The organism is uncultured Plantibacter sp. (genome assembly GCF_963518075.1).
Lineage (GTDB): Bacteria > Actinomycetota > Actinomycetes > Actinomycetales > Microbacteriaceae > Plantibacter > Plantibacter flavus_A.
The window spans coordinates 1-48,349 of record NZ_CAUQHZ010000017.1; the positions used below are offsets into that span (position 1 = coordinate 1).

The 48,349-nt window shown below is 69.8% G+C and carries 45 protein-coding genes and 1 pseudogene; 29 read left to right on the forward strand and 17 right to left on the reverse strand.

The features are described 5' to 3' along the window. The 5 genes and pseudogenes from RWN05_RS16130 to RWN05_RS16150 all read left to right on the forward strand — a co-directional run. Positions 1 to 473: pseudogene (locus tag RWN05_RS16130) on the forward strand (F0F1 ATP synthase subunit alpha); the annotation flags it as partial. A gap of 3 nt (positions 474 to 476) precedes the next feature. After that, on the forward strand, positions 477 to 1,370 hold the full coding sequence (locus tag RWN05_RS16135; protein ID WP_064295314.1) for a F0F1 ATP synthase subunit gamma: 894 nt from the start codon (positions 477 to 479) through the stop codon (positions 1,368 to 1,370). Positions 1,371 to 1,417: 47 nt separating this feature from the next. Next, entirely contained in the window at positions 1,418 to 2,884 is a 1,467-nt protein-coding gene (gene atpD, locus RWN05_RS16140) for a F0F1 ATP synthase subunit beta (RefSeq protein ID WP_064295315.1), read from the forward strand. Positions 2,885 to 2,886: 2 nt separating this feature from the next. Further along, on the forward strand, positions 2,887 to 3,162 hold the full coding sequence (locus RWN05_RS16145) for a F0F1 ATP synthase subunit epsilon (protein ID WP_064295316.1): 276 nt from the start codon (positions 2,887 to 2,889) through the stop codon (positions 3,160 to 3,162). Between the two features lie 4 nt (positions 3,163 to 3,166). Further along, complete coding sequence (locus RWN05_RS16150; protein ID WP_314140296.1) at positions 3,167 to 3,928, forward strand: peroxide stress protein YaaA; 762 nt, start codon at positions 3,167 to 3,169, stop codon at positions 3,926 to 3,928. Positions 3,929 to 3,938: 10 nt separating this feature from the next. On the opposite strand, the gene RWN05_RS16155 is transcribed toward RWN05_RS16150, so the two are convergent. Continuing rightward, positions 3,939 to 4,526 (reverse strand): DNA-3-methyladenine glycosylase I, encoded by a 588-nt coding sequence (locus RWN05_RS16155; protein ID WP_064295318.1) that lies wholly within the window; start codon positions 4,524 to 4,526, stop codon positions 3,939 to 3,941. Next, complete coding sequence (locus tag RWN05_RS16160) at positions 4,523 to 5,071, reverse strand: methylated-DNA--[protein]-cysteine S-methyltransferase (protein WP_314140297.1); 549 nt, start codon at positions 5,069 to 5,071, stop codon at positions 4,523 to 4,525. The genes RWN05_RS16155 and RWN05_RS16160 overlap by 4 nt, the downstream gene beginning before the upstream one ends. Positions 5,072 to 5,179: 108 nt before the next feature. Between RWN05_RS16160 and RWN05_RS16165 the strand changes: the two genes are divergently transcribed. Beyond that, entirely contained in the window at positions 5,180 to 6,148 is a 969-nt protein-coding gene (locus tag RWN05_RS16165; RefSeq protein WP_314140298.1) for an aldo/keto reductase, read from the forward strand. Positions 6,149 to 6,157: 9 nt separating this feature from the next. On the opposite strand, the gene RWN05_RS16170 is transcribed toward RWN05_RS16165, so the two are convergent. Beyond that, positions 6,158 to 7,972 (reverse strand): BCCT family transporter, encoded by a 1,815-nt coding sequence (locus RWN05_RS16170; RefSeq protein ID WP_399543103.1) that lies wholly within the window; start codon positions 7,970 to 7,972, stop codon positions 6,158 to 6,160. Positions 7,973 to 8,189: 217 nt separating this feature from the next. On the opposite strand from RWN05_RS16170, the gene RWN05_RS16175 reads away from it, so the two are divergent. Next, positions 8,190 to 9,251, forward strand: coding sequence for a glycoside hydrolase family 6 protein (locus tag RWN05_RS16175; RefSeq protein ID WP_071262364.1), 1,062 nt, complete (start codon positions 8,190 to 8,192; stop codon positions 9,249 to 9,251). Positions 9,252 to 9,306: 55 nt separating this feature from the next. Then, positions 9,307 to 10,260, forward strand: coding sequence for a response regulator transcription factor (locus RWN05_RS16180; RefSeq protein WP_369808451.1), 954 nt, complete (start codon positions 9,307 to 9,309; stop codon positions 10,258 to 10,260). A 64-nt stretch (positions 10,261 to 10,324) separates the two neighbouring features. Here RWN05_RS16180 and RWN05_RS16185 read toward each other — a convergent pair whose 3' ends face one another. Further along, complete coding sequence (locus RWN05_RS16185; protein ID WP_314140300.1) at positions 10,325 to 10,702, reverse strand: hypothetical protein; 378 nt, start codon at positions 10,700 to 10,702, stop codon at positions 10,325 to 10,327. Beyond that, positions 10,699 to 12,195 carry a glycosyltransferase family 2 protein gene (locus tag RWN05_RS16190; RefSeq protein WP_064295323.1) on the reverse strand — a complete coding sequence of 499 codons (1,497 nt, stop codon included), beginning with the start codon at positions 12,193 to 12,195 and terminating at the stop codon, positions 10,699 to 10,701. Before RWN05_RS16190 ends, RWN05_RS16185 begins: the two co-directional genes overlap by 4 nt. A gap of 199 nt (positions 12,196 to 12,394) precedes the next feature. Here RWN05_RS16190 and RWN05_RS16195 point away from each other — a divergent pair, with 199 nt between their 5' ends. Beyond that, positions 12,395 to 13,033, forward strand: coding sequence for a hypothetical protein (locus RWN05_RS16195; RefSeq protein ID WP_064295375.1), 639 nt, complete (start codon positions 12,395 to 12,397; stop codon positions 13,031 to 13,033). A 19-nt stretch (positions 13,034 to 13,052) separates the two neighbouring features. Here RWN05_RS16195 and RWN05_RS16200 read toward each other — a convergent pair whose 3' ends face one another. From RWN05_RS16200 to RWN05_RS16210, 3 genes are all read right to left on the reverse strand, one after another. After that, positions 13,053 to 14,225, reverse strand: coding sequence for a diguanylate cyclase domain-containing protein (locus tag RWN05_RS16200; RefSeq protein WP_314140301.1), 1,173 nt, complete (start codon positions 14,223 to 14,225; stop codon positions 13,053 to 13,055). Next, positions 14,222 to 15,958 (reverse strand): HAMP domain-containing sensor histidine kinase, encoded by a 1,737-nt coding sequence (locus RWN05_RS16205; protein ID WP_314140303.1) that lies wholly within the window; start codon positions 15,956 to 15,958, stop codon positions 14,222 to 14,224. The genes RWN05_RS16200 and RWN05_RS16205 overlap by 4 nt, the downstream gene beginning before the upstream one ends. A gap of 76 nt (positions 15,959 to 16,034) precedes the next feature. Continuing rightward, positions 16,035 to 16,517: an Lrp/AsnC family transcriptional regulator gene (locus tag RWN05_RS16210; protein ID WP_064295326.1), complete on the reverse strand. Its 483-nt coding sequence runs from the start codon at positions 16,515 to 16,517 to the stop codon at positions 16,035 to 16,037. A 193-nt stretch (positions 16,518 to 16,710) separates the two neighbouring features. Here RWN05_RS16210 and RWN05_RS16215 point away from each other — a divergent pair, with 193 nt between their 5' ends. Continuing rightward, positions 16,711 to 17,517: a PP2C family serine/threonine-protein phosphatase gene (locus RWN05_RS16215; protein WP_071262360.1), complete on the forward strand. Its 807-nt coding sequence runs from the start codon at positions 16,711 to 16,713 to the stop codon at positions 17,515 to 17,517. 91 nt (positions 17,518 to 17,608) lie between these two features. After that, entirely contained in the window at positions 17,609 to 20,662 is a 3,054-nt protein-coding gene (locus tag RWN05_RS16220; RefSeq protein ID WP_314140304.1) for an FtsK/SpoIIIE domain-containing protein, read from the forward strand. 31 nt (positions 20,663 to 20,693) lie between these two features. Here the strand turns inward: RWN05_RS16220 and RWN05_RS16225 are convergent, their stop codons facing one another. Both RWN05_RS16225 and gabT read right to left on the reverse strand, forming a co-directional pair. Continuing rightward, the gene (locus RWN05_RS16225) at positions 20,694 to 21,698 is read right to left on the reverse strand and encodes an asparaginase (protein WP_064295329.1); all 1,005 of its coding nucleotides are present in this window, start codon (positions 21,696 to 21,698) and stop codon (positions 20,694 to 20,696) included. Beyond that, on the reverse strand, positions 21,695 to 23,068 hold the full coding sequence (gene gabT / locus RWN05_RS16230; RefSeq protein WP_064295330.1) for a 4-aminobutyrate--2-oxoglutarate transaminase: 1,374 nt from the start codon (positions 23,066 to 23,068) through the stop codon (positions 21,695 to 21,697). Before gabT ends, RWN05_RS16225 begins: the two co-directional genes overlap by 4 nt. Before the next feature lie 82 nt (positions 23,069 to 23,150). Here gabT and RWN05_RS16235 point away from each other — a divergent pair, with 82 nt between their 5' ends. Further along, on the forward strand, positions 23,151 to 23,633 hold the full coding sequence (locus RWN05_RS16235) for an OsmC family protein (RefSeq protein ID WP_314140305.1): 483 nt from the start codon (positions 23,151 to 23,153) through the stop codon (positions 23,631 to 23,633). A gap of 21 nt (positions 23,634 to 23,654) precedes the next feature. Here the strand turns inward: RWN05_RS16235 and RWN05_RS16240 are convergent, their stop codons facing one another. Continuing rightward, positions 23,655 to 24,467 (reverse strand): 1-acyl-sn-glycerol-3-phosphate acyltransferase, encoded by an 813-nt coding sequence (locus RWN05_RS16240; RefSeq protein WP_079002747.1) that lies wholly within the window; start codon positions 24,465 to 24,467, stop codon positions 23,655 to 23,657. A 146-nt stretch (positions 24,468 to 24,613) separates the two neighbouring features. On the opposite strand from RWN05_RS16240, the gene RWN05_RS16245 reads away from it, so the two are divergent. The 7 genes from RWN05_RS16245 (at position 24,614) to ispG (ending at position 31,843) form a co-directional block, all read left to right on the forward strand. Beyond that, positions 24,614 to 25,612, forward strand: coding sequence for an FKBP-type peptidyl-prolyl cis-trans isomerase (locus RWN05_RS16245; protein ID WP_079002746.1), 999 nt, complete (start codon positions 24,614 to 24,616; stop codon positions 25,610 to 25,612). 35 nt (positions 25,613 to 25,647) lie between these two features. Further along, the gene (locus RWN05_RS16250) at positions 25,648 to 26,727 is read left to right on the forward strand and encodes a 1-deoxy-D-xylulose-5-phosphate reductoisomerase (protein WP_314140306.1); all 1,080 of its coding nucleotides are present in this window, start codon (positions 25,648 to 25,650) and stop codon (positions 26,725 to 26,727) included. Positions 26,728 to 26,812: 85 nt separating this feature from the next. Next, positions 26,813 to 28,147, forward strand: coding sequence for an RIP metalloprotease (locus tag RWN05_RS16255; RefSeq protein ID WP_079002745.1), 1,335 nt, complete (start codon positions 26,813 to 26,815; stop codon positions 28,145 to 28,147). A 121-nt stretch (positions 28,148 to 28,268) separates the two neighbouring features. After that, positions 28,269 to 29,477, forward strand: coding sequence for a sensor histidine kinase (locus tag RWN05_RS16260; RefSeq protein WP_314140307.1), 1,209 nt, complete (start codon positions 28,269 to 28,271; stop codon positions 29,475 to 29,477). Next, complete coding sequence (locus RWN05_RS16265; protein WP_079002743.1) at positions 29,474 to 30,133, forward strand: response regulator transcription factor; 660 nt, start codon at positions 29,474 to 29,476, stop codon at positions 30,131 to 30,133. The genes RWN05_RS16260 and RWN05_RS16265 overlap by 4 nt, the downstream gene beginning before the upstream one ends. A gap of 134 nt (positions 30,134 to 30,267) precedes the next feature. Further along, positions 30,268 to 30,606 carry an SHOCT domain-containing protein gene (locus RWN05_RS16270; protein ID WP_121291791.1) on the forward strand — a complete coding sequence of 113 codons (339 nt, stop codon included), beginning with the start codon at positions 30,268 to 30,270 and terminating at the stop codon, positions 30,604 to 30,606. A gap of 76 nt (positions 30,607 to 30,682) precedes the next feature. Then, positions 30,683 to 31,843: a flavodoxin-dependent (E)-4-hydroxy-3-methylbut-2-enyl-diphosphate synthase gene (ispG, locus tag RWN05_RS16275; RefSeq protein WP_064295337.1), complete on the forward strand. Its 1,161-nt coding sequence runs from the start codon at positions 30,683 to 30,685 to the stop codon at positions 31,841 to 31,843. 44 nt (positions 31,844 to 31,887) lie between these two features. Here the strand turns inward: ispG and RWN05_RS16280 are convergent, their stop codons facing one another. Genes RWN05_RS16280 through RWN05_RS16290 form a run of 3 tightly spaced genes read right to left on the reverse strand, consistent with a single transcriptional unit; the run spans position 31,888 to position 35,427 of the window. Then, positions 31,888 to 33,234 carry a DUF6716 putative glycosyltransferase gene (locus tag RWN05_RS16280; RefSeq protein ID WP_314140309.1) on the reverse strand — a complete coding sequence of 449 codons (1,347 nt, stop codon included), beginning with the start codon at positions 33,232 to 33,234 and terminating at the stop codon, positions 31,888 to 31,890. Continuing rightward, complete coding sequence (locus tag RWN05_RS16285) at positions 33,227 to 34,156, reverse strand: N-acetylneuraminate synthase family protein (protein WP_079002740.1); 930 nt, start codon at positions 34,154 to 34,156, stop codon at positions 33,227 to 33,229. The genes RWN05_RS16280 and RWN05_RS16285 overlap by 8 nt, the downstream gene beginning before the upstream one ends. Continuing rightward, positions 34,153 to 35,427 (reverse strand): acylneuraminate cytidylyltransferase, encoded by a 1,275-nt coding sequence (locus RWN05_RS16290; RefSeq protein WP_314140311.1) that lies wholly within the window; start codon positions 35,425 to 35,427, stop codon positions 34,153 to 34,155. The genes RWN05_RS16285 and RWN05_RS16290 overlap by 4 nt, the downstream gene beginning before the upstream one ends. A 198-nt stretch (positions 35,428 to 35,625) precedes the next feature. On the opposite strand from RWN05_RS16290, the gene RWN05_RS16295 reads away from it, so the two are divergent. Genes RWN05_RS16295 through RWN05_RS16325 form a run of 7 tightly spaced genes read left to right on the forward strand, consistent with a single transcriptional unit; the run spans position 35,626 to position 42,883 of the window. Beyond that, on the forward strand, positions 35,626 to 36,627 hold the full coding sequence (locus RWN05_RS16295) for a MoxR family ATPase (RefSeq protein ID WP_064295340.1): 1,002 nt from the start codon (positions 35,626 to 35,628) through the stop codon (positions 36,625 to 36,627). Between the two features lie 4 nt (positions 36,628 to 36,631). Further along, positions 36,632 to 37,522 (forward strand): DUF58 domain-containing protein, encoded by an 891-nt coding sequence (locus RWN05_RS16300; protein WP_314140312.1) that lies wholly within the window; start codon positions 36,632 to 36,634, stop codon positions 37,520 to 37,522. Continuing rightward, entirely contained in the window at positions 37,509 to 37,976 is a 468-nt protein-coding gene (locus RWN05_RS16305) for a hypothetical protein (protein WP_079002737.1), read from the forward strand. Before RWN05_RS16300 ends, RWN05_RS16305 begins: the two co-directional genes overlap by 14 nt. Beyond that, complete coding sequence (locus RWN05_RS16310; protein ID WP_314140313.1) at positions 37,967 to 38,965, forward strand: VWA domain-containing protein; 999 nt, start codon at positions 37,967 to 37,969, stop codon at positions 38,963 to 38,965. Before RWN05_RS16305 ends, RWN05_RS16310 begins: the two co-directional genes overlap by 10 nt. Beyond that, positions 38,962 to 40,002: a VWA domain-containing protein gene (locus RWN05_RS16315; RefSeq protein WP_079002735.1), complete on the forward strand. Its 1,041-nt coding sequence runs from the start codon at positions 38,962 to 38,964 to the stop codon at positions 40,000 to 40,002. Before RWN05_RS16310 ends, RWN05_RS16315 begins: the two co-directional genes overlap by 4 nt. Next, a complete protein-coding gene (locus tag RWN05_RS16320; RefSeq protein ID WP_314140315.1) occupies positions 39,999 to 41,084 on the forward strand; it encodes a hypothetical protein in 1,086 nt (361 codons plus the stop codon). Before RWN05_RS16315 ends, RWN05_RS16320 begins: the two co-directional genes overlap by 4 nt. Positions 41,085 to 41,125: 41 nt before the next feature. Beyond that, the gene (locus RWN05_RS16325) at positions 41,126 to 42,883 is read left to right on the forward strand and encodes a proline--tRNA ligase (protein ID WP_175117802.1); all 1,758 of its coding nucleotides are present in this window, start codon (positions 41,126 to 41,128) and stop codon (positions 42,881 to 42,883) included. 47 nt (positions 42,884 to 42,930) lie between these two features. Here RWN05_RS16325 and RWN05_RS16330 read toward each other — a convergent pair whose 3' ends face one another. From RWN05_RS16330 to RWN05_RS16340, 3 genes are all read right to left on the reverse strand, one after another. Then, the gene (locus RWN05_RS16330) at positions 42,931 to 43,857 is read right to left on the reverse strand and encodes a hypothetical protein (RefSeq protein ID WP_314140317.1); all 927 of its coding nucleotides are present in this window, start codon (positions 43,855 to 43,857) and stop codon (positions 42,931 to 42,933) included. Positions 43,858 to 43,956: 99 nt separating this feature from the next. Next, positions 43,957 to 44,637, reverse strand: a complete 681-nt coding sequence (locus RWN05_RS16335; RefSeq protein ID WP_064295346.1) for a response regulator transcription factor — start codon at positions 44,635 to 44,637, stop codon at positions 43,957 to 43,959. Then, the gene (locus RWN05_RS16340) at positions 44,634 to 46,343 is read right to left on the reverse strand and encodes a HAMP domain-containing sensor histidine kinase (RefSeq protein ID WP_314140318.1); all 1,710 of its coding nucleotides are present in this window, start codon (positions 46,341 to 46,343) and stop codon (positions 44,634 to 44,636) included. Before RWN05_RS16340 ends, RWN05_RS16335 begins: the two co-directional genes overlap by 4 nt. A gap of 207 nt (positions 46,344 to 46,550) precedes the next feature. On the opposite strand from RWN05_RS16340, the gene nusA reads away from it, so the two are divergent. The 3 genes from nusA to RWN05_RS16355 form a co-directional block, all read left to right on the forward strand. Then, positions 46,551 to 47,552: a transcription termination factor NusA gene (nusA, locus tag RWN05_RS16345; protein ID WP_071262344.1), complete on the forward strand. Its 1,002-nt coding sequence runs from the start codon at positions 46,551 to 46,553 to the stop codon at positions 47,550 to 47,552. Between the two features lie 5 nt (positions 47,553 to 47,557). Next, positions 47,558 to 47,827: a YlxR family protein gene (locus RWN05_RS16350; RefSeq protein WP_079002731.1), complete on the forward strand. Its 270-nt coding sequence runs from the start codon at positions 47,558 to 47,560 to the stop codon at positions 47,825 to 47,827. A 287-nt stretch (positions 47,828 to 48,114) separates the two neighbouring features. Continuing rightward, the coding region (locus RWN05_RS16355; protein ID WP_314140320.1) for a translation initiation factor IF-2 N-terminal domain-containing protein at positions 48,115 to 48,349 on the forward strand (235 nt) is incomplete at its 3' end.

The window sequence follows — 48,349 nt, forward strand, 5'->3', positions numbered from 1 at the left end:
GCATCAAGAAGGTCTCCGGAACGCTGAAGCTCGAGCTGGCGCAGTACCGCTCGCTTGAGGCCTTCGCGATGTTCGCCTCCGACCTCGACGCTGCCAGCCGCCGTCAGCTCGCCCGTGGCGCTCGCCTGACCGAGCTGCTCAAGCAGCCGCAGTACTCGCCATACCCCGTCGAGGAGCAGGTCGTCTCGATCTGGGCCGGAACCAAGGGCAAGCTGGACGATGTCCCGGTCGAGGACGTCCTCCGCTTCGAGCGCGAACTGCTCGACTACCTGGGTCGGAACACCGAGGTCCTCACCACGCTGCGCGACACGAACGTGCTCGACGACGACACCGTCTCGAAGCTCGATGCCGCTGTCGACCAGTTCAAGCTCGAGTTCCAGACGGGCGAGGGCGCTGCCCTCGGTTCGGAGCAGGTCGAGGAGCTCCCGGTTGAAGACGTCAACCAGGAGAAGATCGTGAAGGGTCGCCGCTAGTCCATGGGCGCTCAACTCCGGGTCTACACGCAGAAGATCAAGTCTGCGCAGACGACCAAGAAGATCACGAAGGCGATGGAGCTCATCGCCGCGTCGCGCATCCAGAAGGCGCAGGCGCGGGTGGCGGCATCCGGACCCTATTCTCGTGCGATCACTCGTGCCGTGTCCGCCGTCGCGACGTACTCCAACGTCGACCACGTGCTCACGACCGAGCCGGAGAAGGTTGAGCGGGCTGCGGTCGTCGTGTTCGCATCCGACCGAGGCCTCGCCGGCGCCTTCAACTCGCAGGTCCTCCGTGAGGCCGCCGAGCTGACCGAGCTCCTGCGCAGCCAGGGCAAGGACGTCACGCACTACCTCGTGGGCCGGAAGGCCGTCGCCTACTTCACGTTCCGACGGATGCAGGCTGCAGGGGAGTGGGTCGGCAACACGGAGAACCCCGACTTCGCGACGGCGCAGGAGATCAGCGAGTCCATCCTCAAGGCGTTCCTCACGGACGCCTCCGAGGGTGGCGTCGACGAGATCCACATCGTCTACAACCGCCTCGTGAGCATGATGACGCAGACCCCCGAGGTCGTCCGTCTCCTGCCGCTCGAGGTCGTCGAAGGCGTCGAGGAGCCCACCGACACCGCTGTGCTGCCGCTGTACGAGTTCGAGCCGGATGCCGAGAGCGTGCTCGATGCGCTGCTCCCGAACTACATCGAGAGCCGGATCTTCAACGCGCTGTTGCAGTCCTCCGCCGCGAAGCACGCCGCGACGCAGAAGGCGATGAAGTCGGCCAGCGACAACGCCGACAAGCTCATCACCGACTACACCCGCCTCCGCAACAACGCGAGGCAGGCCGAGATCACCCAGCAGATTTCCGAAATCGTTGGCGGCGCAGACGCGCTCTCGTCCTAGTCATCGCAACACGCACACGTATCTGTAGAGACAGAGAAGAGAAGAACATGACTCCCACCGCAACTGCCGAGCAGGGCGCTGCAGAGGTGAAGGCCGGCGCCGTCGGCCGCATCTCCCGCGTCACCGGCCCGGTCGTCGACATCGAGTTCCCGCACGACGCGATCCCGGGCATCTACAACGCCCTGAAGACCAGCGTCGTGATCGGCGAGCAGACGATGGTCCTCACGCTCGAGGTCGCACAGCACCTCGGCGACGACCTCGTGCGCGCCATCGCCCTGAACCCGACGGACGGCCTCGTCCGAGGCCAGGAGGTCACCGACACGGGTTCGCCCATCTCGGTGCCCGTCGGCGACGTCACCAAGGGCAAGGTCTTCAACGTCATCGGCGAGGTGCTCAACGCCGAGCCCGGCGAGCAGATCGAGATCACCGAGCGCTGGCCGATCCACCGCCAGCCGCCGTCGTTCGACCAGCTCGAGTCGAAGACGCAGCTCTTCGAGACCGGCATCAAGGTCATCGACCTCCTGACGCCGTACGTCCTCGGTGGCAAGATCGGTCTCTTCGGTGGTGCCGGTGTCGGCAAGACCGTCCTCATCCAGGAGATGATTCAGCGCGTCGCGCAGGACCACGGTGGTGTGTCGGTGTTCGCCGGTGTCGGTGAGCGCACCCGTGAGGGCAACGACCTCATCCACGAGATGGAGGAGGCGGGTGTCTTCGAGAAGACGGCCCTCGTGTTCGGCCAGATGGACGAGCCGCCGGGAACGCGTCTCCGGGTCGCCCTCTCGGCGCTGACGATGGCGGAGTACTTCCGCGATGTCCAGAAGCAGGACGTGCTGCTCTTCATCGACAACATCTTCCGCTTCACCCAGGCCGGTTCCGAGGTGTCGACCCTGCTCGGTCGCATGCCGTCCGCCGTGGGTTACCAGCCGAACCTCGCCGACGAGATGGGTCTCCTCCAGGAGCGCATCACCTCGACGCGTGGTCACTCCATCACCTCGCTGCAGGCGATCTACGTCCCCGCGGACGACTACACCGACCCGGCACCGGCGACCACCTTCGCGCACCTCGATGCGACGACCGAGCTCTCCCGTGAGATCGCGTCGAAGGGTCTGTACCCGGCCGTCGACCCGCTGACCTCGACGAGCCGTATCCTCGACCCCCGCTACCTGGGTGCCGATCACTACCGCGTCGCCACCACGGTCAAGCAGATCCTCCAGAAGAACAAGGAACTGCAGGAGATCATCGCCATCCTCGGTGTCGACGAGCTCTCCGAGGAAGACAAGATCACGGTGTCGCGTGCGCGCCGGATCCAGCAGTTCCTCTCGCAGAACACCTACATGGCGAAGAAGTTCACCGGTGTCGAGGGTTCGACCGTTCCGCTCAAGGAGACGATCGAGTCGTTCGACGCCATCGCCAAGGGTGAGTTCGACCACGTGGCCGAGCAGGCCTTCTTCAACGTCGGTGCCATCTCCGACGTCGAAGAGAAGTGGGCTCAGATCCAGAAGGAGAACGGCTAGTCATGGCCTCCGCTCCTCTGACCGTGAGCGTCGTCGCGGCCGACCACGAAGTGTGGTCGGGCCCGGCACGCCAGCTGATCGCGAAGACCGTCGACGGCGAGATCGGAATCCTGCCCGGCCACGAGCCGATGCTGGCCATCCTCGCCGCCGGTGAGGTCCGTGTCACGCTCGAAGACGGCTCGAAGATCGTCGCGAACGCTGAAGACGGCTTCCTGTCGGTCGAGAACAACACCGTCACCGTCGTGGCCGGCAACGCCACGCTCGTGACCAGCTCCTGATTCGGTGCTGATCCTCCTTCCCCCTTCGGAGACGAAGCGGGACGGCGGCGACGGACGAGCCCTGGACACCGCCCTGCTGCGGTTTCCAGGGCTCTCCTCGTCCCGGAACGATTGCCTCGACGCCCTGGTGTCGCTCGCCGCCGATGAGGCTGCGACGGTGAAGGCTCTGAAGCTCGGTCCCAAGCAGCTCGGCGAGGTCCAGCGCAACCGCGTGGCGGCGACGTCCGCGACGATGCCGGCGATCGACCGGTACACGGGGGTGCTGTACGACGCGCTCGAAGCCGCCACACTCCCAGCAGACGCCCGACGCTTCGCCGCTCGGCACCTGGTCGTGCACTCGGCGTTGCTCGGCCCGGTCGGCGCGCTCGATCCCATTCCGGCCTATCGGCTCTCCCACGACTCCAGGCTCCCGGGGTTCGTGCTCAAGCGGCACTGGGCGGGGCCCGTCGCCCGCGAGTTGAACGCCGTCCCGGGTGTCCTGTTGGACCTGCGCTCGGAAGGCTACGCGGCGCTCGGGCCGTTGTCGGACCGCGTCGGTGCCGTTTACCTGCGCGTGCTCACGGTCGGCGACGATGGCCGCCGTCGCGCGCTCAACCACTTCAACAAGCAGGGCAAGGGCCGTTTCACCCGCGCGCTGTTGGAGGCCGGTGTCGACCACCCTGATGTCGACTCGTTGCTCGACTGGGCGCGATCGACCGGGTGGGTGCTCGACGTCCACGCCCGTGCCGACGACGGTCGGGTGACCGAGCTCGCCCTCGTCGTCTGACCCCTTCGGATCAGGGAGCGCTCTCCGAGCGCCAGCAGCCGACGAGGTGGTCGTCGACGAGCCCTCCGGACTGCATGAGGGCGTACATCGTCGTCGGGCCGACGAACCGGTAGCCGCGCTTCCGCAGGTGGGCGCTGAGCGCGGTGGACTCGGGGGTCACCGCAGGCACCTCGGTCCACTGGGCGAACCGGGCCGGCCGTGACGGGGGAGCGAAGCTCCAGAGGAGCTCGTCCAGGTCGTCGCCCAGCTCGAGGGCGGTGCGGGCATTGCCGATGACCGCGTTGATCTTCCCGCGGTGCCGGATGATCCGGGCGTCATCGAGCAGGCTCTCGACATCAGCCTCCGTCATGGCTGCGACGGCGTCGAGGTCGAAGCCGTGGAACCGTTCCCGGAAAGCCGGTCGCTTCCGAAGGATCGTGATCCAGGAGAGCCCCGCCTGGAACCCTTCGAGACTGATCTTCTCGAAGACCTGCCGCTGTCCGTGGAGCGGCACGCCCCACTCCTCGTCGTGATAGCGCTGGTACTCCGTGTCCGTCCCGGCCCAAGCGCAGCGGGTCAGGCCGTCGGTGCCGACGATGGTCGGGGAGACTGGACTCATCGGCGGTACGGGATCCCTTCGTGGTCGAGGAGCCAGCGTTTGGTGGCTGGTCCGTCTCCGCCAGAATAGCCCGTCACGATCCGCCCGGTTCCGAGGACGCGATGACAGGGGATGAGGAGCGCGATGGTGTTCGCCCGAACCGCCTGGCCGGCCGCCCGGCCGCCCTGCGGGGCACCGGCCGCGGCCGCGAGGGCGCCGTACCCGGTGGTGTCGCCGAACGGCACTTCGCCGAGCGCCGACCAGACCGCCTGCTGGAACGGCGTGCCGGTCGTGACGATCGGGAGGTCGAACACGGTGCGTCGTCCGCGGAAGTACTCGTCGATCTGCTCCGCGGCGTCGAGGAGGACCGCGGTGGGGCGTTCGTCCGTTCCGTCGAGCGGGAGTCGGCCGTGGCGTTCGAAGCGCACGGCTGAGACCGCGTCGTCGACGGAGCGGAGCTCGATCCGCCCCACCGGCGTCGGCATCCGGAGGAAGCCCTCGGCGGACGGGTCGGCGATGACGGAGCAGGGGAGTACGGGATCGGTGACGGTGAGGTGTGTGGTCATGCACCGAGCGTAGGAAGCCCGTGATCGGCGCGATGCGTCACACGGCCGTGACCGTGACGTCGGGGGCCGACGGGTGCCTGTGGAGGACGGTCGGGCTAGCCTGGACGCATGTCTGATCTCAGCTATCGCCCACTCGGTCGCAGCGGCCTCCTCGTCTCAGCGGTCGGCATCGGCTGCAACAATTTCGGCCGCGAGGGCACGGTCACCGAGAGCCTGGACGGCACGCGAGCCGTCGTCGACGCCGCGATCGACGCCGGAATCACCCTCGTCGACACCGCCGACATCTACGGCCGGGAGTACGGGCTGAGCGAACGACTCCTCGGGCAGGCGATCGCCGGACGGCGGGATGAGATCGTCCTCGCGACCAAGTTCGGCCATGTGGACTACGAGAGCCCGATCCCGAACTGGGGCGCCAAGGGCTCCCGTCGCTACGTGCGGCTCGCCGTCGAGGGTTCGCTCCGCCGCCTGGGCACCGACTGGATCGACCTCTACCAGCTGCACACCCCAGACCCGTTCACGCCCATCGAGGAGACGATCGCCGCCCTGGACGAACTCGTCCACGAGGGGAAGATCCGCTACGCCGGCCACTCGAACTTCGCCGGTTGGCAGCTGACCGAGGCGGACTGGGCGGCTCGCACCGCCGGCCACCCGGCCTTCATCTCGGCCCAGAACGAGTACAGCCTGCTCGTCCGGGGCGCCGAGCGCGAGCTGTTCCCGGCCATGCGCGCCGCCGGCGTCGGCTTCCTTCCGTATTTCCCGCTCTACAACGGCCTGTTCACGGGGAAGTTCTCCCGCGACGGCGGGCCGGCGGACAGCCGCATCATGCGCCAGCGCAAGCACCTGCTCGACACGGCGCCCTGGGACGCGATCGAGGCCTACCAGGCCTTCTGCGACGAACGCGGTATTTCCATGCTGGAGGCGACGTTCGGCTGGTTGCTCGCCCAGGACGGGCTCTCGAGTGTCATCGCCGGCGCGACCACTCCGGGGCAGATCCGCGCGAACGCCGCGGCCGGTTCGGCGTGGTCGCCGACCGCCGAGGAAGCGGCCTGGATCTCGGACCGCTTCCCCGTCGGTTGAGCCGCCTGGTCAGTCCTTCGAGCGGCGCTGCTTCGGGTCCTGCTGCTGCGGGTCCGGGGACGGGGCCGATGTTCCCGGGGCGTCCGGGGAGGCGAGCTGCCGGAGGTCGAGCTGGGCGGTCATCGTCCCGAAGTGCTCCGTGACCTGTTCGGAGACCTGATCGGACAGCTGTTCGCTCACGTCCGCTGACACGCTCTCGGTGAGCTCTGCGGCGAACAGGCGACGTTTCGCCCGCTGCTCCCGTCGCACCTCGATGCCGAATGCCTTGAACGAGGAGACGCACATGAGGATGATCACGACGCTGAACGGCAGCGCCGTGATGATGGCCGCCGTCTGCATCGACGCGAGCCCGCCCGCGATGAGCAGCGAGATGGCCAGGAGGCTCGTCACGAGTGCCCAGGCGATCCGGACCCGGTTCCGCGGCTCCGTGCCGCCGGTGGTGAGCATGCCCATCACGAGCGATCCCGAGTCGGCCGAGGTCACGAAGAACAGGAGGATCAGCAGCAGGGCGCCGACGGTCGCGATCGGTCCGCCGGGGAGGCCTGCGAGCATGTTGAACAGGGCGGTGTTGAGATCCACCGGGCCGTCGGCACCGCTGAAGTCACGACCCTCGAGCGACTGCATGATGGCGGTGCCACCGAGCACGGCGAACCAGAGGAAGGTGACGAGGGTCGGGACGAGCAGGACGCCGAGCACGAACTGCCGCACGGTGCGCCCCTTCGAGATGCGGGCGATGAAGACGCCGACGAAGGGCGCCCACGACATCCACCATCCCCAGTAGAAGGTCGTCCACGAGGACTGCCAGGCCTCGCCCGCAGCACCCTGGTACGCGGAGACGTTGAAGGTGAGTCCGACCACGTTCTGGAGGTAGGCGCCCATCGACTGCACCCATTCGCGCAGGAGGAACAGCGTCGGGCCGGCGAACAGGACGAAGAACAGGAGGAGCCCGGCGAGGATGAGGTTGGTGTTCGAGAGCCACTTCATGCCCTTGTGCACACCGGAGACGAGGGAGAAGATCGTGACCCCGGTGATCACGAGGATGAGGATGACCTGGGTGAGGATGTTCGGCTCGGCGATGCCCGTGTAGCCGAGTCCAGCAGAGATCTGCAGCACACCGAGTCCGAGTGAGGTCGCGACGCCGAAGACGGTGCCGATGACGGCGATGGTGTCGATCGCGTTGCCCCAGCCGCCCTGCACGCGCTTACCGAGGAGCGGTTCGATCGCCCAGCGGATCGACATCGGTCGTCCCTTCCGGTGCACGGCGTAGGCCAGGGCCACGCCGACGACCGCATAGATCGACCAAGCGTGAAGGCCCCAGTGCAGGTACGTCTGACTCATCGCCTGCTGGGCGAGGGACTGCTCGGACCCCGTGACGCCGGGACGCGGCTCGAGGAAGTGCGTCAACGGTTCACCGACGCCGTAGAAGACGAGGCCGATGCCCATGCCGGCGGCGAAGAGCATGGAGAACCAGGACAGGAGCGAGAACTCCGGTTCGTCGTCGTCCTTGCCGAGCTTGATGTCGCCGAACTTCGACACGGCGAAGACGATCGCCACGATGACGAAGGCCGCGACGAGGAGGACGTAGTACCACCCGAGGCCACCGATGATGCCGGACTGGATCGCGTTGAAGACGGACTCTGCCTGCTTCGGAAGCAGGATCGAGAACAGCGCGACACCGAGGATGATCACGAGGGAGGGCCCGAGCACCCAGGGGATGACCTTCGCGGGGGCGTCACCGGCCGCCGCGTCGGAGGTGGGGATGGTCTTCGTGCTCACGTGTGCGCTCCTCGGGCCGTGCGGGCGACCCTGCGTCGCCCCGATCATCAAGGGTAGGGAGCAGCGGCGATCCGGACAACGTTGCGGTGGGGGCCCTGGTGTGCAGTCCCAGTGGGCGGGTCGCTCGCGGAGCTCGGCGCGTCGTGGGGCCGTCCATGCGGCCACTGAGCGAATCCGTCCCCCACTCGGGGCACGGATTCGCGGGAATCGACACCGCACCGCAGGAATGTCGGGCACAATTGCGGATGACCATGCAGGAGGATCCGTGCCGAGAACGCCCCGCGACCGACGACGTACCCGGACGGCCGTCGCCCTCGGCGTCGTCGCCGTCCTCCTCGCCGGCGGTGCACTCGCGGTGTCGCTCGTGAGCCGTGTCCCGAACGCCGCCGCCGGCCCGTTCGACGGAGCGCAGTTGTACGTCGATCCGTCCTCGCTGGCCGCTCGCGCCGCCGCGGCCGGCCCGGCGGACGCGACCGAGGAACCGACGAGTTCCGCCACGGCCGGGACGAGCGGCGGTTCAAGCGGCGACCCGACCGATGTCGCCCAACAGCTCGCAGCGGCGGAGCGGCTCGCGGCGGAGCCGACCGCGATCTGGCTCGTGCCGGAGCGCTACCCGATGGGAACCGTCCGGGACACCGTCTCCGAGATCGTCCGGTCCGCGGAACGCTCCGGTTCCATGCCGGTCTTCACGGTCTACGGCATCCCGGAGCGGGATTGCGGCAACCAGTCCGCAGGTGGGCTGTCGAGTGACGAGTACCAGGACTGGGTCGCCGAGATCGTCGCCGCCGTCGCGGATCACCGCGTCGCCGTGATCCTCGAACCGGATGCCGTCGCGCTTGCACCGGACTGCGGTGACCGCACCGCGCGGATGCGGCAACTGGCAGCCGCGACCGAGCAGTTCGCGGACGCAACCGTCCCCGTCTACCTCGACGGTGGGCACTCCGACTGGCGTCCGCCCGCCGAGATGGCCGAGCTCCTCCGGGAAGCCGGTGTCGCCGACGCCACCGGCTTCGCCACCAACGTCTCCAACTACAACACGACCGAGGACGAGATCGCCTATGCGGAGGAGCTGAGCGGCCTCCTCGACGGCGCCCATTACGTGATCGACACCTCTCGGAACGGCAGCGGCTCGAACGGCGAGTGGTGCAATCCGTCCGGCCGGACGGTGGGACAACAGCCCCTCACCGCGCAGGCCGAACACCTCGACGCGAACCTCTGGGTGAAAGCCCCCGGAGAGAGCGACGGAGCGTGCAACGGTGGCCCCCTTGCTGGGGTATGGTGGCCGGAGCAGGCCGTGCAACTGGCCAAGGGATTCAGCGCGTGGTGAGTCGGGACCGGCCACATCCGGCACGTCGCTGACGGGTGGAACGGGTAGGGGCATCGTGACCGAAGAGCTGAGCGAACGTCGTACCGCGGTCGTCATCGAAGACGACGCGGACATCCGCCAACTGCTCGAGACCGTCCTGGAGCAGGCCGGCTTCGAGACGGTGTCCGCAGCGAACGGTCTCGACGGAGTGGAGGCGGTCCGGACGCACAACCCCCTCGTCACGACCCTCGACGTCAGCATGCCGGGTATCGACGGGTTCGAGGCTGCCAAGCGCATCCGCGCCATCAGTTCCACCTACATCGTCATGCTCACCGCGCGCGGCGACGAGATCGACACCCTGCAGGGCCTCGACTCCGGCGCCGACGACTACATGACCAAGCCGTTCCGTCCGCGCGAGCTCCGTGCCCGCATCGAGGCGATGCTCCGTCGGCCTCGCGCGAACGGGGATGCTCCGGCCGTCGCCGCTGTGGCACCGGCACAACCGGCTCCGACCGCGGTGGCGCCGGCTGCAGCCGCTCCGGCCGCGCCGGCCCAGGTCGCCACGCCGCCGCTGCAGCAGCAGATGTCGTCGCCCGACCCCACGATCGTGCACGAGACCGTCGCGCGTCATGTCGCGCCCGTCGGTCAGTCGGTCGTCCCGATCATCATGCAACCGGCCGCCGCGGCGCCTGACGACGGCGAGGGGTGGCTCGTCCACCGCGGTCTGAAGCTCAGCTCGGCGACCCGCATCGTCGAGGTCGACGGCACCGAAGTGGACCTCACCCGGAGCGAGTTCGACCTGTTGCAGGCACTGATGGAGTCCCGTCGTCGGGTGCGCAGCAAGGCTGATCTCGCGCTCATGCTCCGTGGCGAGAGTTACATCACGGCCTACTACGTCAGCGAAGCCGACAAGCGTGCGATCGAGGTGCATCTCGCCAACCTGCGACGGAAGCTCGCGGACAGCACGGTGGCGCCGCGGTTCATCGAGACGGTACGCGGCGTCGGCTACCGCATGACCTCCGACGACTGAGAACGCCGCGGTCCCGACCGCGACGCAGGCTCACCGGCGACGAACGACGCCGGGTGGCCGGAGCTCAGGATTCCGCCGCGTCCGCCGCGTCGAGTTCGAGCAGCCGGTCGCAGCTCCGACGGCCGGCCTCGTCGAGCGCGCCGTGGATCTCGCGCGCGCGTTCGAACTGCCCCTGCTCGATCGCCCGGAGCCCGGCACTCGCGAGTCCGGACACCCCGATCACGCCGAGCATGACGCTGGAGGAGCGGATGCTCAGGAGCACGACCTTGGCCTCGTCGGCGTCGTCGGCGTCGAGAGCCGCTCGCAGACGCGCCAGACGGATGGGCCACATCTCGACGTAGGTCTGGACGAAGCGACGACGACTGCGCAGGTCGCCCGAGAGTTCTCGGAGCAACCTGCGCAGTTCGTCGGCGTCGACCGTGCCCGGGTCGGGGGAGGTCACACCCGGTAGCCGCGCTGACGACGGATGAGCTTGCCGAACATGCTGAGCGTCTGCAGCACGGTGATGACGCCGAGGACCGGCCAGCCCGCCCAGAGGATCGTGGACTGGACGACGGGGGAGAGCTGGGTCCAGGCTGCGACGATGGCGATGATGGCGGCGAGGACGAACAGGAGCGGCGCGAGGTGCGCGTTGCCCGAGCCTCGCTCGGCCTTCGCCTGCTCGGCCCAGTTGTCGACCTTCTTGTTCGACGCGAACTTCGACCAGGCTCGGATGAAGTGCCCCATGCGGATCCACATGTAGAACTCGGCCGGGAAGACGAGGACCGCGAAGAGGATGTCGCGCACGTTCCGCTTCTTCATCGACAGCGCGATACGCAGGTTGAGGAGGATCGCGATCAGCGGTGGGATGAGCCACACCGGGCTGAACACGAAGGCGTGGATCGACAGCGAGCCGGCGAGCAGCACGACGAAGAGGATGCGCGTGACCATGTTGAGGAGCATCTCCGCGTTCTCGAGCCACCGCAGTCGGAGGTTCGGGTGGAGCGGCTGTCCCTTGGTGTCGCCGCGCTGGCCGGGCCACATGAGCTCGATCGCGCCGTAGTTCCACTTGACCTGCTGGGCGTCGAGCGAGCGGACGGTGGTCATGCCACCGACGTCGGCACGGGCGCGGGCGCTGATCTTCGTGAGGTAGCCCGCGCTCTTGATCTGCAGCGACAGGAGCGAGTCCTCCACCTCGGAGTCCTTGACCCACGGGGTGGACTGGTGGTTCTGCTCCATGGCGTCGCGCAGCGCCTGGACGGAGAAGATCGAGTACTGTCCGCCGAGCACGGCCATGTTGCGGCCCCGGAGCATGTTCTGCATGTTGAACGCGGCGAACTGTGTGCGCTGGCCGGCGATGAGGAACGCCGGGACGATCTGCTTCTTGAACGGCTCGTCATCGATCGAGAAAATTGCGGAGATGCCGCCGATGCGACTGTCCGAGACGATCTCGGCTTCGAGCGACTCGATCGCGGTCGGGTCGGCGACCGTGTCACCGTCGACGCCGAGCAGGTAGTCGTAGCCCTCGACGAGCGTGAAGCCGTAGTTGAGCGCGCCTACCTTCTTGTCGGGGTTCTTCCCGATGTCGTGGATGAACACCTCGGTGAACTGCTCGTAGCCGTCCTCGTCGACGCGGGAGTGCGGGCCGGCGTAGGGCGCGGCGACGTCCACCGACCGGTCCGTGGTGTTGTTGATGACCACGTGGATCACGTCGGGCATCCGCGTCTGCTCGAGGAGGGAGGCGAGCACGGCCGGCAGCGACTCCTCCTCGTTGTAGGCGGGGATGATGCACCCAATGGTCGCGCGGTACTCGGGGAGCGAGTTGACCGAGTCGATGAACTCGTTGGCGTACGCTTCAAGTTCGGGTGCGAGAAGCGGCTGCGTCTGAATGTACCGAGGGTCAGGCTGCTGGGCGTTGGGCCGAGCGTTGTCCGGTCGCGCTTCGAGTTCTGACATCAGGGGTCCTGTTCCGAGAGAGTCGAGTGCAGCGGGTCGCGCTGCAGTTGCAACTCTGCCGCGTTCGGCGCGGCTTTCGCGCGTGAATGCGATAGCGTCGCCTCAGGATTTCCTCAAGATTCGCCCTGGCCCCAGTTCGTGGGTCATGCGGACCCGCGAGGACCACTCGATCATCCCTCCGAAACCCGTCAGGAGTCTCATGTCGATCCACCCCAGCCCGGCCCGGAACCGGCGCGTGCAGCACGTGCTCCAGGCTGCGACCGCCGCCGTGCTCGTCCTCGGTCTGAGCGCGTGCGGTACGCCGCCCTGGGAGGAACCGGGTGCGCAGCCCACGACCTCGCCGAGCGCCTCGAAGACGCCGAGGCCCACGGTCAGCGCCATCACGAACGAGCTCGCGAGCGGCAGCGCCAAGCACACGCTGACCGCCGGAGCAGCGACCCTCACGGTCGACTACTGGTCCACCCTGTCGATGGACGCGTGGACCGCCGACGTCAACAAGCCCGTGAGCTTCTCGCTCAGCGGCGTGCTCAACCCCGACGACCTCCAGGCGCTCTACCTGTCGCGTGTGACGCTGACCACGACGGTCCACGGGCCGAAGGGGCAGCTAGAGTCGCCTGCGCCGTTCACCGACCAGTCGACGGTGGCGCCGGGATATCTCATCAAGGCGCCGTACAGCTACAGCCAGACGTTCGTCCTGCCCGAGGTGGACAGCGCGGCGACCGGCGTCACCTTGACGATCACCTACGAGCTGCTGGTGCAGGCGACGCCGACGTCCGCCGAGTATGCGAAGCAGACTGCGGTGGACACCCTCACGATCGCGATCGCCCCGCGCGCCTGACCGCAGTCCCGCGGAGCCGTCAGCGGCCCGTCGGCGACGATGAGGCGAGGACCGTGCGGTTCCCGCCGGCTGCCGCGGCACGCAGGCTGGCGTCGCCGGCGGCGCGCGTGAGGACGGCGACGTCGTATCCGAGGTAGTCGGTCAACGCGATCCCGATGCTCGCCGTCGGGCGCAGGCGCGGTGTGGTCTCGACGGGGTGGTCGAGCAGACCGTCCTGGATGCTCTTGGCCGCCTGGAGCGCGACGTCGGCATCCACCGCGGGGGTCGCGATCAGGAGACACCCGGCGCCGTCCTCGCCGATGTCGGAGAGCGTCGGACCGTATCGACGGACCGAGGAGATGAACCCCTCGGCGACCTCGCTGCTGAACGCCGCTCCGAACGCCGTCGTCATCTCATCGAGGTCGTCGAGTCGGACGTGGAGGATCGCGAGCTGCTCGTCGTGGAAGTTGGCCCGCTCCAGCCAGTCCTCGACGATGCGGACGAAGGACTCCTGGAGGAGGACGTCGTCACCCGTGTACGCGACGATGCTCCCGTGCCGTCGGCTCGCCGGCGCGGCCCGCTCCGCACGCAGTACTGAGAGCACCACGGTCGCGACGATCAGGAGCGCGATCAGCAGCAGCGAGGCGGCCACGGTCCCGAAGAGCGTCGTGAACAACGCACCGTCCGGCCCCTCCACGAGGAGTGTGATCAGCCGGGCTGCGAAGAACAGGGACGCGATGCCGAGCACGATGGTGAAGCCACGGGTGGTCGGGTTGTCCCGCATCGCGCCGACGAGCGTCTCCGCGGTGCCGAGGCCCGCGAACAGGGCGATGCACAGGAACGTCGCAGGCGCGCCCGCCCAGGGGCCTCCCGAGGGCCCGGCAGCGAGCGCGGCGACGATCGTGACCGCCGTTCCGATGAGCGAGACCCAGAGCAGACTCGATTTGCCGTTGAAGAGCCGTGCGCCGGACCACAGGGCGGCGATGCTCAGCACGTAGCCACCGTTCCCGGCGGCGGTCGCCCACCAGGCCTCCTGGCTGAGCGCGCTGACGACGTAGGAGAAGCTGGTGAACATCCCGGCCATGTAGGACACGGACCACACCCGCCCGCTCGCGTCGTCCTTCCGCATGAAGGTGTTGACGATGAACGTGGCGCCGCAGACGAAGATCACGAGCGCGTTGATCACCGCGACGGTCTCGCTGTCGAAGGTCATTCGGTGCCGCCTCTCGGAATACGGACCACCGCGGTCGTGCCCTCACCGAGCACGCTGTGGACGGTGAGGTCGCCGCCGTGCAAGCGGACGATGTCCCGACTGATCGCGAGGCCGAGACCGCTGCCGTGCACCGTGGAGTTGCGGACGAGGTCGGAGCGGAAGAACCGCTCGAAGAGCTTCGGCTGATCCTCATCGGAGATGCCGATGCCGGTGTCGCGCACGATGACCCAGGCGGTGTCGCCCTCCGCGGTGACGCCGACGCTCAGCTCCCCGCCGTCGCGGTTGTACTTGATGCCGTTCGAGAGCAGATTGTCGACGACCTGCCGGAGGCGGAACGGGTCGGCGAAGAGCGGCACGGTCTCCTCGTCGTGGCGCACGATGCTGATGCTCCGTTCGGCGGCCAGGTGCGCCAACGACTCGACCGACCGGTCGACGATCTCCCGAAGCTCGCACTCGGAGCGTTCGAGCACCATGGTCCGGTTCACGTCGCGCGAGGCGGCGAGGATGTCCGCGATGAGTTCGAGGAGTCGATCGCCGTTCGTCTGGGCGATCGTGAGCTGCTTCGCGACCCGCGGGGGGAGGCCGGGGTCGTCGAGGGCGAGGTCGAGGTAGCCGAGGATGGACGTCAGCGGCGTCCGGAGTTCGTGCGAGACGGAGGCGACCAGGTCGTCCCTGGCGCGGATCGCGTTGATCTCGCTCGTGACGTTGCGCGAGACGAGCACCGTGCCGTCGTATCCGCCTTCGTGGTCGTAGAGGCGGCGGGAGGTGAGGGCGAGGGCGATCCGCTCGGTGCCGGGGGCGCCGAGCCACACCGTGAGGTTCTCGAACTCCTCACCACGACGTGCGCGGATGTACGGCTTGTCCTGCGGCTGGAGGAGGGTCAGTCCGTCCTCGGCCCACACCGGGAGTGCAGGATTGACGTCGGACAGCTCGCCGACCTCGTCCTGCAGCCGCGTCTGGAACCGGTTCACCATCGCTCTGGCTCCGATGCGGTCGAAGCGGACGACGCCGAAGTTCACGGCGTTCAGGATCTCCGCGAGGCGGCTCTCCTGGTCTTGCGCGCGACCCAGGGCGGTCTCGAGCTGGCCGGCCTGCTTGTTCAGCAGCACGCGCTGCGCCTCCGTCCGCTTCGCCGTCATCGCGGTGGAGACGGCGACGAACGCGAGGACCGTCGGCAGGATGACGAGCGCCGGCAGGTTGGCGATCGTGATCTGGCCCGGTGTCATCGCCAGGGTGGACCAGCTCGACGTGCACACGAGCACGATGGCGGTGACGGCGCCGGCGAGGCCGAAGGCCGTCGCCATCCAGATGGTCGGGAAGACCCAGAGGAGGCCCGCACCGATCAGTGGCTCGCCCTGCCGGATGAGTGCGATGGCGATGATGTCGAGGATGGGAAGCACGATGAGCAGGCGCGGTGCCTGGTGCCAGGGCACGATCGGTGCGAGTGCCGTGGCGATGAACGCCAGGATCACGCCGACGTAGAACAGGACCGAGTTGTCGTCGACGCCTTGGAACAGGAGCGTGGCGAACAGGATCGCGACGACCGCGAGGCCGAAGAGCAGCTGTGGGAAGGCACTGTAGCCGGTCATCCGGCCGACGCGTCGGGGGACCTCGACCGCGTGCGGGCCCGTTCTCGTGGGGCCGGTGTCCGCGCGACCCGGTGCCGAGGCGGTGTCACCCGACGTCGACGGGCCGGACGGGGGAGTCCGTTCTCCGGTCGGCTTCGCGGGCATGGGTCGAGCGTACCTCTGTCGGGGGGTGGCGGAGCGTGATACGAGGGACGGCTTGCGCTGGCGCGGGAGAATCCCCCTAGCGGGTGCCCCAGTCGTAGAGCTGCTTGTGCAGGCGCAGATAGACGAAGGTCTCGGTTCCGGAGACGCCGTCGACGGTGCGGATCTCGTCGTTCAGCAGCGCGATCAGTTCCTCGTCGTCCTCGCAGACCACTTCGACCAGCAGATCGAAGGAGCCGGCGGTCAGGACGACGTAGTCGACGGCGGACAACGCGGACAGGCGGTCCGCGACCACTCGCGTGTCACCGGTCACACGGACACCGATCATCGCCTGCCGGGTGAAGCCCAGCTGCATCGGGTCGGTCACCGCGACGATCTGGATGACGCCGGACTCCGTGAGTTTCTGCACCCGTTGCCGTACGGCGGCCTCACTGAGCCCGACGGCCTTCCCGATCTCGGCGTAGGAGCGACGTCCGTCGGTCTGGAGCTGCTCGATGATCGCCTTCGACGTGTCGTCGGGCGGCGCCGCCTTCGCCGGTGCATCGGAGCTCGCTCGTGTCATGCGTCGATCATGACAGCGCAGACGGGTCGCGGCAAGCGGATCCGCAGGCCCGACCGATCCCGGCGTGCGGATCCGTCGTCGCCGATCCCCGGACGGAATCCGCCGAGCCGGGTGGGGCGGTCCTGCGGTCGGCCGGTACCGTACTATCGTCGAGGGTGCATCAGCCACCGCCAGCCGTATTAGAGGAGCAGACGTGACCGAGCACGGGCAACGGACCGTCACGCTGCCCGGCGGGCGTCGAGTCTCACTCGCGTGGGCCGGCATGACCGATGTCGGCAAGCGGCGCGAATTGAACGAGGACGCCTTCGTGGCGCTCCCTCCCGTGTTCGCCGTGGCCGACGGCATGGGTGGGCACTCCGCCGGCGAGGTCGCGAGTGCGGCGGTCGCGCACCGCCTGACCAAGGCCACCGAGGGAGCCGAGATCCTCACCGTCGACGGCCTCGTCGACGCGCTGCGCATGGCCGTCGCGGACATGATCGACACCGCGGAGGAGGGCGAACTCGGCATGGGTACCACCGTCACCGGTGTCGTGTTGACGGCGGACGAGGGCGAGGGTCGCGTCGCGGTCTTCAACATCGGCGACTCCCGGGTGTACCGCCTGCAGGAGGGCGAGCTGGTCCAGGTCACCGAGGACCACTCGATCGTCCAGGAGCTGATCCGCGCAGGGGCGATCAGCCCGGAGGAGGCGGAGTTCCACCCGAACAGCAACATGATCACCCGGGCCGTCGGTCCGTCGGACGACCCCGTACCTGACGTCGAGCTCTTCCCGATCGAGACCGGTGCCCGATGGCTCGTCTGCTCGGACGGGCTTACGAAGGAACTCACCGACCACGGGATCTGGTACTTCCTGACGGAGGGGGCCACGCCGGTCGACGCGGCCGAACTCCTCCTACGTGCCGCCCTCGACAACGGCGGACGCGACAACGTCTCGGTCATCGTGCTCGATATCGCGGCGGTCGACGAGGCCGTGGACGAGAGCGTCGAGCAGCCCGCCTCCTGAGCCCGCTCCACAGCCGCTGCTCGCGCGGGCTTCGCGCCCGGTCGGACCGTCCCGTCAGCCGGTCAGGGCCGCTGGGTGCTCCACTGGAGCCATGAGCCCTTCGGACGTGACGCCCTCCGCGACCAACTCGCACCGGCCCGCGACGACGTCGGCCCGCCTCCGTGCCCCCAGCCCGCCGGCAGAGTCGCCCATCGGGTCGCTCCCGATCCTCGCAAGTCTCGCCCCGGTCGTCGGGTCGGTCGCCCTGTTCGCGATCACCGGCTCACCCGTGACCCTCGTCTTCGCCGCGCTCGGGCCCCTCATCGCCGTCGCCGGCTACATCGACGCACGCTGGACCAGACGGCGGCGCGGACGACGGGCGCGTGCGGCGTACGACGCTGCGACGCAGGAGCTGGAACAGGACGTCGCGCGAGCGCACGCCGAGGAACGCGAGGAACTGCGAGCACTCCACCCTGCCGGTCGGCTCCTCGACGTCCTCGACGGACCTGATCGCGCCAGGTGGCGGGTACCGGAGGCCCGCCGCACGCTCGTCTGCATCGGGCGAGGGGAGACGAAGAGTGCCGTCCGGGTGGATGCCGGGGCCGACGACGACCAGTGGGCGTGGGCGGCACGGCTGTCCGAGGCGCCGGTCGTGGTCGACGCGGTCGAGGGGATCGGCATCGTCGGTGGCAAGGTGTTCGCGCGCGCGGTGGCCCGCAGCATCCTCCTGCAGCTCGCCCGACAGTTCCCGCCGCAGGCAGCGCAGTTCTCCGGGGACCCCGCGGCTCCCGACGACCGCACCTGGGCGTTCCTGGAGGACCTCCCGCACCGCGCGGTCTCGGACCCGGTGGAGCCGGTGCGCGACGGGGGTGCGGCGGACCCGACGACCCTCGTCTCGGTCGTCGAGCGTTGGGAAGCGGTCGGGGCCGCCGCGGGGCGCTCGGGAGGACGCCCACCGACCGGCGGTGTGCTCGTCGCCCTGTCCGACACCGTCGAGCTCATCCCCACCCGCTGCCGACACCTGCTCGTGCTCGGCGCCGACGGGCAGACCGTCCTCGCCGACGGGACCGGCGCCTCCTCGTCCGTGTCGGTGTCGCCGACCCTGCTCGCGGAAGCCGAGGCGGAGCACGTCGTCGGGGCGCTCACCGCAGCCGCACTCACGACGGGGGAGTCCCCGGCCCTCTCGAGTCTGCCGACCGACGTCGCCTTCGCGCAGGTGCATCCGGTGCGGGGCCGTCGCCCACCGGCGGGATCCGACTGGCGGCCGGATGCGCTCCGGGTCGCCGTCGGCACCGGCGTCGAGGGCGTGCAGCTGCTGGACCTCGGGGCGGACGGGCCCCATGCGCTGGTCGGCGGCACGACCGGGAGCGGGAAGAGCGAGCTGCTCATCACCTGGATCACGGCTCTCGCCGCGCAGTGCTCGCCGCAGGAGCTCTCCCTGCTCCTCGTCGACTGCAAGGGCGGCGCCTCCTTCCAAGCGGTGGAAGCCCTGCCGCACGTGGTCGGGATGGTGACCGACCTCGAACCGGGAGCGGCGGACCGGGTCGTGTCGAGTCTGCGTGCCGAGCTCCGCCACCGCGAGCGTGTGCTCGCCGGACACGGGGCGCGGCACCTGCTCGACCCCGTGCTTCTGCCGGAGCATCGCCCGGCACGGCTCGTCGTCGTCGTCGACGAGTTCCAGGCGCTGCTCGACGCCAGCCCGCACCTCCATCAGGTGTTCGCAGACCTCGCGGCCCGCGGGAGATCGCTCGGCCTGCACCTGATCCTCTGCAGTCAGCGTCCGGCGGCGGTCGCCGCCGATGCCATCCTCGCGAACTGCACGCTCCGTCTCTCGCTCCGGGTCACCTCGCGCCCCGACAGCGCCGCGATCCTCGGTGTGCCCGATGCAGCTGCGATCCCGGCCGGAACACCGGGCCGCTGTATCGTCTGGAACGGCGACCGACGACTCGTGTTCCAATCCGCGGTCACGTTGTCCGACGACGTCCTCGCGGTGCGTGAGCGGTGGCGCGACGCGCCTGCACCTCGGCGACCATGGCTCGACCCCCTGCCGGCACGCCTGGCCTTGGGTGCCGTCTCGGCGATCGAGGCGGGACGTGCCGGAGGCTCGGAGAGCACCGGTGTCGACTGTCCTCCCGGGGAGGGCATCGTGTTCGGCCTCGCGGACCTCCCCGAGGAGCAGGCGCAACGCCCCGCGGTGTGGTGTCCGGAGCACGACGGCTCGCTGCTGGTGCTCGGCACCGGACGTTCCGGTCGAACGACCCTGCTGGACACGCTCGAGGTCGGCGCGCGCGATCGCTTCCGCGTGGAGCGGGTCGGCCAGGATGCCGAGCAGGCTTGGGACACCGTCATGGCGCTGTCGGATCCGCTCCGCCCGACCGAGCGCACCCTCCTCCTTGTCGACGACGTGGAGTCGCTCCTCGCCACCGCCGGGGACGAGCACGGCGCCGCCCTCCGCGACGCACTGCTGGGCCTGCTTCGAGACGGCGGCCGCCGCGGGATCAGCGTCGTCCTCGCCGCCTCCCGGCTCGGCGGTGTGGTCCACCGGTTCTCGGCTCAGCTGAGCAGCACGCTCGTCCTCCGCCTCGCCGATCGGCAGGATCATCTCGTCGCCGGGGCACCCGCCTCCTGCTTCGATCCACGCCGACCCGCCGGCCGCGCGCGCTGGCAGGACACGGAAGTGCAGATCGCGCTCGCTCCACCGTCTCCGGCGTCTCCGTCCTCGGCGCCCGGGGTCCACCGCTGGCGGCCGAGCCCGGCACGCGCGACCGTCATCGTCACGCGCGCGACCGGAGCGGTCCGGGCGATGCTGCAGCGCTCGACCGGCACGGAGCAACGCATGCGGCTCATCGAACCGGCGGCGCACCTGTTCCCGTCCGCACCGCTCGCGGGCGTCGCGGGCATCGAGAGCGACGTCCTGGAGGACGACGCCGCGATCGTCGTCCTCGTCGACCCCGAGACGTGGCTGTCGGGCCGGTTGGTCGTCGGGCGAGACCTTCCGCCGAGCACCGCCGGTGCCGACCTGGTGGTCCACGGCTGCTCCGCCGCCGACTTCCGACAGGTGACCAGGAGCCGTGAACTCCCACCGCTCCTCGGCTACGCGAGCGGCCGTGCCTGGTGGTGGCGAGCCGGACAGGAGGCGATGCGTGTGGACCTGCTCGGTTCCTGACCCGAAGGCACTGAGGCTGTTGGCCGGGTGGTCAGACCGCGGTGACGGCGATCCGCCCGACGACGGCGGCTCCACCGTGGATGGCCAGGTCGAGTTCCGGTTCGAGGGCGTCGACGGCGGCCGCATCGAGCGCTCCGACCGAGACGAGCAGCCGGAGGGCGACGATCGTCGAGGCCCGGAGCGAGCCGTCGAGGACCTTCAGCGCGACGGTCGCGCCGCCGGGTGCCGACATGACCATCACGCCTTCCGCCCCGAGCTTCGCGAACAGGCCGAGGCGCTCGATGACGAGCGTGTTCGCCCGCCCCGGTCCGTCGAGTGCCCAGCCGTTGGCGAGCACCGCCGCTGTGAGCAGGCCGGCATTCCGGTACAGGGCGAACGGCGAGGTGGGGGAGGAGTTGACGACGCGTCCGATGCCGCGTGCGAGTCCGGTCAGGGAGATCGCGTAGACCGGCGCCCCGCAGCCGTCGACCCCGCTGGCGGCGGGCTTCTCGCCGGTGAAGCGCTCGACGGTGTCGCGGACGGCGAGCTGCAACGGGTGGTCGGGCTCGAGGTACGTCGCCTGGTCCCACCCGTTCTGCGCGCAGGCGAGCAGCATGGCCGCGTGCTTCCCGGAGCAGTTCATGTACAGGGGGCTCGTGCCGAGGCCGTCCCGGACCAGCTCGTCGCGGGATACGCGATCACCGGGCCAATCGGCCGGGCACTGCAACGCCGAGTCTTCTATCCGGGCCCGGCCGAGCATGCTGCGGACGACCTGGACGTGCTTCCGGGTCCCCGCATGGCTCGCGGTGGCGAGCACTGCCTGAGCGCCCTCGAGGGACACCCCGGCGTTCATGATCGTGATGGCCTGGAAGGGCTTGAGGCACGAACGGGGGAAGACCGGTGCGTCCGGTGCTCCGAGACTCGCGAGCACTTCGCCCTCCGGCCCGAGGACGATCGCCGACCCGGCGTGTCGTGACTCGATGAAGCCGCTGCGCTCGACGACGGCCAACTCCACCGCGTCCGAGACACCGAAGGTCTGGGGGACCGCCGTGCTCACAGCGCTGCGAGCGCCTGATCGATGACCGTCATCGCGTCGGCGATGAGCTCGTCGGAGACGGCGAGGCTCGGGAGGAAGCGGAGGACGTTGCCGTAGGTGCCGGCGGTGAGGACGAGCACGCCCTGCTGCGCGGCGGCTGCGGCGATGGCGCTGACGGCGGCCGGGTTGGGCTCCTTCGTCGTCGAGGCGGTACCCGGCTGGACGAGTTCCATCGCGATCATCGCGCCGATCCCGCGGACGTCGCCGATGATGTCGTACTTGCCCTGGAGTTCGAGCAGCGCCGCCGTCAGGGTGGCACCGATGCGATCCGCTTCGGCCAGGAGTCCACGGGACTCGATCGACTCGAAGACCGCGACCGACGCGGCACACGCGACGGGGTTGCCGCCGAAGGTGCCGCCGAGGCCGCCGGGCTGGCTCGCGTCCATGATCTCGGCACGCCCCGTGACCGCCGCGAGCGGCAGACCGCCGGCGATGCCCTTCGCGCTCAGCACGAGGTCGGGGACGAGGCCGAAGTGCGAGCTCGCGAAGTACTCGCCGGTGCGCGCCATGCCGCTCTGGATCTCGTCGGCGATGAACACGACGCCGTTGGCCGTGCACCACTCCTGGAGCGCGGGGAGGTAGCCCTCCGCGGGGACGACGAAGCCGCCCTCGCCCTGGATCGGCTCGACGACGAGGCATGCGAGGTCGGTGGCGCCGATGCGCTTCTCGAGGTAGGCGATGGTGCGGGCCGCAGCCGCAGCTCCGGACAGGCCGTCGTGGTAGGGGTAGGAGTTGGGGGCGTGGTAGACGTCGCCGGCGAACGGACCGTAGCCGGTCGCGTAGGGGGCGGCCTTGTAGTTCATCGCCATGGTCAGGTTGGTGCGACCGTGGTAGCCGTGGTCGAGCACCGCGACAGCCCGCCGACCGGTGTACTTGCGGGCGATCTTCACGCCGTTCTCGACCGCCTCGGCGCCCGAATTCACGAGCACCGACTTCTTCGCGAAGTCGCCCGGGGTGTGCTCGGCGAGCAGCTCCGCGACGCGCACGTACTCCTCGTAGGGGGTGATCGTGAACAGGGTGTGCAGGACGTCGGCCGCCTGGTCCTGGACGGCGTCGACCACGGAGGACTCCGTGTGGCCGATGGTGGTGACGCCGATGCCGGCACCGAGGTCGATGAACTGGTTGCCGTCGACGTCGACGACGATGGCGCCGTGCGCGCGCTCGATGTACACCGGGAGGACACTCGACACGCCATCGGACACGACTGCGGTCCGGCGGGCGTGCAGCGCCTGTGAGCGCGGGCCCGGGACGGCCGTCACGATGCGACGCTCCTGCGTCACGCTGGGGGCGGAGGCGGTCGTCTGGTCCGTGGTGTCGAGCGTGTCAGTCATAGTCCTCCAGCGTAGCGCGACCTCCCGACAGCGGGGCCGCGAACGCGGGCCGCGGTGGAGAGGCCAGTGGGATACTGGTGGCATGATCACGGGCCACCACGACTACACCATCGGCGTCCGCTGGGACGGAGACCTCGGGACGGGCACGAGCGGGTACCGGGACTACTCCCGGGAGCTCACGGTGACGGCCGCCGGGAAGCACGACCTCCAGGGCTCGGCCGACAAACCGTTCCGCGGCGACCCGGGTCGGTGGAACCCTGAGGAGATGCTCCTGGCGGCCCTCGCGCAGTGCCATCTGCTGTCCTACCTGCATGTCGCCGTGACCCTCGGTGTCGTGGTGACGGCCTACACGGACGACGCCGTCGGGACCATGGTCGAGGACGGCGCGGGGAGCGGTGCGTTCACGGAGGTGGTCCTGCGTCCGCAGGTCACGGTCGCCGATGCATCGATGGTCGAGGCGGCGCGAGCCGGGCACGCCCGCGCGAACGAGCTGTGCTTCATCGCCAATTCGGTGAACTTCCCGGTCCGTCATGAGCCGACGATCGTGGTCGCGACGACCACCTGAGGAGTGGACCGACGCCGCGGCTCAGAGCCGCTCGGGGCGGAAGGCGCGCTTGATGCGCTCGACGGTGTCGGCGGGCGGCGACTCGTTGTAGGCGTTCGCGAGCTCCTGGCCGGTGAGGGCGTGGATCGCCGCCATGATCTCGTCCGTCGCCTTGCGTCTGGCGCGTCCTGAGGTCGCCGGTCCATGGTGGCTCACGTCGATGGGTTCACCGAAGATCACCGTGACCGGTTTGAACTTCGGGATCGTCGTGCCCACCGGCATGAGGTCGTCGGTGCCGATGAGGCCGACCGGGACGACCCTCGCACCCGTGGTGAGTGCCAGCCAGGCGACACCGGTCCTGCCGCGGTACAACCGTCCGTCGAGCGACCGGGTGCCCTCGGGGTAGATGGCGAAGGCCTCCCCGCTCTCGAGGATCCGGCGTCCCTGGTCGAGGGCTTCCTGCGCTGCCTGCCCGACACCACGTTCGACCCCGACCGCGCCGATCGAGGTGAAGAACGTGCGCGAGACCCAGCCCTTCAGGCCGCGTCCGGTGAAGTAGTCGGACTTCGCCAGGAACTGCACCCGGCGTGGGGCGCTGATGGGGATCGCGATGCTGTCGATGAACGAGAGGTGGTTGCTCGCCAGGATGACCGGCCCACGCTTCGGGACGTTCTTCCGGCCGATGATCTTGGGGCGGTAGAGCAGCTTCGCCGTCGTGTTCAGGACGGCTCGTCCGAAGTAGTAGACGACACCGGGTTTCGAGGGCGTGGCCACCGTGTCGGCCGTCGTCGGCTCGACGGTGGCCTGGTCGGAAGGTTCCTGGGCGCGTCGCTGCGTCTGCTCCTCATCGGCCATGCGCACGACTGTACCCGCCGACGCATGCGCGACCCGGCATACTGACGCGCGCCGGTGCATCGAGGATGTTCGGCGCGCTGTCAGCCAGCATGGAGCCTGGTGGGTGAGACTGGACCGACCCCTCAGCAACGACCGAAAGTTCCCCTGTGCGCAAGAGCCTCTGCCTTCTGGCCGTCATCGCGTCCCTCGTGTCGCTGACCGCGTGCAGTTCGGCGACGTCGCAGTCGCAAGCGCTGGCCAGCCCGGGGGAGTGCGCCGACACGAGTGCCGGCAAGGCGTCCAAGGCGATCAGCGTGAGCGGTGACTTCGGCTCGATCCCGGAGGTCACCTTCGCCAAGGGCACGCTCTCCGCAGACACCACAGAACGCACGATCGTGTCGAAGGGCGACGGCGAGCGGGTCGATCCCGGCGACACGACGTTCGTCGAGATGTCCATCTACAACGCCGTGACCGGTTCGATCGTCGCGCAGACCGCCTACGGCGCCAGCCCTGCCACGGCGATCGTCGTCAATGATCAGAAGTACCTGAAGGGCCTCGTGCGAGCCGTCGAGTGCACGACGGTCGGATCCCGCGTCGCGGCCTTCGTCACGGCGGGCGACGGGTTCGGTTCCGCGGGGTCGAGCGACGGCACGGTCCAAGCCGACCAGCCGCTCGTCGTCGTGGCCGACGTCCTCAGCACGGTGCACAGCGACGCCAAGGCGGACGGCGTCCCGCAGGAGCCCGTCGCCGGGATGCCGGCGGTCGAGCTCGACACCGCCGGACGACCCACGGTCACCATCCCCGAGGAGCCCGCTCCGGCCGATCTCCAGGTCGCGGTGCTCAAGCAGGGCGACGGCGCGGTGGTGCAGCCCGACGCCGAGGTCATCATCAACTACCAGGGTGTGAACTGGCGCACCGGCGAGGTCTTCGACGAGAGCTGGGGCAACGGGCCGACCAACTTCCAGCTGTCCGCCGTGGTGAAGGGCTTCTCGAGCGCCATCGCCGGCCAGCACATCGGTTCGCAGGTCATCGCCGTCATCCCGCCCGACCTCGGGTACGGACCGAGTGGCGGCAACAGCCAGGCGGGTATCGAGGCCGACGACACCATCGTGTTCGTCATCGACATCCTCGATGCGAGCAGCACCACGGCTCCCGCCGCGGGCTGAGCGGCCGACTCGGTCGCCGACGTAGACTGACCGCCGTGAGACGCGTCATCATCCTCGGATCAACCGGCTCGATCGGCACGCAGGCACTCGACGTCATCCGGGGTGACCGCGACCGCTTCGAGGTCGTCGGCCTGACGGCCGGCTCGAACGCAGAGCTCCTCACAGAGCAGGCCGCCGCCTTCCACGTCGACGACACGGCCCTGGGCGCGGCCGACGCTGAGCGGCTCATCCGCAGTGTCGACGCCGATGTGGTGCTGAACGGCATCACGGGCTCCATCGGGCTCGGCCCGACCCTCGCGGCGCTCGAGACGGGCCGGACGCTCGCGCTCGCGAACAAGGAGTCGCTCATCGTCGGTGGCGACCTCGTGCGGCGGATCGCGGCACCCGGCCAGATCGTGCCCGTCGACTCCGAGCATTCCGCGATCGCCCAGGCCCTCCGTTCCGGCACTGCGACCGAGGTGCGGCGGCTCGTCCTGACCGCCTCGGGAGGACCGTTCCGCGGACGGGACCGCGCATCGCTCGTCGGCGTCACGCCGGCTGAGGCGCTCGCCCACCCCACCTGGGACATGGGTCTCGTCGTCACGACGAACTCGGCGACCCTCGTCAACAAGGGGCTTGAGGTGATCGAGGCGCACCTGCTGTTCGACGTCCCGTACGACCGCATCGAGGTGACGGTCCACCCGCAGTCGATCGTCCACTCGATGGTCGAGTTCATCGACGGTTCCACCATCGCCCAGGCCTCGCCGCCAGACATGCGGCTCCCCATCTCCCTCGGGCTCGACTGGCCCAACCGGGTCGGAGGCGTCGGCGTCCCGCTCGATTGGACCTCGCCCCAGCAGTGGACGTTCGAGCCCCTCGATCACGAGGCCTTCCCCGCCGTGCGACTGGCCAAACTCGTGGGCGGACAGGGCCGCACCTATCCGGCCGTGTTCAACGCCGCGAACGAGGAGGCCGTTGCGGCCTTCCACGCGGGTCGGCTGGGCTACCTCGGCATCCTCGACACCGTCCGCGCGGTCGTGGACGACCACGAGGCACCCGAGGGCGAACTCACCCGGGAGGCGCTCGCGGAGGCGGAGCGCTGGGCGAGGGCTCGCGCGCAGCAGCGCATCGGCTGACCTGCCCGTTCATCGTCGGAAGCTTCCGAGCGGCCGTACAGCCGGCGTGCAGCCGGTGACCCGACCGCGCGAGTAGGGTTACGCCGTGGAATCCGTCCTCCTCTACCTCCTCGGCATCGTGATCGTGCTCGTGGGCCTCATCGTGTCCATCGGGCTGCACGAGGTCGGTCACCTCGTGCCCGCCAAACTGTTCGGCGTGCGGGTCACCCAGTACATGATCGGCTTCGGTCGCACCATCTGGTCGCGTCGCAAGGGGGAGACCGAGTACGGCGTCAAGATGATCCCGCTCGGCGGCTACATCTCGATGATCGGCATGTTCCCGCCCAAGCAGCCCGGCGGTACCGCCCGGAACGCCAGCACCGGCTTCTTCGACACGCTGGTCCAGGACGCGCGTGAGGCGAGTGCCGACACGATCGGCGCCGGCGACGAGGAGCGCACCTTCTACCGGCTGCCCGTCTGGAAGCGGATCGTCGTCATGCTCGGCGGCCCGTTCATGAACCTCGTCCTCGCCGTCCTGTTCATCGGTATCGCCGTGTCGGGGTTCGGTGTCCCCCAGCAGAGCAGCACGCTGACCTCGGTGTACGAGTGCGTGTTGCCGTCCACGAGCGACCGCCAGAGCTGTGCAGCGGGGGATCCGCAGGGTCCGGCGGCCGCCGCAGGGCTGAAGCCCGGCGACACGATCCTCTCGATCGACGGCACCCCGATCTCCACCTTCGCCGAGATCTCCGCGGCCGTGCAGGATTCGCCGGGCAAGCCGTTGGCCCTCGAGGTCGCCCGCGGTGAGCAGCGACTCGACCTCACCCTGACGCCGTTGCTGCTCGAGCGGGACGTCGTCGACGCCGAGACCGGCAAGATCGAGACGAACGCCGACGGCTCGGCGAAGACCCACGAGGTCGGTTTCGTCGGCATCACCCCGCAGCAGCAGATGGTGGCGCAGCCCGTCACCACGATCCTGCCGACCGTCGGCGACACGATCGCCCGGACCGCCAACATCATCCTGAACCTGCCCCAGCGACTCATCGACGTCGGGCAGGCCGCGTTCGGGTCCGGCGAGCGCGATCCCAACGGGCCGATGAGCGTCGTGGGCGTCGGACGGGTCGTCGGCGAGGTGGTCAGCCTCGACGAGATCCCCGCCGCGTCGAAGGCGGCGACCGTGTTCGGCATCCTCGGGTCGCTCAACGTCGCGCTCTTCGTCTTCAACCTCATCCCCTTGCTGCCCCTCGACGGCGGGCACGTCGCGGCAGCGCTCTGGGAGGCGATCCGTCGCCGCTTCGCAAAGGTCTTCCGACGTCGCGATCCTGGGCCGGTGGACGCGGCGAAACTCATCCCGCTCACCTTCGGCGTGGTGATCGTCCTCGGCGGCATGAGCGCGCTCCTCGTGTACGCCGACATCGTCAAGCCGGTCAACCTCTTCGGCTAGGCCGACGCCGACGGGGCCCGCGGGAGCCTCCCATCCCGGTACGGTCGTACTCCTCGGGGAGTACGGCGCGAGGCTCCGTGCGGGCGACGCGGCGGCTCCGACCCGCGAGTAGCATGCAGGGATGGCATCGGTCGAGACGGGTTCGGCACCCTGGATGACGCCGGGCGATCGCCGACCCGGGCGCCCCGTCTGGCGCCTCTGGGCACCGGTGGTGGTGTCCTTCCTCGTCCAGGTGCCCGCGACAGCGGTGCTCGCCCTCCACGGTTCCTTCGGCCCGGGTGCCGGTGCCTCGGGGTGGTCACGTACCTCGGCCGTCCTCCTGGCACTCGCCGGCGTGCTCTGCCTGCTCGCTGCCAGGCGGTCGCCCGGGCCGACGGTCGCGGCGGTCGCCGTGTTGTCGAGCGCCTCGATGCTGACGGGTCCCACCTGGGGCCCTCCCGCCGTCGCGCTCGCGTTCGCCGCGGGGTCCGGCATCGTCCGTGGGGCTCGCGGCTGGACCTATCCGTCGCTGGGACTCGGGTGGGCGCTCGCCCTGATCATCGCGCTCGCCGTCGGCTGGAAGGTGTCGGGCTTCCGCGTCGGGGCCACGACCGCCCTCGTCATCGTCGCCGTCCTCCTCGCCGAGGGACTCCGCACCCGGCGCGAACAGCTCGACGCGGATCGCCGGCGTCAAGGCGAACGTCGGGCGTCCGCCGCTCAGGAGGAGCGCGTGCGCATCGCCCGTGAGCTGCACGACGTGGTCGCCCACTCGCTCGCGCAGATCACCGTCCAGGCCGGTATGGGGCTGCACCTCATGGACACCCAGCCCGAACGTGCCAGGGAGGCGCTGACGAACATCAAGGGGTCGAGCAAGGCGTCGCTCGACGAGGTCCGCGGCCTCCTCGACGTCCTCCGTGGTGCCGATGCGGCCCAGGATCCCACGACCGGCGCGCCGAGGCGCCCGGGGCCGGATCTCGAGGCACTGCCCGTCCTCGTCCAGTCCCTCCGAGACCAGGGCGTCGACGCGGTCCTCGAGCAGCGCCTCGTCTCCACGCCCGGCGCGGCCGTGCAGCAGGCGCTGTACCGGATCGCGCAGGAGAGCGTCACGAACGTCCTCCGGCACGCGCAGGCCGGACGGGTCTCCGTCGAGCTCATCGAGGTCGACGGCACCTACCGCCTGCTCGTGGAGGACGACGGAGTCGGTGCCCCACCCGGACCCGCGGAGCACGGCAACGGCCTCCTCGGCATGACCGAGCGCGCCGAACTCCTCGGCGGCACCCTCGAGACCGGGCGGAGTCCGCTCGGTGGCTTCCGTGTCACGGCCCGGGTGCCGGTCCGAGGCGTCGCATGATTCGCGTGGTCGTCGCCGACGACCAGGCACTCATCCGTGGCGGGTTCCGCGCCCTCCTCGACGCGGAGCCCGACATCGCGGTCGTGGGTGAGGCGGCCGGTGGCGACGAGGCGCTCGCCGTCGTCCGTCGGGAACGGCCGGACGTGGTCCTCATGGACATCAGGATGCCCGGAGGCGACGGCCTGGCCGCCACCGAAGCCATCGTCGCGGATCCGACGCTCGAGGCCACCCGCATCATCGTCGTCACCACCTTCGAACTCGACGAGTACGTCGCGCAGGCGATCCGGGCGGGCGCGAGCGGCTTCCTCGTCAAGGACACCGAGCCTGCCGAGCTCATCCGAGCCGTCCGCGTGGTCGCGTCGGGTGACGCCCTGCTGTCGCCCGGGGTCACGAGGCGGCTGCTCACCCAGGTCGCCGGAGCGATCGCCGCGCCGCTCGACGACGCCGCGATCGCCGGGCTCACCGAGCGCGAACGCGAGGTGCTGGGTCTCGTCGGACGCGGACTCACCAACGAGGAGATCGGAGCGGCGCTGTTCCTCAGCCCGCTCACCGCGAAGACCCACGTGTCGCGCATCATGTCGAAGCTCGCGGCGCGCGACCGGGTCCGACTCGTCGTCATCGCCTACGAGACGGGGCTCGTCAGTCCCGGCGTCTGACCGCCGGGTGGCCGTACTCCCGGGGGAGTGCGGTGATCCGTCCCGTCGTCGGATGCCCTCGGCCACCATCCGGAGGATGCTCGGGGTCGTGATGCGGACGACGGTGGTCGTCCGCCCGACGAACGGAGTCCTCCATGTCCACCTCCCTGATCGTGCTCGCCGCGACCGCCATGCATCCCGGCGGTCCCGGGCCGGGCTTCCACCTCCTCTGGCTGCTGCTCATCCCCGCGTTCTGGATCGCCGTGATCGTCCTCGTCGTCGCGCTGGTCGGTCGGCGGTGGCGTCGCCGAGCCTGGTCCGGGGCATCCCCGGACGGCCACCAGGGCCCGCCGTGGGCCTGGCGTCAGGACGGGTCCCGGAGCGCCGAGCAGACGCTCGCCGAGCGCTTCGCCCAGGGCGACATCGACGAGGTCGAGTACCGGGAACGGCTCGGCGTCCTGCGTGCGAATCGCGAGGCACCGCCCGCCCGTTGACCGTGGATCGCGACGTCCCAGCAGGCATTCAGCTCACGGGGAGCCTGCGGGGCGTCGCGCGCGTAAGCTGAGGCTCGTGGTAGCTATCAATCTGGGTCTTCCGTCGGTTCCCGAGACGCTCAGCCCGCGGCGCAAGTCGCGACAGATCAAGGTCGGCAAGGTGCTCGTCGGCGGCGACGCCCCGGTGAGCGTCCAGTCGATGACGACGACCCAGACGACCAACATCAACGCGACCCTCCAGCAGATCGCCGAGCTCACGGCCTCGGGCTGCGACATCGTCCGCGTGGCCGTCCCGACCCGCGACGACGCCGAGGTGCTGCCGATCATCGCGAAGAAGAGTCAGATCCCGGTGATCGCCGACATCCACTTCCAGCCCGCCTACGTCTACGCCGCGATCGACGCGGGGTGCGCGGCCGTCCGGGTCAATCCCGGCAACATCCGGAAGTTCGACGACCAGGTCGGCGAGATCGCCCGGCGCGCGAAAGCCGCCGGCGTCTCCCTCCGCATCGGCGTCAACGCCGGGTCCCTCGACCCGCGGCTGCTGCAGAAGTACGGCAAGGCGACCCCCGAAGCGCTCGTCGAGAGCGCCGTCTGGGAGGCGAGCCTCTTCGAGGAGCACGACTTCCACGACTTCAAGATCTCCGTCAAGCACAACGACCCGGTCGTCATGGTGAAGGCCTACCGGCTGCTCGCCGAGCGCGGTGACTGGCCCCTGCACCTCGGCGTGACGGAGGCAGGTCCTTCCTTCCAGGGAACCATCAAGAGCGCGACCGCGTTCGGCATCCTGCTCTCCGAGGGCATCGGCGACACCATCCGTGTCTCGCTCTCCGCGCCGCCGGCGGAGGAGATCAAGGTCGGGCTGCAGATCCTGCAGTCGCTGAACCTCCGCGAGCGCAAGCTCGAGATCGTCTCCTGCCCGAGCTGCGGGCGCGCCCAGGTCGACGTCTACAAGCTCGCGAACGACGTGACCGACGGCCTCGAGGGGATGAGCGTCCCCCTGCGCGTCGCCGTCATGGGCTGCGTCGTGAACGGCCCCGGAGAGGCTCGCGAGGCCGACCTCGGCGTCGCGAGCGGCAACGGCAAGGGCCAGATCTTCGTCAAGGGCGAGGTCATCAAGACGGTTCCGGAGTCGGAGATCGTCGCGACGCTCATCCAGGAGGCCAACCGTCTGGCCGCCGAGATGCCCGCGGACGACACCTCCACGGGCGCACCGGTGGTGACGGTCGGCTCCAACTGAGCCGGATCACCGCCCGACCGGTCTCCGATCGAGCGGTGATCCCGTCAGCGGGCTGTGCGGTGACGAGCCCCGTGCGGAGCGCGCACCGGCGTCTCCGTCTCGATCGGTGCGAGCCGACGGGAGGCGATCGGTTGCCGCTCGGCCGGCTGGACGCCCCGAGCGCGACGGACCAGACGGCGAGCGATCTGCAGTGGCCGCCCGATGACGAAGGCGACCGTGCCCAGCGCGCTCGTGTCGGCGCGCCCGAACGCCCGACGACGCTCCCAACCGGTGCGGAGCATGCCGCCGCGACTCTGTCGTGCGCGGGGACGGACCGGCAGGGTCCCGAGGTCGCGCGCGGCGAACGCCTCCTCCGACCGCTGGATCCAGTCGTCCTCCGGGGCGGGGTGGAAGTAGTTCTGCTGCAGCCAGCCCGGGTTCGGGTGCCGGAACCGGGCGGCCATGAGGTCGTCTTTGGAGGCCAACAGCCCGCTGCCCTCGAAGACGGTGTTGATGAGCGCCGGGTCCACACCGAAGTCGTCGAGCAGGATGACCGGCACCCCGGCGGCGATGGCCTCGATCGCAGCCGTGGAACTCACGGTGACGAGCCCGGCCGCGTGGCCGAGGTGGACCGCCATCGAACCGGTGGCGACCCGGAGGTTGTCGGGTGTCGGCCCGGTGAGGAGGGTGTCGAAGGGGTAGTGCTCGTGATGGGTCTGCGGGTCGCCGGCGAGGCCGCGCACCTTGATCACGACGTCGAGGTCGCGGTGCCGGATCGCGAGGGTCCGCAGCCAGGAGAGGATCCGGAGCCGGTCGCCGCGGTCGGCCGGGACGGTGGCCTGGGCTGCGAAGACGACCCTGGTGCGCGGGGCGGGCTCGGCCGGTGGCTCGGTCGCCGTGTCCGTCAGGAACGGCAGGGTCGCGAGCGCGAACGCCGGCTCGACCCCGTGCGTCAGCGCGAGTTCACGGTAGGCGGCGACTTCGCGGTGGCTGTGCAGGACGAAGACGTCTGCCTGCGCACGGAGGAAGATCCCCTTCCACTTCGCCGGGATGGAGATGCCGGGGAGACCGGTGAGGAGGACCGGGCGGGTGGCGCGGCCGAGCGCGAGGAGTTCCGAGATGACGACCTCGGCGACCGGCCCCCGCGTGGAGACGAACACGCCGTCCGGCTGCTCGGTCCGGATGAGGTCGACGAGTCGTCGGAGCGACAGGCGACGGACGGTCCGACCCTCGAACGCCGTGTGGAGCAGGGCGATGTCCACCTGCCGGTCCGTGGCGGACACGTCGCTCTCGATGAGGACGAGGTCGACGTCCCAGCCGGTCGCGCGGGAGAGGGTGGCGGCGCCCCACTTCACGAAGGAGTCGGAGTCCACCACCCCGATCACCCGACGGCGGGGCCCATGATCAGGCATCGACCCTGCGCAGCTTCGCGAGTGGGGCGAGTTCGCCGGGGAAGATGCGCTTGACGCCGTCACCCATGGCGGTCTCGATGACCCGGATGTCGCGGACGAGGTTCGAGAAGCCGTGCGGTTCGAGCGACGCGGCGTGGTCCGAGCCCCACATGGCACGGTCGAGCGTGATGTGGCGCTCCACCATCGTGGCTCCGAGGGCGACCGCGGCGAGGGAGATCTGCAGACCGGTCTCGTGGCCGGAGTACCCGATGGGCACACCGGGGTACCGGGCGGCGAGGCTGTCGATCATCCGGAGGTTCGCCTCTTCGGCGGGCAAGGGGTAGGTGGAGGTCGCGTGGAGGATGACCAGCGGCGAGCCCCGGAGGATCTCGACGGCGCGATCGATCTGCTCGAGCGTCGACATGCCGGTCGAGAGGATGATCGGCTTCCCGGTCGCGGCGAGACGGGTCAGGAGGCCCGAGTCGGTCACCGAGGCGGACGCGACCTTGTGGGCGCTGACGCCCAGGTCCTCGAGGAAGTCGACCGACGGTTCGTCCCACGGGGAGGCGAACCAGCTGAGGCCGCGCAGGGTGGCGTGGTCGCCGATCTCGATGTACTGCTCACGGTCGAACTCGACCCGGTAGCGGTAGTCGAGGTAGCTCATCTCACCCCACGGCGTCTGCCGCGGGACGTCGCGCATGTGCGTCGGCGTCGAGATCTCCGGCGTGCGCTTCTGGAACTTGACGGCCTGTGCGCCGGCGTCGGCGGCCACGTCGATGAGTCGCTTCGCGAGCTCCACGTCGCCGTTGTGGTTGAGACCGATCTCCCCGATGACGTACGCGGGAGCGCCGCCGCCGACGGGGATGCCGTCGATGCGCACGGGAGACGGCTGCGTCCGGCCGTCGAGGTCGGTGGTGTCGTTCGCGTCCTGGTGGATGCTCATGGTCGTGCTCCGTTCGATTGCAGCGTGGACAGCTTCAGGGGGTCGAGGGCCGCGCGAGCGCGTGCGGCGAGGACGAGGTCGGCGAGTTCGCGGACGGCGCCGTCGCCGCCTCGGCGTCCCAGGACGAGCCGGGAGACGGCACGCGCCTCCGGGTGCGCATCGGCGACGACGACCGGCCAGCCGACGATCTCGAGTGCCGGGATGTCGTTGACGTCGTTGCCGAGGTAGGCGATGCGGTCGAGTGGGACGCCCTTCGCAGCGGCCCAGTCGCGGAGCGCGGTCGCCTTGTCGGCGGAGCCGTACACGACGTCGACGCCGAGTTTGGCCGCGCGTGCGGCGACGATCGGGACCCGCTCGGTCGACAGGATCAGGAACGGCAGTCCGGCCTCGCGCAGCAGACGGACGCCGAGGCCGTCACCGCGATGGACGCTCACCCGTTCGACCCCGTCGGCGTCGATACTGGCGCGGTCGTCGGTGTGGACCCCGTCGAAGTCGGTGACGACGGCGGCGACGTCGAGGTGGTGCTCGGAACGCTCCGAGCCCGACGGGATGCCCAGCTGGCGTTCGGCGAGTCCGGCGATCGCCTCGGCGACGAGCAGATCCTCCGGTTCGTCGATGTCGAGCGCGGCGAAGGACCTGGTGACGGCCGGCGCGATCCGGCCGAAGAAGCGGTGCCCGGCTGCGAGGAAGCCGTCCGTGTCGAAGACGTAGAACGAGCCGGTCTCGCGGTACTGCGGGGCGCGGTCCTGCCGCCGGGGACGCTCGCGGTGGTCGTGGCCGATCCCTCGGGCACCCTTCGTCTTCTCCGTCCAGAGGAATCCGTGGTCGAGCACCGCGGCGAAGACGGAGTCCGCCCGCCCGGAGGAGACCAGGGCGACGGCGTCGTCGAGTGCCTCCACGTCGAGGAAGGGCGACGTCGCCTGCGCGAACACCGTCACGGGGGTCAGCTCGCCGCGCTCCGCGAGGACGCCGAGCGCGTGGAGGAGCGCGGCCTCGGAGGAGGTGCTGTCCTCGGCGAGTTCGGCCGGCCGGTCGATGACCTCGGCACCGGCGGCGACGGCGGCGGCGGCGAGGTCCGGGTGATCGGTCGTGACGACCACGCGCGAGACGCCACCCGACCGCAGCAGTCCTTCGACCGACCGTGCGATGAGGGTGCTCCCGCGGACCGTCCTGAGGTTCTTGCGGTGGATCCCCTTCGAACCGCCCCTGACCGGGACGATCGCCGTCGCCCCGTCGGTCTCCGGGGGCCTCCCGTGCGCTGCAGATGTCATCGATCCACGGTAGGAAGCGGCGGTGGACGCGAGGGGGACGGTGGGCGAACGGCTCCCGACGCCCTGGTGGCCATCCGGTGGCCGAGGAGCCCGGGCTCCGGATCTTCACACGTAGACTGTTCGGACCGCCGGGTTCCACCAGGCGGATCCGCGTTCGACGGTCATCCGTCCGGACCGCCAGCCTCGCCAGGGAGACCAGTGACCGTGACGCCGAGCACCCCCATCGCGCCAGCCGAGCTGCAACGGGCCCGCAGCATCCTCTCCGAGATCGTCGGTGCCTACGACGCGAAGGTGGTCGGTCAGCAGGGCCTGCGCACCACCCTGCTCGCGGCACTCGTCTCGGGCGGACACGTCCTGCTCGAGAGTGTCCCAGGACTCGCGAAGACGACCGCGGCGGAATCGATCGCCCAAGCGGTGAACGCGTCGTTCAAACGCATCCAGTGCACCCCCGACCTGTTGCCGAGCGACATCATCGGCACGCAGATCTACGACGCCCGCACCGGTGCGTTCCAGACCCAGCTCGGTCCCGTGCACGCGAACTTCGTGCTCCTCGACGAGGTCAACCGGTCGAGCGCGAAGACCCAGAGCGCGATGCTCGAGGCGATGCAGGAACGCCAGACCTCCATCGGCGGCACGCACTATCCGTTGCCGAAGCCGTTCTTCGTGCTCGCCACGCAGAACCCCATCGAGCAGGAGGGCACGTACCACCTGCCCGAGGCGCAGCTCGACCGCTTCCTCCTCAAGGAGGTGCTCGACTACCCGACGATCGGCGAGGAGGCCGAGATCGTCCGTCGGGTGAACTCCGGGCTCTACGAGACCGACCAGGATCGCCCGGGGGTGAGCCTCGAGGACGTCCTGTTCCTGCAGTCCCTCGCCAAGCGGGTCTACCTCGATGCGTCGATCCTCAACTACATCGTCCAGACGGTCTACGTGACCCGCCATGCGAGCGACTACCTGCCGCCGAAGCTCGCGAGCTACATCGAGTACGGGGCGAGCCCGCGTGCCAGCATCGCGTTCAGCACCGTCGCGCGGGCGCTCGCGATCCTCGCCGGTCGGGACCACGTCATCCCCGAGGACGTCAAGGGCTACCGCCACCAGGTGCTGCGGCACCGCATCATCCTGAACTTCGAAGCCGCGGCCGACGACGTCTCGCCCGAGACGATCATCGACGCCGTCTTCGGAGCGGTCCAGGCACCGTAGGCCCGTGTCAGCCCCGCTGCTCCACCGGGTGAAGTCGAAACTCTTCATCCACGCCCACCGCCGCGTGCGGGGGATGCTCGACGGCGAGTACCGCTCGGTGTTCCAGGGCAGGAGCCTCGACTTCGACGACCTCCGCGAGTACACGCCGGGCGACGAGATCAAGGACATCGACTGGAAGGCGACGGCCCGACACGGCGCTCCACTCGTGAAGCGCTACATCGCCACGCGGAAACACCAGGTGCTGTTCGTCGTCGACACGGGTCGTGATCTCGCGGCGCTCGCCGAGGGCGGGAGCACCAAACGCGAGGTCGCCGTCCTCGCGGTCGGCATCCTGGGGTACCTCGCGATCCGGCACGGCGACCTCGTCGGTCTCGTCGCCGGTGACGCCGCCGCACCGGAACTCGTCCGACCCGCCGGCACCGAATCGGCACTCGAGCGCCTGCTGCAGCACATCGACCGGCGTGCATCGCTCGCGGCACCCCAGAGCGATCTCGACGAGCTGCTCGGCTATGCGGCACGGTCCGTCAAGCAGCGCTGTCTGCTCGTGATCGTCTCGGACGACGAGGAGATCACGCCGAAGCGGTCGGAGATCCTCCGTCGACTGCACGTCCAGCACGAGGTGCTCTGGATCTCGGTCGGGGACGCCGACCTCATGCGCGCGGAGTACACCGGTCGGGCGATGGTCGACGTCGCCGACGAGCGGTCCCTGCCGGCCTTCATCCGGTCGGACGTCGCGCTCCGTCGCGAGTTCATCGAGGCCGTCACCAGCGCGACCGCCCGACACCTCGACCAGCTCGAGGAACTTGGCATCAGCGGTCAGCGCGTGACCGGGGCCGACGACGTCGTCCCCGTCCTCTTCCACCTCCTCGAGGCCCACCGACATGCCCGGCGATAACGGCTACTACGCTCCGGTCCAGTACACGCTGCTCTGGCCGGTGCTCGGACTCGTGCTCATCGCGCTCGTGATCGGGTGGTACGTCTGGATGCTCGCCCACGTGCGCCGTCGCGCGCGCGGGAGCGCTCCGCGTCCTGCTCCGCAGCCGTCGCCGACCGTCCTGCGCGATCGCTACCTCGCGCTCATCGGCGAGATCGAGCGCGAGCACGGGGACGGCGCCCTGAGCACGCGGCGCGCCCACCAACGGCTCGGCGCGATCCTCCGGATGTACGCGCACGAGTCCAGCGGCGTCCGTGCCCAGGTCATGACGCTCGCAGACCTCGATCGCGCCGGACTCGCGCCACTCAGTCGTGCCGTTTCGGCCTACTACCCGGTCGAGTTCCGCGAGGCCGAGACGGGCAGTGTCGCCGAGGCCGCCACGCTCGCTCGCCAGGTGGTGACGACGTGGAGCTGATCTACTGGTGGATGCCGCTCGTCTGGCTCCTCGCCGTGGCCGCGGTGGTCGCCGTCGTCGTCCTCGTGGCCCGCACCGGGCGGCGCCGGAAGGCGAACGCCGAGCCGCTGTGGGTCGCGCACTCCGAACGGCTCACCGCGCTCCCCGGATACCGCCGCGCACTGTCGCGGTACCGGCGCCTCATCATCGCGACGCTCGCCGCTCTCGGGGTGCTGCTGCTCGCCGGCACGGCCCTCGGGTCCCGCGTGGTGAGCACGACGGTGTTCCAGCCCGAACTGCGCAACCGCGACATCGTGCTCTGCCTCGACGTGTCCGGGTCGATGACGGAGTACGACGCCGCGCTGGTCGGGGTGTTCGAGAAGCTCGTACAGCGGTTCGACGGTGAGCGGATCGCCCTGGTGCTGTTCAACGCGTCCGCGACCACGTACTTCCCGCTGACGAGCGACTACGACTACGTGGCCGCGCAGCTCGACCACCTCGTCGAGGACCTCACCTCGCCGGAGAGCGACTACGAGTACTGGAACGGCACCGATCTCGGGAACGGGTCGTCCCTCATCGGCGACGGTCTCGGGTCCTGCGTCATGCGGTTCGACCAGGTCGGCGAGGAACGGTCGCGCTCGATCGTGCTCGCGACCGACAACTACGTCGCCGGCGAGCCGATCCTCACGCTCAAGGAGGCGGGCGCCTATGCGAAGGCGCAGGACGTGACGGTGTACGGGATCAACCCCGGCGACGTATCCAGCAAGGACTACCTCGACTACCTCGCCGCGGAGATGGACGAGGTCGTGACGTCCACCGGCGGGGACTACTACGCGCTCGCCGACCCCGGCGCGGTCGGCGGCATCGTCCAGCAGATCACGGCGGAGCAGACGAAGACGCTGAAGGGCGCCAAACAGCTGGTGCAGGTCGACGAGCCGTTCGTGTTCGTGCTGGCGGCGTTCGGCGGTCTCGCGGCGCTCATGCTGCTCGCCTGGAGGTTGCGCCGATGACCATCAACCCCGTTCTGCCGATCTGGGCCATCGCCGTGCTCGGCACCGTCCTCGCGGCCTTCGCCGTCTGGCAGTTCCTCGCCGGGGTGCGGCGGCCAGGAGCCTGGCACTGGATCGCCCGACTGGCCATGGTCGTCGTGCTCGTGGTCATCGCCCTCCGACCGACCATCCCCGGCAACCATCGCCCGCCGTCCGCGATGGGCGACCTCGACGTCTACTTCGTCGTGGACACGACGAGCTCGATGGCCGCCGAGGACTGGTCGGACGGGACCGCGTCGGGGACGGACGAGAACGGGGCCCCGAAACCGCCGACCCGACTCGACGGGGCGAAGGCCGACATCACCGGCATCGCCGACCGGCTGGCCGGTGCGCGCTACGCGCTCGTGACGTTCGACGCCGTGGCCGTCCAGCGCATGCCCCTCACGACGGACGCGACGGCGCTCCGGTCGGCCGCGGAGGCGATGACGCAGGAGATCACCACCTACTCCCGCGGCAGCAGCATCGACGCGCCGGTGGAGTTCATGACCACGCTGCTGACCCAGGCCGAGGAGCAGGAACCGGGTCGGAACCGGATCATGTTCTACCTCGGTGACGGCGAGCAGACGAGTGGCGCGGCGCCCGGGTCGTTCGAGAGCATCGCACCGCTCATCGGCGGCGGTGGCGTGCTCGGCTACGGGACCGAGGCCGGCGGGACCATGCGCGAGTTCTCGGGATACCAGGACGGCAGCGTCCGCTACATCCAGGACTACTCGACCGGTGAGCCCGCCGTGTCCCGGCTGGATCCGGGCGCGCTCGAGACGATCGCGTCGCAGCTCGGCGTCGAAGCGGAGATCAGGACCCCGGGTGCGTCGCTCGACGACGCGCTCGACGGCCTCGCCGTCGGCGGCGTCACCGTCGAGGACGAGGTGGACATCCGGCGTACCGATGAGCTGTACTGGGTGTTCGCGCTCGGGTTCGGTGTGCTGCTCCTCACCGAGCTCCCCGGCCTGGTCGGCGCGCTGGGCGAGCTCCGACGGACGAAGGGTGGGCAGGCATGACCCTCTTCGACGACCGGACCCGGACCGACCGGCCCGACGACGCGCCGCGCAGCCCGGAGCCACGGCCACGGTTCGAGGAACCGCGGCGTCCGCCGCTGGCCCCTGCCGAGGTCAGCCGGTTGCGCCGTCGGCTGTTCTGGTGGTCCCTTCCGCTGGTCCTCGTCGCCCTCGTCGTCGGGGTCAAGTTCGTGAGTCTGCCGGTCGTCGCGCAGTCGGCGATCGCCGGGTACCGCGCCGAGGACTACTCCGGGGCGCAGTTGAGCGCGGGGCACCTCTTCACGGCGAACGTCGTCGAGCCGTGGATCGCCTGGTTCGACCGGGGCACCGCAGCCGCGGCCGGACAGGACTGGGTGCAGGGGACCGACGACCTCGGGAAGGCGCTCGAGCTCGCGCCGACGGAGGAGACCGCCTGCATCGTCCGGGTCAACCTGGCGCGCGCGTACGAGACCCAGGCCGACGAGTACGTGAAGGGCCAGTTCTTCCAGGGCGCCATCAACCTCTACGACACCGCGAAGCGCATCGTCGACGAGGGCGAGGGCTGCTTCGAGGGGGAGTCCCAGGAGCAGAACGAGGACCAGCAGGACCAGCAGGACCAGGGTGGCCAGGGGGATGAGGGCGATCAAGGTGGTCAGGGCGGTCAAGACGACCAGGGCGACCAGGGTGAGCAAGGGGAGCAGGGTGACCAAGGCGGCCAGGGGGATCAGGGCGACCAAGGCGGCCAGGGTGACCAAGGGGACCAGGGCGACCAGGGCGGAACCGGGCAGCAGCCCGACGTGATCGATCCGAAGGGTACGCCGGGCGAGAACCTGCAAGACACCGGCGATCGCATCGACCGCAAACGTCAGGATGCGACCGACCAGCGCGACCGGTCCGGCGGGCAGGGCCAGCAGGATCCTTCGAACGGGGGACAGGGCGACGGCGACTCGAGCGGCTCGAGCGGTACCGGTGACAGCGAGGTCGACGGGAAGGTCGACAAGTTGAAGGACGCCGGCCAGGACGCCCAGCAGGACAAGTCGACCGAGGACGCCAAGAACCGCGGTCGGAACAACGACAACGGGAACTTCGCCGATCGCCCCTGGTAGCGGTTCCGGGCTGCCTGCGTGTGACGGACTAGCATGGACAGGTGGTTACGCGCCTTTCGAATTACTTCCTCCGTACGCTCCGTGAAGACCCCTCCGACGCGGAGGTGACGAGTCACCGCCTGCTGGTGCGGGCGGGGTACATCCGACGCCAGGCGCCGGGTGTCTTCGCCTGGTTGCCGCTCGGGTTGCGGGTGAAGAACAAGATCGAGGCCATCGTCCGCGAGGAGATGGCGAACGCCGGCGCGTTCGAGGTGCACTTCCCCGCGCTCCTGCCGCGCGAGCCCTACGAGGTCACCGGCCGGTGGGAGGAGTACGGCGACGCCCTCTTCCGCCTGCACGACCGCAAGGGTGCCGACTACCTGCTGGCGCCGACACACGAGGAGGTCTTCACCCTGCTCGTGAAAGACCTGTACTCCTCCTACAAGGACCTGCCCCTGTCGATCTACCAGATCCAGGACAAGTACCGCGACGAGGCCCGTCCCCGGGCAGGCCTCCTGCGCGGTCGTGAGTTCACGATGAAGGACGCCTACTCGTTCGACGTGTCCGACGCCGGGCTCGACGCGAGCTACCAGGCGCAGCGCGACGCCTATGAGCGCATCTTCACGCGGCTCGGCCTGGAGTACGAGATCGTGCAGGCCGACGCCGGCGCGATGGGCGGTTCGCGCAGCGAGGAGTTCCTGCACCCCACCGCGGTCGGTGAGGACACCTTCGTGCGTTCGGCCGGCGGGTACGCCGCCAATGTCGAGGCCTACACCACCGAGGTCCCGGAGGCCCGCCCCATCGAGGGTCTGGCACCCGCGACGGTCTTCGATTCGCCGAACACCCCGACGATCTCGACGCTCGTCGACCTCGCCAACGAGCGGCACCCGCGCGACGACGGACGGGCCTGGACGGCCGCCGACACGCTCAAGAACGTCGTGCTGGCGCTGCGGCACCTCGACGGCACGCGCGAGATGGTCGTCATCGGCCTGCCGGGCGACCGCGACGTCGACCTCAAGCGCGTCGAGGTGGCCTTCAGCCCCGCGGAGGTGGAGGCCGCGACCGAAGCGGACTTCGCCGCGAACGCCGGGCTCGTCAAGGGCTACATCGGACCGTGGTCCCCGCAGGGGCCCGTCCTCGGTGAGGAGTCGGCGACGGAGATCCGGTACTTCCTCGACCCCCGGGTCGTCGACGGCACCGAGTGGATCACCGGCGCGAACGTCGACCAGCAGCACGTCTTCGGCCTCGTCGCCGGGCGGGACTTCACCGCCGACGGCTTCGTCGAGGCGGCGGAGGTCCGCGCCGGTGACCCCGCGCCCGACGGCTCCGGACCGGTCGAGCTCGCTCGGGGCATGGAGATCGGGCACGTCTTCCAGCTCGGGCGCAAGTACGCCGAGGCGCTCGGACTGAAGGTGCTCGACGAGAACGGCAAGCTCGTCACGGTGACCATGGGCTCCTACGGCATCGGGATCACGCGCATCCTCGCGATCATCGCCGAGGGCAACAACGACGAGCGCGGTCTCATCTGGCCGAAGGCCGTCGCCCCGTTCGACGTGCACGTCGTCGCAGCAGGACGCGACGCGGCGATCTTCGAGGTGGCCGAGGAACTCGTGGCCTCGCTCGAGGCCCGCGGCAAGGACGTCCTCTACGACGACCGCACCGGCAAGGTGTCCCCGGGCGTCAAGTTCGGCGACGCCGAGCTGATCGGCGTGCCCGTCGTGGTGGTCGTCGGTCGCGAGGCCACCGAGGGCTTCGTCGAGCTCTGGGACCGGGCCGCCGGCACGAAGGACCGGGTCGCGATCGCCGACCTCGCCCTCTGAGCCACGAGAGCGCAGTAGCGGTCCTCATCCGGACGGGATGACGACCGCTACTGCGCTCTCGCTGCGTGGAGGTGCCGGATCCGCCTGAGGAACTGCTGTCGGCGGGCGAAGAGGTCGTCGGCGGTGACGCGGATCACCCGCCACCCTGCGTCTTCAAGCAGTTCCCGCCGATGGATGTCGTCCCGGAACCGGTGGCGCTCGGTCCGGTGGAAGTCGCCCTCGTATTCGTACAACAGTCGCGCGCGGGTGTCCGCGAGGTCCGGGTGAAGCGTCAAGCCCCCGTGATCGACGACGACGGGGTGTCCGACGAGCGGCTCGGGAAGCCCCGCTTCGACGACCGCGAGGCGGAGGAGCGACTCGGGACGGGAGTCGACGCCGGTCCTGACGCGTGCTGCGGCCCATCTGAGCGCAGCTGCCCCGCGTCGTCCTCGGTGCTCGAGGGCCGCCTGCCGGAGATCGGCGACGGACGCGAGCACATCGGTCCGATCCGTCCCCGTCCGCACGCCGGACACGATGCGGTCCCCGACGGCGACGAGTTCCTCCTGTGGCAGGACATCCGCGAGCGAACGCCAGGTGTCGAGTGCGGCGGTCACCGGGTGCCCATGGGCGAAGGCGACGACGGTCTCGGGAGCCAGGCGATGGCCGACGATGCCACGCGCTCGGGGAGGCGTCGTCCCGTCGCGTGCACCGACATGGAGCTCCGGCGCGGAGGCGACCCGGGGTGGGAGGGGCAGGTCGAGGAGCAGGGCCGCGGTGACGTGGCTGAAGACCCGCGAGCGTCCGAGGAGCGGTTCGTACGCACGGCACCTTCCGTGCACGGTGTCGAGATCGACGTCAACCGTCCGCACGCCGCGATGCGGGGCCGAGAGATCCCGGCCCCGCAGACGTCCGATCGACTGGCCGTGCAGTCCGACGTCGTCGGTCGTGAACGCACGGCCGACGAGATGCGCGGGCAACGGTCGAGGGGGTCGCATCCCCTCACTCTTGCAATGTGGCGGACCCCGGGTCCGATGTTGTCCACAGCCGCGCGCGAGAGCGCAGTAGCGGTCCTCATCCGGACGGGATGACGACCGCTACTGCGCTCTCGTGCTGAGGCGGTAGCCGGCTCCGCGGACCGTCGCGATGGCGTCCTTGCCGATCTTGTTCCGGAGATACCGCACGTAGACGTCGACGACGTTCGAACCGGGGTCGAAGTCGTAGCCCCAGACCCGGCTGAGGAGTTCCTCACGGCTGAGGATCTGGTCCGGGTGGCGGAAGAACTCCTCGGCGAGGGCGAACTCGCGGGTGGACAGCTCGACCGGCACCCCGTCGACGAGGACGCGTCGTTCGCGTAGCTCGAGCTCCAGATGACCGACCGACAACCGTTCCTGGACGGCGGTGGTCGACGCCGGAGCCCGCTCGGCCAGGCGTCGGCGGATCCTGGCCAGGAGCTCCTCGAACCGGAAGGGCTTCGACATGTAGTCGTTCGCTCCGCCGTCGAGGCCCGCCACGAGGTCCCGCGCGGAATCACGGGCGGTCAGGATGATGACGGGGAGCTCGCTGCCGTCGTCGCGGAGCCGTCTGAGCACCTCGAAGCCGTCGACGCCGGGCAGGCCGATGTCGAGGACGAGCAGGTCGAAGTCGCCGCTCTCCGCCAGCTCGACGACCTGCGAGCCGTCGACCGTCACGTCCGCCGTGTGTCCGGCGGCACGCAGGCCCTTGCTCACGAACGCGGAGATCCGCGTCTCGTCCTCGGCGACCAGGATCCGGCTCATGCGTGGTCCTCCGGCGCACTCCGCCGAGCCGAGGTGTCGACGAGGTCCGGGAAGTCGTCCTCAGGGGACGGTGCTCGCGAGCGTGGTGGTTCGTCGTTCGCGGGGCGTGCGACGCCGGGTGCCGGTCCGGCCTGCATCGCCGCGGTCGTCTGCGCCTCAGCGGCATCCTGAGCCGCCTGCGCCTCTCGCAGCGCGATCGCCTGGGCCATCGCGCTGCGCGGGATCGCCGCAGTCTCGTCCGGGTCGAGGTCGAGGTCAGCGTCGGACCCCTCGTCGTCGTCCGCCACCGCGAGCGGCAGTCGGATGCTGAAGAGGGAGCCGGCCTGCCGCGTGTCCTCGACCTCGGCCCATCCGCCGTGTGCCGCGGCGATCGCCTGCACGATCGACAGGCCGAGGCCGGAGCCGGCGACACCCCGTCCACCGCTCACCCGGGTGAACCGGTCGAAGATGCGTTCGCGGAGTGCCTCCGGTACCCCGGGCCCGTCGTCGGCGACGGAGAGCACGAGCGCCGGGTCGTCCGACTCGTCGAACCGGCTCGAGATCACGATCGTCGACCCGGCCGGGGAGTACTTCGCGGCGTTGTCCGCGAGCTGCAGCCAGGCCTGGGCCAGGCGCCCGGCGTCGACGTCGGCGGTGAGTGCGGCCTGCTCGCCCAGGGTCCACTCGTGTTCGGGCGAGATCGCCGTGGCCTTCTCGTGGACGGAGGCGGTGAACGCCTCGATGTCGACCGGCTCCCGGTCGAGGGTCGACGCGAGTCCGGCCGTCGAGAGCTCCGTGATGTCGGCGACGAGGGAGCTCATCCGGTCGAGTTCGTCGAGGGCGAGGTCCCGGGTGGCGGCCACCTCCGCGGGGTCGGACGGATCGAGGAGCTCGAGGTGTCCGCGCACGATGGTCAGCGGCGTCTTCAGCTCGTGGCCGACGTCGTCGAGCAGCTGGCGTTGACTGGTGAAGGCCTCGTCGAGGCGGTCCAGCATGCCGTTCACGGTCGTGGTGAGCTCCGAGACGTCGTCGCGACCGACGACCGGGATCCGCTCGTCGAGGTCCGACTCGGTGATGCGGGCCGCGGCGTCCCGCAGCAGCCGGATGGGGTGGAGCAGTCCGCCCGCGAGCTGCCAGCCGACGAGGCCGAGCAGGAGCAGGCACACCACGGCGACCACGATCTCGACGGCGAGGATGCCTCGGGACTCCGCGAGCGCCGCGTGCACGTCCGTGGCGATGACGACGTGGGCCACACTCGGGTCGCCGACGACCTGCACCGGGATGATCGCGTACCGCACGGTGCGGTCACCGGTTGCCTCACCCGTGACGACGCCGCGGGACGCGCGGGCCGTGATGGTGTCGAGCAGCCGCGGGTCGTCGTCCAGCCGGAAGGCGGACGGGGCGCTGGGCGCGACCGTCGAGCCGTCGGCACGCACACCGATGGCGGTCTCGTCCTCGGCGAAGATCCAGCGTCGCATCACGGCGTCGACGGCCGCGTCGCTCGTCGCCGGGGCGTCGGCGGAGTCGCCGGAACCGACCACCATGAAGGCGATGAGCTCGGCGCTGTGCTCCAGGCGGGCGTCGATGGTCGCGAGGGTCTGCTGCCGGCCGAGCGTGTAGGTGGAGACGCCCACGAGCGTCATCGCGAGCGTCGTCGCGAGCAGGATCGCGACGAGGATCCTCACCCTCGTGCTCCGCATGACGTTCCGCAGCTCGCCCAAGACCATTGGCCAATCATGTCACCCGCCCCGAGACGCGGTCGAGCCGGGGCGGCGCCCCTCGAGGACGCGCGGCCGCTTCCCAGCTGGGTGGATGACGTACCCCTCGGCATCCGGTACCGTAGACAGACGGGTTCGGCAGCACGGCAGCAGCATGCCCGTCGTGCCGCTGCACGTCTTGCCGCGGCACCACCAGTTGAATAGAGGAGGCCATCGATGGACATCGATCTCGGTTTGTTGAAGTCGATCGAACGCGAGAAGGAGATCCCGCTCGAGGAGCTCGTCGTGATCATCGAGCAGGCCATCCTGAGTGCGTACCTGAAGAGCACCGAGGGTACCGACACCACCGCACGCGGCGACGTCCCGGCGGCCCGCGTCCACCTCGACCGCAAGACCGGCCACGTCGGGGTGTTCGTGCCCGAGTTCGACGACGAGGGCGTCCTTATCGGGGAGGCCGAGAGCACGCCGGACGACTTCGGTCGCATCGCCGCCTTCGCCGCGAAGCAGGTCATCTTCCAGCGGCTCCGCGACATCCAGGACGACGCCGTCCTCGGTGAGTTCAAGGGCCGCGAGGGCGACATCATCGCGGGCGTCATCCAGCAGGGCCCGAACCCGCGCATGATCCACGTCGACCTCGGCACCATCGAGGCGATCCTTCCGCCCGAGGAGCAGGTGGCCGGTGAGGAGTACCCGCACGGTGCGCGCATCCGCGTGTACGTGACGAGCGTGACGAAGGGCCTCAAGGGTCCGCAGATCACCGTCTCGCGCACCCACCCCGGACTCGTACGGAAGCTGTTCGCGTTGGAGGTCCCGGAGATCGCATCCGGCATCGTCGAGATCGTCTCACTCGCTCGCGAGGCCGGACACCGGACCAAGATCGCGGTGAAGGCGAACGACCCGAGCATCAACGCCAAGGGCGCCTGCATCGGTGAGCTCGGGCGTCGCGTCCGCGCGGTCACCGACGAGCTGGGCGCCGAGAAGATCGACATCGTCGACTACTCGCCCGATCTGCCGACGTTCGTCGCGAACGCGCTCTCCCCGGCCAAGGTCACGAGCTCGTACGTCATCGACCAGTCGCTCAAGGCCGTCCGGGCGCTCGTGCCGGACTACCAGCTGTCGCTCGCGATCGGCAAGGAGGGGCAGAACGCCCGTCTCGCCGCCAAGCTCACCGGCGCCAAGATCGACATCCAGCCGGACTCGATCCTCGAATCGGACTGAGCCGGATGGAACCGGTGCGGACCTGCGTCGGCTGTCGCCGTCGCGAGCCGCGCTCGGCACTGCTGCGCGTCGTCGCGGTCGAAGGGGCGCTCGTCCCCGACGCCGCGGCGCGCCTGCCGGGTCGCGGATCCTGGGTGCACCCGACGTCGGCGTGCGTCGACCAGGCGGTGCAGCGTCGGGCGTTCACGAGGGCGCTCAGATTGCATGCGGGACCCGACGCGTCGGCGGTCCAGGCTTTCGTGTCGACGGAACCGGCCACGCCGACGGCTGAATGACGTCGTCGGGCTCGAACGACCCGCTCGGGACCCGGTGGTGAGCCCGCACCCAGGGTCGGGGTGTACGATGGTGAGTGCACGCGAGAGCGCTCCGGCGCACACCGTGCTTCCCACCGCAGGTATCAGGCCCGGATCCCGGGCCTCCATCCTGCTGCCGCCCCACCCGGGTGCGGCATTCCGAGAGAACAGGCTGAACGGCTAATGGACAACTCATGAGCGGCTCGAAATGAGCACCGTCCACCACTAACGCTTGCCCCTGCCTGGGTGCAAGCTCAGACAGGAGAATTGTGGCTGCAAAACCACGTGTACACGAGATCGCATCCGAACTCGGAGTAGACAGCAAGATCGCCATGGCGAAGCTCAAGGAATTGGGCGAGTTCGTCAAGGGACCGTCTTCCAGTATCGAACCACCGGTGGCCCGCAAGCTGCGCGCCGCCCTCGAGGCCGAGGGCGCGAAGGCGTCAGCCGCCCCCGCCGCCCCGGCGAAGCGTCCGGCCACGCCCGGCGCTCCGACCCCGGGCC

What these genes read in the sequence shown, in the direction of transcription:
- RWN05_RS16265 (WP_079002743.1), top strand. Translation starts at nt 29,474, where the DNA reads ATGATTCGCGTGGTCGTCGCCGACGACCAGGCACTCATCCGTGGCGGG.
- RWN05_RS16240 (WP_079002747.1), bottom strand. Translation starts at nt 24,467, where the DNA reads ATGGCCGATGAGGAGCAGACGCAGCGACGCGCCCAGGAACCTTCCGAC.
- RWN05_RS16350 (WP_079002731.1), top strand. Translation starts at nt 47,558, where the DNA reads ATGGAACCGGTGCGGACCTGCGTCGGCTGTCGCCGTCGCGAGCCGCGC.
- nusA (WP_071262344.1), top strand. Translation starts at nt 46,551, where the DNA reads ATGGACATCGATCTCGGTTTGTTGAAGTCGATCGAACGCGAGAAGGAG.
- RWN05_RS16235 (WP_314140305.1), top strand. Translation starts at nt 23,151, where the DNA reads ATGATCACGGGCCACCACGACTACACCATCGGCGTCCGCTGGGACGGA.
- gabT (WP_064295330.1), bottom strand. Translation starts at nt 23,068, where the DNA reads ATGACTGACACGCTCGACACCACGGACCAGACGACCGCCTCCGCCCCC.
- RWN05_RS16135 (WP_064295314.1), top strand. Translation starts at nt 477, where the DNA reads ATGGGCGCTCAACTCCGGGTCTACACGCAGAAGATCAAGTCTGCGCAG.
- RWN05_RS16165 (WP_314140298.1), top strand. Translation starts at nt 5,180, where the DNA reads ATGTCTGATCTCAGCTATCGCCCACTCGGTCGCAGCGGCCTCCTCGTC.
- RWN05_RS16210 (WP_064295326.1), bottom strand. Translation starts at nt 16,517, where the DNA reads ATGACACGAGCGAGCTCCGATGCACCGGCGAAGGCGGCGCCGCCCGAC.
- RWN05_RS16205 (WP_314140303.1), bottom strand. Translation starts at nt 15,958, where the DNA reads ATGCCCGCGAAGCCGACCGGAGAACGGACTCCCCCGTCCGGCCCGTCG.
- RWN05_RS16260 (WP_314140307.1), top strand. Translation starts at nt 28,269, where the DNA reads ATGGCATCGGTCGAGACGGGTTCGGCACCCTGGATGACGCCGGGCGAT.
- RWN05_RS16290 (WP_314140311.1), bottom strand. Translation starts at nt 35,427, where the DNA reads ATGACATCTGCAGCGCACGGGAGGCCCCCGGAGACCGACGGGGCGACG.
- RWN05_RS16200 (WP_314140301.1), bottom strand. Translation starts at nt 14,225, where the DNA reads ATGACCTTCGACAGCGAGACCGTCGCGGTGATCAACGCGCTCGTGATC.
- RWN05_RS16190 (WP_064295323.1), bottom strand. Translation starts at nt 12,195, where the DNA reads ATGTCAGAACTCGAAGCGCGACCGGACAACGCTCGGCCCAACGCCCAG.
- RWN05_RS16145 (WP_064295316.1), top strand. Translation starts at nt 2,887, where the DNA reads ATGGCCTCCGCTCCTCTGACCGTGAGCGTCGTCGCGGCCGACCACGAA.
- RWN05_RS16270 (WP_121291791.1), top strand. Translation starts at nt 30,268, where the DNA reads ATGTCCACCTCCCTGATCGTGCTCGCCGCGACCGCCATGCATCCCGGC.
- RWN05_RS16155 (WP_064295318.1), bottom strand. Translation starts at nt 4,526, where the DNA reads ATGAGTCCAGTCTCCCCGACCATCGTCGGCACCGACGGCCTGACCCGC.
- RWN05_RS16320 (WP_314140315.1), top strand. Translation starts at nt 39,999, where the DNA reads ATGACCCTCTTCGACGACCGGACCCGGACCGACCGGCCCGACGACGCG.
- RWN05_RS16170 (WP_399543103.1), bottom strand. Translation starts at nt 7,972, where the DNA reads ATGATCGGGGCGACGCAGGGTCGCCCGCACGGCCCGAGGAGCGCACAC.
- RWN05_RS16305 (WP_079002737.1), top strand. Translation starts at nt 37,509, where the DNA reads ATGCCCGGCGATAACGGCTACTACGCTCCGGTCCAGTACACGCTGCTC.
- RWN05_RS16195 (WP_064295375.1), top strand. Translation starts at nt 12,395, where the DNA reads ATGTCGATCCACCCCAGCCCGGCCCGGAACCGGCGCGTGCAGCACGTG.
- RWN05_RS16330 (WP_314140317.1), bottom strand. Translation starts at nt 43,857, where the DNA reads ATGCGACCCCCTCGACCGTTGCCCGCGCATCTCGTCGGCCGTGCGTTC.
- RWN05_RS16340 (WP_314140318.1), bottom strand. Translation starts at nt 46,343, where the DNA reads ATGGTCTTGGGCGAGCTGCGGAACGTCATGCGGAGCACGAGGGTGAGG.
- RWN05_RS16220 (WP_314140304.1), top strand. Translation starts at nt 17,609, where the DNA reads ATGAGCCCTTCGGACGTGACGCCCTCCGCGACCAACTCGCACCGGCCC.
- RWN05_RS16280 (WP_314140309.1), bottom strand. Translation starts at nt 33,234, where the DNA reads ATGCCTGATCATGGGCCCCGCCGTCGGGTGATCGGGGTGGTGGACTCC.
- RWN05_RS16315 (WP_079002735.1), top strand. Translation starts at nt 38,962, where the DNA reads ATGACCATCAACCCCGTTCTGCCGATCTGGGCCATCGCCGTGCTCGGC.
- RWN05_RS16285 (WP_079002740.1), bottom strand. Translation starts at nt 34,156, where the DNA reads ATGAGCATCCACCAGGACGCGAACGACACCACCGACCTCGACGGCCGG.
- RWN05_RS16335 (WP_064295346.1), bottom strand. Translation starts at nt 44,637, where the DNA reads ATGAGCCGGATCCTGGTCGCCGAGGACGAGACGCGGATCTCCGCGTTC.
- atpD (WP_064295315.1), top strand. Translation starts at nt 1,418, where the DNA reads ATGACTCCCACCGCAACTGCCGAGCAGGGCGCTGCAGAGGTGAAGGCC.
- RWN05_RS16160 (WP_314140297.1), bottom strand. Translation starts at nt 5,071, where the DNA reads ATGACCACACACCTCACCGTCACCGATCCCGTACTCCCCTGCTCCGTC.